Raw genomic sequence first — 55,539 nt, 5'->3', positions numbered from 1 at the left:
AGGGCAGCCGGATGTCGACGCCGCCCGTGGTCGCCGGATGGGGGCGGGAGTGGGTGCGGGCCGGCATGATCGCCTCCGTGGCTCTTCGAATGGTCCGTGGCCGCCTGGCGCGGTCACCATTCGAAGCTACGGAATCCGGGGCCGCCAACCCATCCGGGCATCCACCCACTTGACCCTGACCCTCACCCCCTAGGGGATGGTGGAGTTATCCCCACCATCCGCCGCCGGAGGTCCGGCCGACCGGGTCACGAAGTCACCGGGTCACGAAGTCACCGAGTCGCGGGACCGGGGAGGCACGGGGTCACGAGATCACGGGGCCGCGATCGTCGCGATGACGGCGATGATCACGAAGATGGCAAAGAACGCGCCGAAGACGAGCAGCATCTTCTTCTGGCTGTTCTGCGGGTTCGGGTCGAGCACGGGCATGCCGCCCAGTCTCGCACCCTTCGCCCGCGCCCACTCCCCCGGGGTCCGGCGGTCAGCGTGCCGCCGCCTCGTCCTCCACCGTGCGGTTCCGGCCGGCCAGGAAGCCCACCGCCATCTGCGGCAGCATCAGCCCCGCCATGAGGGCGATCGGCAGCCCCCAGCCGCCGCTGTGCTGATAGAGCACGCCCACCAGCAGCGGGCCCGGGATGGAGATCAGGTAGCCGGTGCTCTGCGCGAACGCGGACAGCTGGACCACGCCCGCCCCGCTGCTGGCCCGCATGCCGACCATCGTCAGGGCCAGCGGGAAGGCGCAGTTGGAGACGCCGAGCAGCAGGGCCCAGGCCCAGGCGCCGCCGACCGGCGCGAAGTACAGACCGGCGTATCCGGAGAGGCCGCAGAGACCCAGAGCCAGCGCGATCGGGCCCTGGTGGGGCAGCCGGGTGGCGAGGCGCGGGATGACGAAGGCCAGCGGCACGCCCATCACCATGGTGGCCGCGAGCAGCAGTCCGGCCGTACCCGCCGGGACGCCGGCGTCCCGGAAGATCTGCGCCATCCAGCCCATCGTGACGTAGGCGCCGGTGGCCTGGAGGCCGAAGAAGAGGGCGAGTGCCCAGGCGGTGCGGCTGCGGGTGAGGCGCAGCGGGGCGGGCCGGTCCTGCTCCGCGCGCACCGGCTCCTGGGCGGGGGCCGCGCCCCGGTCCCGTACGAGCGGCAGCCACGGCAGTACGGCGGCCAGCGCGAGCGCGGCCCACACGGCGAGTCCGGACTGCCAGCTGCCGCCCATCGCGTCCGTCATGGGCACGGTGGCCGCGGCGGCCAGGGAGGTGCCGGCGGCGAGGGCCATCGAGTACAGGCCGGTCATGGAGCCGACCCGGTCCGGGAACCAGCGCTTGACGATGACCGGCATCAGCACGTTGCTGACGGCGATGCCCATCAGCGCGAGCGCGGTGGCGCCGAGGAATCCGGCCGCGTTGCCGGCGTAGGGCCGGATCAGCAGGCCCGTGGCGATGGCGACCATGCCGGCGCACACCACGGTGGCCGGGCCGAAGCGGCGGGCCAGGCGGGGGGCGGTGGCGCCGAAGACGGCGAAGCAGAGCGGGGGCACGGAGGTGAGCAGTCCGGCCACGCTGCCGCTCATGCCGAGCCCGTCGCGGACCTCTTCGAGGAGCGCGCCGAGGCTGGTGATGGCAGGACGCAGGTTCAGCGCGGTGAGCACGATGCCGACGACGACCAGACGGGACGCCCACGCGCGCGTGGGGGCCGCCGCCCCGGGCTCCGCCGTCCGGGTTGCCACGGTCCGGATTTCCTTCGTCCTGGTTTCCTCACTAGCCATGGGACCCATCATAGAATCATAGGATGATTGGTTGTCCATCCCCGGGCTGTGCCCGCCCGGGACTGTCGTGCGAAGGCGTGCCATGCCCCTGAGCCACCCGCGTCGTTCGGCGCTGTCCGAACAGGTCATCGCGGAGCTGCGCAATCAGATCGCCTCCGGTGAGTGGCCGGTCGGCTCGCGGATCCCGACCGAGCCGGAGCTGGTCGAGCAGCTCGGCGTCGCCCGCAACACCGTCCGCGAGGCGGTCCGCGCGCTCGCGCACAACGGCCTGCTGGACATCCGGCAGGGCTCAGGCACCTACGTGGTCGCGACGAGCGAGCTGGCCGGCGTGATGCACCGCCGGTTCGCCGACGCCGACCCGCGGCACATCGCCGAGCTGCGTTCCACGCTGGAGTCGGCGGCGGCGAAGCTGGCCGCCGAGCGGCGTACCGAGAAGGACCTCAAACAGCTTGATGCGCTGCTGCGGCGGCGCGAGGAGGCCTGGGAGAGCGGTGACGCGGAGGCCTTCGTGGCGGCCGACGCGACCTTCCACCTGGGCGTGGTGGCCGCCTCCCACAACGACGTGATGACGGCTATGTACGCCGACCTGGGCGAGGTGCTGCGGGACTGGCTGCGCGCGGACGTCGGCGCGGAGCTGACGCCGGGCACGCACATGGACCACACCCGGCTGCTGGACGCGATCCGCGCGGGGGACGCGGAGGGCGCCGCCCTGGAGGCCGCGAGCTATCCGTTCCTGTGCCGTCCGGACCGGTTCAGCGCTTCTTCTGGTGACTGACCCACGCCGAGCGGACCTCCTGCCAGCACCGCCCGGTCAGCCGTACGGTCATGGCGGGCCCGGCGTCGACGGGCGCGCTGTCGGTGTCGATGTCCCACCAGCGGGCGCACTCTATGTGCAGGCGCACGCGATCGGTGTCGACATAGGGGTTATGACAGTAGGCCACCACGTGGGAGCCGCGGACGGAGGTACGGCAGGCGGCGCCGAAGAGGCCGGGCGCGGGCGGCTTGCCGCCGCTCACGCGCGCGTGGGGCAGCGCGTCGTACGGCAGGGTCAGCACGAGGGCCACGGCCACGGTCACCGAGGCCAGGCTGCGGGACAGGCGCACAAGGGGACCTCCTGGGCCGAGCTGCGGAGGGATGCGCGGATGGAACGCTTCATCCAGAGTGCGCCGTTGGACTGCGGCGCCGCCCGGCCGAGTACGCCGAACGGGTGACTCACCCTTCTGCCCGCTTCACGGGACGAGGCCCGCACCCTGAGGGGTGCGGGCCTCGTCCGTCGGTCGAGCCTCGGCGGCAGCGATCAGGCGCCGATGGCGTGCAGACCGCCGTCGACGTGGATGATCTCGCCGGTGGTCTTCGGGAACCAGTCGCTCAGCAGGGCGACGATGCCCCGGCCGGCCGGCTCCGGGTCCTTCAGGTCCCACTCCAGCGGGGAGCGGGAGTCCCACACGGAGGCCAGCTCGCTGAAGCCCGGGATGGACTTGGCGGCCATGGAGCCGAGGGGGCCCGCCGAGACCAGGTTGCAGCGGATGTTCTGCTTGCCCAGGTCGCGCGCCATGTAGCGGTTGGTCGCCTCCAGGGCGGCCTTGGCCGGGCCCATCCAGTCGTACTGCGGCCAGGCGAACTGCGCGTCGAAGGTCAGGCCGACGACCGAGCCGCCGTTCTGCATCAGCGGCAGACAGGCCATGGTGAGCGACTTCAGGGAGTACGCCGAGACGTGCATGGCGGTGGCGACCGACTCGAACGGCGTGTTCAGGAAGTTGCCGCCGAGCGCGTCCTGCGGGGCGAAGCCGATGGAGTGGACGACGCCGTCGAGGCCGCCCAGCTCCTCGCCGACGAGGTCGGCCAGGCGGGCGAGGTGCTCGTCGTTGGTGACGTCCAGCTCGATGACCTTGGTGGGCTTCGGCAGCTTCTTGGCGATGCGCTCGGTCAGCGTGGGCCGCGGGAACGCGGTCAGGATGATCTCGGCGCCCTGCTCCTGGGCCAGCTTGGCCGTGTGGAAGGCGATGGACGCCTCCGTCAGCACACCCGTGATCAGGATGCGCTTGCCCTCGAGGATTCCGCTCATGGTGATCAGTGACCCATTCCCAGTCCGCCGTCAACGGGGATGACGGCTCCAGTGATGTACGAGGCGTCGTCCGAGGCGAGGAACCGCACCGTCGCGGCGATCTCCTCCGGCTGCGCGTAACGGCCGAGCGGCACCTGCGACATGATGCCCTCGCGCTGCTCATCGGAGAGCGCGCGCGTCATGTCGGTGTCGACGAAGCCGGGCGCGACGACGTTGAAGGTGATGTTGCGCGAGCCCAGCTCACGGGCGAGAGAGCGCGCGAAGCCGACAAGGGCGGCCTTGGAGGCGGCGTAGTTCGCCTGCCCCGCCGAGCCGAGCAGGCCGACGACGGAGGAGATCAGTACGACACGGCCCTTCTTGGCCCGCAGCATGCCGCGGTTGGCACGCTTGACCACGCGGAAGGTGCCGGTGAGGTTCGTGTCGATGACCGAGGTGAAGTCTTCCTCGGACATGCGGATCAGGAGCTGGTCCTTGGTGACGCCGGCGTTGGCGATCAGGACCTCGACCGGACCGTGCTGGTCCTCGATCTCCTTGTAGGCCTGCTCCACCTGTTCCGGGTCGGTGATGTCGCACTTGACGGCGAGGAAGCCCTCCGGCGGCTCACCCGAGCGGTACGTGATCGCGACCTTGTCGCCGGCGTCGGCGAAAGCGCGGGCGATGGCGAGGCCGATGCCCCGGTTGCCTCCGGTGACGAGAACCGAGCGGCTCAACGGATCACCCTTTCGATAGCGGTCTGCAGATGTCCGACAACCCGTCCGAGCAGCATCTTCACCACTTCAGTACAGGCGGCTTCATCGAAAACCTATCGGTAGCGGCACGCTCTCGGGCAAGCGGGCACCGACAGTGGCTCGCAGCCGTCACTGTCGGATCCCTACAGAAAGCGCCGGTACCAGGGCGAAACCTGTGGTCCGCCGGGCCGCTCCCGCGACATGATCGGACCCGACAGGCCACGACAGCAGGGAGACCTCGGTGCCTCATTCCATCGACGAAGCCTTCACGGCGCTGCCGCTAAGGGCCCTGGCCGACGCCGCGCTCGCCCGCGCGCGGGCGCTGGGGGCCGAGCACGCGGACTTCCGGTTCGAGCGGGTGCGCAGCGCGTCCTGGCGGTTCAGGGACGCCAAACCCGCCGGATCGTCCGACACCACCGACCTCGGGTACGCGGTCCGGGTGGTGCACGGCGGTACGTGGGGCTTCGCGTCCGGGGTGGATCTGACCCTGGACGCCGCCGCCAAGGTCGCCTCGCAGGCCGTGGCGATGGCCAAGCTCTCCGCCCAGGTGATCAAGGCCGCCGGGTCGGAGGAGCGGGTGGAGCTGGCCGCCGAACCGGTGCACGCCGAGAAGACGTGGATCTCGTCGTACGAGATCGACCCCTTCACGGTGCCCGACGAGGAGAAGGCCGCGCTGCTGGCGGAGTGGAGCACGCGGCTGCTGGCCGCGCAGGGCGTGAGCCACGTGGACGCCTCGCTGCTCACCGTGCACGAGAACAAGTTCTACGCCGACACCGCCGGGACCGTGACGACCCAGCAGCGGGTGCGGCTGCACCCCGAGCTGACCGCCGTGTCCGTGGACGAGTCGAGCGGCGAGTTCGACTCCATGCGGACCATCGCGCCGCCGGCCGGCCGCGGCTGGGAGTACCTGACGGGCACCGGCTGGGACTGGGACGCCGAGCTGGAGCGGATCCCGGAGCTGCTCGCCGAGAAGATGCGCGCGCCGAGCGTGGAGCCCGGTCTGTACGACCTGGTGGTCGACCCGTCCAACCTGTGGCTGACCATCCACGAGTCCATCGGCCACGCCACCGAGCTGGACCGCGCCCTCGGCTACGAGGCCGCCTACGCCGGCACCTCCTTCGCCACCTTCGACCAGCTGGGCAAGCTGAAGTACGGCTCCGAGCTGATGAACGTCACCGGTGACCGCACCGCCGAGCACGGCCTCGCGACCATCGGGTACGACGACGAGGGTGTCGAGGCGCAGTCCTGGGACCTGGTGAAGGACGGCACGCTGGTCGGCTACCAGCTGGACCGCAGGATCGCGAAGCTGACCGGCTTCGACCGGTCCAACGGGTGCGCGTACGCCGACTCCCCCGCCCATGTGCCGGTGCAGCGCATGGCGAACGTCTCGCTCCAGCCGGACCCGGCCGGGCTGTCCACGGAGGACCTGATCGGGGGCGTCGACCGGGGCATCTACGTCGTCGGCGACCGGTCCTGGTCGATCGACATGCAGCGCTACAACTTCCAGTTCACGGGACAGCGCTTCTTCAAGATCGAGAACGGGCGGATCACCGGGCAGCTGAAGGACGTCGCCTACCAGGCGACGACGACCGACTTCTGGGGGTCGATGGCAGCCGTGGGCGGACCGCAGACCTATGTCCTCGGTGGTGCCTTCAACTGCGGCAAGGCCCAGCCCGGACAGATTGCCGCCGTGTCCCACGGGTGCCCCTCCGCCCTCTTCAAGAGCGTCAACATTCTGAACACCACGCAGGAGGCCGGTCGATGAGCGCGCCCACCAATAAGGCGAACAAGCCGCACGAGGTCGTCGAGCAGGCTCTCGCGCTGTCCCGGGCCGACGGCTGTGTCGTGATCGCCGACGAGCACTCGACCGCCAACCTGCGCTGGGCGGGCAACGCGCTGACGACGAACGGCGTCACGCGCGGGCGCACGCTCACCGTCATCGCCACCGTCGACGGCAAGGAGGGCACGGCGTCCGGGGTCGTGTCCCGGTCGGCCGTCACCGCCGACGAGCTGGAACCCCTGGTCCGCGCCGCCGAGGCCGCCGCGCGCGCGGCCGGCCCCGCCGAGGACGCGCAGCCGCTGGTCACCGGCGTGCCGCAGTCACCGGACTTCACCGAGGCACCGGCCGAGACCTCCTCCGCCGTGTTCGCCGACTTCGCCCCGGCGCTCGGCGAGGCCTTCGCACGCGCGCGTGCGGGCGGCCGGGAGCTGTACGGCTTCGCCAACCACGAGCTCGTGTCCACGTATATGGGTACGTCCACGGGGCTGCGCCTGCGGCACGACCAGCCGACGGGCACGCTGGAGCTGAACGCCAAGTCCCCGGACCGTATCCGCTCGGCCTGGGCCGGCCAGTCCACGCGGGACTTCAAGGACGTCGACCCGGGCGCGCTGGACGCGGAGCTGGCCGTACGCCTGGGCTGGGCCGAGCGGCGCGTGGAGCTGCCGGCGGGCCGGTACGAGACGCTGCTGCCGCCCACGGCCGTGGCGGACCTGCTGATCTACCAGCTGTGGTCGGCGTCGGGCCGGGACGCGGCCGAGGGCCGGACGGTGTTCTCCAAGCCGGGCGGCGGCACGCGCATGGGCGAGAAGCTCTCCGAGCTGCCGCTGACGCTGCGCAGCGACCCGAACGAGCCCGGTCTGGAGTCCGCGCCGTTCGTGGTCGCGCACTCCTCGGGCGGCGACCAGTCGGTGTTCGACAACGGGCTGCCGGTGCACCCCACCGAGTGGATCGGCCAGGGCGAGCTGAAGCACCTGACGACCACCCGGCACAGCGCGGGTCTGACCGGCCTGCCGGTGGCCCCGGCGGGAGGGAACCTGATCCTGGACGGAGGCGAGGACCGCTCCCTTTCGGAGATGGTCGCGGCCACCGAGCGCGGGCTGCTGCTGACCTGCCTGTGGTACATCCGCGAGGTCGACCCGGCGACCCTGCTGCTCACGGGCCTGACCCGGGACGGCGTCTACCTCGTGGAGAACGGCGAGGTGACCGGTCAGGTGAACAACTTCCGGTTCAACGAGTCGCCGGTCGACCTGCTGGGGCGGGCCGCGGAGGCCGGGCGTACGGAGAAGACGCTGCCGCGTGAGTGGTGCGACTGGTTCACCCGGGCCGCGATGCCCCCGCTGCGCATCCCCGATTTCAATATGAGCTCTGTCAGCCAGGGCGTATAACCTCGTAGTCGGCTGTCACCCGACTGCCCAGAAATCATCGAGGAGACACGAGAACCGTGACGGACATCGTCGACGAGCTGAAGTGGCGTGGGCTGTTCGCCCTGTCCACCGACGAGGACGCTTTGCGCAAGGCGCTCGCGGACGGTCCCGTCACGTTCTATTGCGGCTTCGACCCGACGGCGCCCTCGCTGCACGTGGGGCACCTGGTGCAGGTCCTGACCGTGCGCCGGCTCCAGCAGGCCGGGCACCGGCCGCTGGCGCTGGTCGGCGGCGCGACGGGCCTGATCGGTGACCCGCGCCCGACCGCGGAGCGCACGCTGAACGACCCGGAGACGGTGGCCGGCTGGGTGGGCAAGCTGCGCGCCCAGATCGAGCCGTTCCTGTCCTTCGAGGGCGAGAACGCGGCCGTGATGGTCAACAACCTCGACTGGACCGAGGGCCTGTCCGCGATCGAGTTCCTGCGGGACATCGGCAAGCACTTCCGCGTCAACAAGATGCTGACCAAGGACTCCGTGGCCCGGCGTCTGGAGTCCGACCAGGGCATCAGCTACACGGAGTTCAGCTACCAGATCCTGCAGGGCATGGACTTCCTCCAGCTCTACCGGCGGTACGGCTGCACGCTCCAGCAGGGCGGCAGCGACCAGTGGGGCAACCTCACGGCGGGTCTGGACCTGATCCACCGGCTGGAGCCGCACGCGAGCGTGCACGCGCTGGCGACGCCGCTGATGACCAAGGCGGACGGCACCAAGTTCGGCAAGACCGAGGGCGGCGCCGTCTGGCTCGACCCGGAGATGACGACGCCGTACGCGTTCTACCAGTTCTGGCTGAACGTGGACGACCGGGACATCTCGCGCTACCTGCGCATCCTGTCCTTCAAGTCCCGCGAGGAGCTGGAGGAGCTGGAGAAGCAGACCGAGGAGCGCCCCCAGGCCCGTGCCGCGCAGCGCGCGCTGGCCGAGGAGCTGACGACGCTGGTGCACGGCGCCGAGCAGACGGCCGCCGTGATCGCCGCGTCCAAGGCGCTGTTCGGCCAGGGCGAGCTGGCGGACCTCGACGACCGGACGCTGGCCGCGGCGCTGTCCGAGCTGCCGCACGTCAAGGTCACCGAGCTGGGCCAGGTGGTGGACCTGTTCGCCGAGGTCGGCCTGGTGGCCAGCAAGTCTGCGGCGCGGCGGACCGTGAAGGAGGGCGGGGCCTACGTGAACAACGTGAAGGTCACCGCCGAGGACGCGGTGCCCGCCGAGGCGGATCTGCTGCACGGGCGGTGGCTCGTGCTGCGGCGCGGGAAGAAGAACCTGGCGGCGGTCGAGGTCACGTCCGCCTGAGACCGAGAAACGCCTGAGACACGCTTGAGGGCGGCTCCCCACGAGGGGGGCCGCCCTCAGGCGTACGGCTGTCCGGCTAGGCCTGCTGTTTCTTCCTGCCCAGCGTCGCCACGTAGAGCATGTCGACCGCGAAGACGATGATGACCGCGGCGACGACCTGGAAGGCGTGCCGGCTCCAGTCGATGCCGGGGGTCGCCGCGACGCCGAAGGCGCGGGCGATCGCGTTGCCGGCCGCGGCGCCGAGCATGCCGCAGATGGTGGTCAGCCAAAGGGGGCTGTGCTGCTTGCCCGGGATGATCGCCTTCGCGATGAGGCCCAGCACGAATCCGACGATGATCGCCCACAACCAGCCCATGGCTGCCTCCTCGTCCGGCTCGACGTGAGCATTACCGTCAGTCTCGGCCGCTGCGCCGTTCGGCGCATGTCGGGATCCCTCGTACGCGTCACGGTGGAGGGCGTTCGCGCAGCCAGGAGGCCGGACCCGGTCTCGTGGGCCGGTCACGCGCGGCGTAATGTGAGACGTGTCCTGGCCCGGTTCCCGGCCGGGCGTGGACGGCGGTTCGGGCCGGGGGCGAGTCCGATGCGGGCGGATGGTGGAATGTGAAGCGGAAGCGGCGCGACAACGTTCAGGTTTTCCGGATCACCGGAGCCAGGACGGGGCTCGCCGAGGACGTACGGGGCCGCCAGCGGCGCTATGTCATCTCGATGATGATCCGCACCATCTCCGTGGTCCTCGCGGCAACGCTGTGGAACGTCGAACGGTACGTCGCGATCGTGGCCCTGGTGGCCGGTGCGCTGCTCCCCTACGTCGCCGTGGTGATCGCCAACGCGGGCCGGGAACGGCCGCCGAACCTGCCGTCGACGTTCGTCCCGGCGCCGGTGCGCCCGATGATCGCGCCGCCGCGGGCGCAGGAGACGTGGGCGGAGTCCGTGGCGCAGGAAGGTCCGGCGGAGCCCACCGCGGAAATGAGTGGGGACACCGATTCGTGACCCCTTGTCAAGCTCAAGAAAAGCTCAGATCAATCGTGTAGTTCCGGTGCCGGGCGATGGGTTACCCGTGACATACTGCGTACGCGCTCCGCATCCCCCGTCGGAGCGACGGACCGACGCCGGGCAGCTCCCCCCGTGGCTGCTCGGCGTCGCCTTGTTTGCGCCCGCTCCGGCGCCTGTTCTGTGAGACGAACCTGTGAGTGACGAGACCCCCCTCTGCTCCGCCAAGGGCTGCCATGCCGCGGCCGTGTGGGTGCTGGCCTGGAACAACCCGAAGATCCACACTCCGGAGCGCCGCAAGACGTGGCTCGCCTGCGAGGAGCACCGCGAGCATCTTTCGCAGTTCCTCGGGATTCGCGGGTTCCTGAAGGACGTTGTCCTGCTGAAGGAGTGGGAGGACGGGGAGTAGTTTCAGCCGCCGATCGCCGACATCGGGCGGTCCGGCTGGACGAACGACGGGTCGTCCAGGCCCGCGCCCGCCTTCTTGCCCCACATCGCCAGGCGCCAGATGCGGGCGATCTCCTCGTCGGGTGCGCCGGAGCGCAGGGCGGCGCGCAGGTCGGTCTCCTCGGTGGCGAACAGGCACGTGCGTATCTGACCGTCAGCGGTCAGGCGGGTGCGATCGCAGGCCGAGCAGAACGGGCGGGTGACGGAGGCGATCACGCCGACCCGGTGCGGTCCGCCGTCGACCAGCCAGCGTTCGGCGGGGGCCGAGCCGCGCTCCTCGGAGCCCTCGGGGGTGAGGTCGAAGCGGGTGCGCAGGGAGGCCAGGATGTCCCCGGCGGTGACCATGCCCTCGCGCTTCCAGCCGTGCTGGGCGTCCAGAGGCATCTGCTCGATGAACCGCAGTTCGTAGTCGTGCTCCACGGCCCAGGCCAGCAGGTCGGGGGCCTCGTCGTCGTTCAGTCCCGGCATCAGGACCGAGTTGACCTTGACGGGAGTGAGGCCCGCGTCGCGGGCGGCCTGGAGGCCTTCGAGGACGTCCTTGTGGCGGTCGCGGCGGGTGAGGGTCTTGAAGACGTCCGCGCGGAGGGTGTCGAGGGAGACGTTGACCCGGTCCAGGCCCGCCGTCTTCAGGGCGGTCGCGGTGCGCTTGAGGCCGATGCCGTTGGTGGTGAGGGACGTCTGGGGGCGCGGGGTGAGGGCCGCGACGCGCTCGACGATGCCGACCAGGCCGGGGCGGAGCAGGGGCTCGCCGCCGGTGAAGCGGACCTCCTCGACACCTAGCAGCCGCACCGCTATGTCGACGAGCCGGACGATCTCGTCGTCCGTGAGCAGGTCGGGCTTGGCCAGCCACTGCAGGCCCTCCTCGGGCATGCAGTAGGTGCAGCGCAGGTTGCAGCGGTCCGTGAGCGAGACCCTCAGGTCGGTGGCCACGCGGCCGTAGGTGTCGATGAGCACGTGGGCCCCCTCCCTCGTTCCGGACCATTCGTATTCCGTCACCAGTTCCGTCACCTGCGAGCCTACGTGAGACCACTGACAACGACAGCTGCCGATCCCACGAGGTGGGACGAGGCCGCGTCGTAGGACCGTACAGTCCTGGACGACGCGGCCGTCGTACGAAGCTCAGTGCGCTCCGGTGCCCGTCAGGGACCGCACCTCCAGCTCCGCGTACTTGCCGGCGTCCGGCACCTCCTTCGACAGCAGGGTGCCGACGGCGCCCAGCAGGAAGCCGACCGGGATGGAGATGATCCCGGGGTTCTCCAGCGGGAACCAGTGGAAGTCGACGCCGGGGAACATCGAGCTCTCCTTGCCGGACACCACCGGCGAGAACAGCACCAGGCCGACCGCGGTGACCAGGCCGCCGTAGATCGACCAGAGCGCGCCCGCGGTGGTGAACCGCTTCCAGAAGAGGCTGTAGAGGATGGTCGGCAGGTTGGCGGAGGCGGCGACCGCGAAGGCGAGGGCCACCAGACCGGCCACGTTGATGTCGCGGGCGAGGGCGCCGAGGACGATCGACACCGCGCCGATGCCGACGGTGGCCCAGCGGGCCGCGCCGACCTCCTGCTTCTCGGTGGCCTGGCCCTTCTTGATGACGTTCGCGTAGATGTCGTGCGCGAAGGAGGAGGACGAGGCCAGGGTCAGCCCGGCGACCACCGCGAGGATCGTCGCGAAGGCCACCGCGGAGATCGTCGCGAGCAGGATGGCGCCCCAGTCGGAGTCCACTCCGCCCAGGTGCAGGGCGAGCAGCGGGGCCGCGGTGTTGCCCGCCTTGTTGGAGGTGATGATCTCGTCCGGTTTGATCAGCGCGGCGGCGCCGAAGCCGAGGGCGAGGGTCATCAGGTAGAAGGCGCCGATCAGGCCGATCGCCCAGATGACCGACTTACGGGCGGCCTTGGCGGTGGGCACGGTGTAGAAGCGGATCAGGATGTGCGGCAGGCCGGCGGTGCCGAGGACCAGGGCGATGCCGAGGGAGATGAAGTCCAGCTTGGTGGTGCCGGTGGCGCCGTACTTCAGGCCGGGCTTGAGGAACGCGGAGCCCTTGCCGCTGTTGTCGGCTGCTTTACCGAGCAGGTCGGAGACGTTGAAGTGGAACTTCAGCAGCACCAGGAAGGTCAGCAGCACGGCACCCGCGATCAGCAGCACCGCCTTGACCATCTGCACCCAGGTGGTGCCCTTCATGCCTCCGATGGTGACGTACACGATCATCAGGAGGCCGACCAGGGCGACGATGCCGATCTTGCCGCCGTCGCTGGTGATGCCGAGGAGCAGGGAGACCAGGACGCCCGCGCCCGCCATCTGGGCGAGCAGGTAGAAGATCGAGACGACGATGGTGGAGGTGCCGGCGGCCGTGCGGACGGGCCGCTGGCGCATCCGGTAGGCGAGCACGTCGCCCATGGTGTAGCGGCCGGAGTTGCGCAGCGGCTCGGCGACCAGGAGCAGCGCGACCAGCCAGGCGACGAGGAAGCCGATGGAGTACAGGAAGCCGTCGTAGCCGAAGAGGGCGATGGCCCCCGCGATGCCGAGGAAGGACGCGGCGGACATGTAGTCGCCGGAGACGGCGAGACCGTTCTGGAAGCCGGTGAACTGCCGTCCGCCGGCGTAGAAGTCGGCGGCGTCCTTGGTCTGGCGGCCCGCCCAGACCGTGATCACGAGGGTGGCGGCGACGAACACCGAGAACAGGGTGATGATCAGCGGCCGGTGCTGGCTCGCCTCGCCGGCGGCCAGCAGGGTGTGCTGCGTCGGGCTCATGCTCCGCCCTCCATCCGGGACTTGATGGCCTCGGCCCTGGGGTCGAGCGTGACGGCGGCGCGGCGCGCGTACCACCAGGCGATGAGGAACGTGGTGAGGAACTGGGCGAGACCCAGGACGAGGGCCATGTTGACGTTGCCGGCCACCTTGGTGCCCATGAACCCGTCCGCGTAGTTGGAGAGCAGGACGAAGAGCAGGTACCAGGTGATGAACGCGACGGTCAGCGGGAAGGCGAACGAGCGGTGGGCGCGGCGCAGTTCACCGAACTCCGCGCTCTGCTGTACCTCGGCGAACTCCTCGGCGGAGGGTAGGGGTGCTTGCGCTCTGGAGGGGGGCGGTGTCTCGGTGGCCACGGAGTCTCCTCGTGTTGCGGACAGGCGCTTTCTGGCCTCGCACGGACAGGAATCACATGACTGGGAGTGATCAGTCGACTCCTGCTCGTGATTCCGACGGGGGCCACGATCCTGCTGGGCCCCTCGTCCACGGTCACGGCGCCACGCGCGGAGCGGTTCAAGTCCGTCGGGCTCTTCCGGAGATCGCGTGGACGGAGATAGCTTCGCCACTGCACCACTCGCCATGTACCTGCCCGTTCAGCACCTGTGTCCGGGCGGTTTCTCATTCCGGATGATGTGGAGATCCCATGGTTCATCTGCGCTCCAGACGCCGGCTCGCGCTCGCCGTGCCGGTCGTGCTGTCGCTGACCGTCTCGCTCGGCTTCCTGCCCTCGGAGCTCGCGGCGGCGGCACCCGTGGCCGCGACGGCGACGGCGGACGGCCCGAACCTCGCGTACGTCGTCAACACCAGCACGGACCAGCGCACGATCGAGTCGGTGCAGCAGGAGATCACCCGCAACGGCGGCACGGTCGTGGCGAGTTACGACCAGATCGGCGTGATCGTCGTCCACTCCGCGAACCCGGACTTCGGCAAGCAGATGCGCCAGGTGCGCGGGGTGCAGTCGGCGGGCGCCACCCGCACCGCGCCGCTGACCGCGGCGGGGACGACGGACGAGGGCAGCGTGCAGGTCCTGTCGCGGGCCGAGGCCGCGAAGGCCGCCGAGAGCGCCACGGCGGGCCAGGAGCCCCTCGAGGCCGACCAGTGGGACCTGCGGGCGATCGGCGCCGACAAGGCCGCGACGATCAACCCGGGCAGCCCGCACGTGACCGTGGGTGTCATCGACACGGGCGTCGACGACACCCACCCGGACATCGCCCCGAACTTCTCCGCCTCCCAGTCGGCGAACTGCGTGAGCGGCAAGGCGGACACGACGTACGGCGCGTGGCGGCCGGCGGACGCCGGCCACTATCACGGCACGCACGTGGCGGGCGAGATAGCCGCGGCCCGCAACGGCATCGGCGTCGCGGGCGTCGCGCCCGGCGTGAAGGTCGCGAGCATCACCGTCGCCCAGCCCGACTCGACGCAGTTGTTCTACCCGGAGAGCGTGGTCTGCGCCTTCGTCTTCGCCGCCGACCACGGCGTGGATATCACCAACAACAGCTACTACGTTGACCCGTGGATGTACAACTGCATGGACGACCCCGATCAGCGTGCCATCGTTGACGCGGTCAACAGGGCCCAGCTGTACGCACAGCGCAAGGGCACGCTCAACGTGGCCTCGGCGGGCAACTCCAACCACGACCTGGACGCGGACTCCATCTCCGACACCTCCAGCCCCGACGACTCGACCGCCGTGACCCGGACGGTCGACCCGCACGAGTGCTTCGACGTGCCGACCCAGCTGCCGGGCGTCGTCACGGTGAGCGCGGTGGGCGTCAAGGGCGTCAAGTCGTACTACTCCAGCTACGGCAACGGCGTCGTCGACGTCGCGGGTCCGGGCGGCGACAAGTACCAGATCCCGGACACGCCGTCGAAGAACGGCCGCATCCTGTCCACGCTGCCGAACAACCAGTACGGCTTCCTCCAGGGCACGTCGATGGCCGGCCCGCACGTGGCCGCGGTGGCCGCGCTGCTGAAGTCGGCCCACCCGTACGCCACTCCGGCCCAGCTGCAGGCCCTGCTCAAGGCCCAGGCGGACAACCCGGGCTGCCCGGACGGGCCGTACGACTACAACGGCGACGGGGTCGTGGACGCGACCTGCACCGGCGGCCCGCGGGTCAACGGCTTCTACGGCTTCGGCGTCGTCAACGCGCTGCGCGCCGTCAAGTAGCCGCTCGCCACAGGGATTTCCGCACCGACAGGCGGACCGGACCGGGTGACCGGACCGGTCCGCCTGCCCCATCCATGGGTTGATTGAATCAATAATGCATAGTGCAGTCATGACAGACATCACGACTGCATGGACCGCACTGGGCGGCGATCCCGCACTGGTTTCCCACGTGTCGGCTGTTGAGCGCCCCAAGGCCCTGGAAGCCCGCCTCCCCGTACGGCAGTTGGCGCAGGCCTGTGTCGGTGCGTGCGCGCTGGCCGCCGCCGAGCTGGGAGCGCGGCGGACCGGCCGTACCGAGGTGCCCGGGGTCCGGGTCGACGACGGCGCGGTGGCCGCCGCCTTCCTCAGCGAACGGCACCTGCTGGTCGACGGACGCGCCCCGGTCGCCTTCGCGCCGCTGTCACGGTTCTGGCGGACCGCCGACGGCTGGGTGCGCACCCACGCCAACTACCCGCACCACCGGGCCCGGCTGCTCGCCGCGCTCGGCCTGCCCGAGGACGCCTCGGCAGAGGAGCTGGCCGGGCGGCTCGCCGCCCGCTCCGCCCTGGAGGTGGAGGAGACCGTCTGCCGCGCGGGCGGCCTCGCCGTGGCCCTGCGCACCCCGGGCGAGTGGGCCGCGCACGAGCAGGCCGCCGAGCTGGCCGCACGGCCGCTGGTCGAGCGCGAGCGGCTGGACGCGGCACCCGCGCGCGTGCTGCCGTCCCTCGACCCCGCCACCGCTCCGCTGCTGCCCGCCGCCGGGCTGCGCGTCCTCGACCTGACCCGGGTCCTGGCCGGGCCGGTCGCCACCCGCACCCTGGCGCTGCTCGGTGCGCAGGTGCTGCGCCTGGACGCCCCGTGGCTGCCCGAACTCCCCGACCTGCACGCCGACACCGGCTTCGGCAAGCGGTCCGCGACCCTCGACCTCACCGCCGGCCGGGACACCTTCGAGGAGCTGCTGGCCGCGGCCGACGTGGTGGTCACCGGCTACCGGCCGGGGGCCCTGGACCGGTTCGGGCTCGCGCCAAAGGCACTTGCCGAGCGGCGCCCCGGTCTGGTCGTGGCGCAGGTGTCGGCGTGGGGCGCGTACGGGCCCTGGCGCGGGCGGCGCGGCTTCGACAGCCTGGTGCAGGTCGCCACGGGCATCGCGGCGACCGAGGGCACGGCCGGGCAGCCCGGCGCGCTGCCCGCGCAGGCCCTGGACCACGGAAGTGGCTATCTGCTGGCGGCGGGCGTGCTGCGGGCGCTGACCGAGCAGTCGTACGACGGAGGCGGCAGGCTCGTCCGGCTGGCGCTCGCGCGCACCGCCCGCTGGCTGACGGACGAGATCCACCCCGCCGAGGCCACGACCACGGCGGCGGGCGAGCCCTGCGCGGACCCGGACGCGTGGCTCGCCGAGACGGACGGCCCGCTCGGCCGGCTGCGGCACGCCCTGTCCCCGGTGTCCTTCACGGGCGGCCCCGCCGACTGGGCGCGGCCCCCGGTGCCGTGGGGGTCGCAGGCCGCCCGCTGGACTTGATCAACTGTTGATCCTGATGTTGACACCGGCGTTGATCTCACTCGTCGGCGTTGATCTCAGGCGTTGATCTCAGGCGTTGATCTCAGCCGTTGGTGACGAGCACCTTGAGCGCGGTGCGCTCGTCCATCGCCTTGTAGCCGTCGGGCACGCCCTCGATGCCGACGGTCATGTCGAACACCGGCGAGGGGTCGATGGTGCCGTCGAGGACGTCGGGCAGCAGGTCGGGGATGTACGCGCGGACCGGGGCGACGCCGCCGCGCAGGGCGATGTTCCGGTCGAACATGACACCGAGGTCCAGGCCGGTGCCGCTGCCGTGCGGCACACCGACGAAGCCGATGGCGCCGCCGTCGCGGGTGATGTTCACGGCGGTCCGCATGGACTGCTCGGTGCCGACCGCCTCGACCACGGCGTGCGCGCCCTGGCCGCGGGTCAGTTCGCGGACCGCCTCGACGGCCGCGTCCCCGCGCTCGGCGACGACGTCGGTGGCACCGAAGCGGCGCGCGATGTCGGTACGGACCTCGTGCCGGCCGAGCGCGATGATCCGCTCGGCGCCGAGCCGCTTGGCGGCCAGCACGGCGCACAGGCCGACCGCGCCGTCCCCGACGACGGCGACCGTGGCTCCGGGGCGGGCGCCCGCCCCGAGGGCCGCGTGGTGGCCGGTGCCGAGGACGTCGGAGAGGGTCAGCAGGGCGGACAGCAGGTGGTCGTCGGAGGCCGCTTCCTTGGGCAGCTGGACGAGGGTCCCGTCGGCGAACGGCACGCGCACGGCCTCGCCCTGGCCGCCGTCGTAGCCGACGGAGCCCCAGAAGCCGCCGTGTTCGCAGGACGTGGTCAGGCCCTCGCGGCAGTAGTCGCAGACGCCGTCGGACCACATGAAGGGCGCGACCACCAGGTCACCGCGGCGGACGGTGCTCACCTCGGAGCCGGTCTCCTCCACCACGCCGAGGAACTCGTGCCCGATCCGCTGGCCCGGCTGCCGGGCCGCCTCGCCGCGGTAGGCCCACAGGTCGCTGCCGCAGATGCAGGCGCGCAGCACCCGCACCACGGCGTCGGTGGGCAGCTGCACCACGGGCTCGGGTACGTCCTGCACGCGCATGTCGTACGGGGCGTGGATGGTGGTGGCGCGCATGGCGAGGGTCCTTCTCGTGCGAGGTCGTACGGGGTCGTACAGGGTTGTGCGGGGCGCTCAGGGGGTGGTCGAGCGCGCACTTCACCGTACGCCGTCGCCGTGGCGGGCTGCTCGCCGAGGGCGGGGAGCGGGCTGCGGGCCTGGGCGCCGCCTACACCCCCGCCGCCCCCAGCAGGCTGCCCGCCGCGTACGTCACCCCCATCGCCAGCGCCCCGCCCATCACGTTCCGCACGACCGCCCGGCGCGGGGTCGCCGCGCCCAGCCGGGCGCTGCTCCAGCCGGTGAGGACGAGCGCGGCCAGCACCGAGACCACGGTGACCGGGACCCGCCAGGCGGACGGGGGCAGGACGATGGCCAGCAGGGGCAGCAGCGCGCCGACGGTGAAGGCCAGGAAGCTCGCCCAGGCCGCGTGCCAGGGGTTGGTCAGGTCGTCGGGATCGATGCCCAGCTCCACGCGCGCGTGGGCCTTCAGCGCGTCCCGCTCGGTGAGCTGCTCGGCGGCCTCCCGGGCCACCTCCCCGGACAGACCGCGCCGCTCCAGCAGTTCGGTCAGCTCCGCCAGTTCGGCCTCCGGCTGCTCCCGCAGTTCCCGTTTCTCCAAGGCCAGCGCGGCCATCTCGGAGTCCCGCTGGGTGGACACGGAGACGTACTCCCCCGCCGCCATGGACATCGACCCGGCGAGCAGCCCGGCCAGTCCGGCGGTGAGCAGGGCGGCCCGCTCCGCGGTCGCGCCGGCCACACCCACGACGAGTCCCGCCGTGGAGACGATGCCGTCGTTCGCGCCCAGCACGGCCGCCCGGAGCCAGTTCAGCCGGGAGCCCAGCGCGCCCCCGTGGGCCTCGTCGTGGGTTGGTTCCGTCACAGCACGGAGGATCGCACCCCGAGCCGCACCGGTCCGGCACCGACGCTCCCCTACGCTGCTCGACGTAGCGTCACCGCGACCGCGGGACCTCGTCATCACCGCGACCGCGGAATCTCGTCCCGGTCCCGCGCGGAATTCCAGTGGCGGCGGGCTCGCGGGCTGGCTAGGTTCCTGATCGCGGGGGCGGCTTCGCAGGGCGGGCAGAGGCAGGCGGGGCGGGCGTGCTTCCTTCTCTCCGTTGCGAGAGCCTCAGCGACTCTCAACAATCCGGGCATTACGGCCCGGATGGTCCGTCACGTCACCGAAGCGTGTGGGCTTCGGCTTGAGTACGGTCTCTCGCTTCCTGCTGCCGCTGGTGCGGCAGGGTTGCGCCGTCTGCCCGCTCCGGCCCGGCCTTGTGGCCGGGCCGGGTGGTGCGGGTCTTACGGTCGGCTCCGCGAGGCTTCGACACCGGTGCGGTGTCCAGGTCTCCGGCCACTCCGGTACCTGACGTTGCTGTCGTCGTTGCGGCTGTCGCGAGGGCGGCGAGGTTGTGTGCCGCGTTCTCGTCCCGGTCCATCACGAGCGGGCATTGATCACAGTCGAAGACTCGTACGTGCAGCGGCAGCTTGGCTTTCACCGCGCCGCAGTTCGAGCAGATCCTGGAGGAGGGGTACCAGCGGCTTGCCACGACGGTGCGGGTGGCGTTGCGTTGGCCTTTGTAGGTGAGCTGGCGGCGGATCTCGCCGAACCCGGCGTCGGAGATCGGGCGGGCCAGGCGCCGGTTCTTGAGCATTCCAGCGACGTTGAGGTCCTCCACCACCACCGTGCCGTACTCGGCCCGGATCCGGGTGGTGAGTTTGTGCAGGGCATCGCCGCGCTGGTTCGCCACCCGTTGGTGCACCTTGTTGCGTTCACGGTTGGCTCTCTCCCACCGCTTCGAGGGCTTCTGCCCGGTCCTGCGGTCGGGGCCCCGGCGTCGGGAGACCCGGCGCGAGTGCAGGCGCAGCAGCTTCAGGGAGCTATCCAGGTGCTTCGGATTAGGCTCGTAGCGGATGTGACCGGTGCTGTCGGCCAGCACCGCCAGGTGCTTCACCCCCAGGTCGATGCCGACTGCCGCATCGGGGCGGGCTACGCGGACCAGATCCCGTTTCACCTCGGTCTGAAAGGACACGAACCAGCGGCCCCGCTCATACCGCACGGTCGCCGAAAGGATCCTCGCGGTCCCCGCCGCGAGGCGGTCACGGAGGGTGTCTGCGCACTCATGCACACGGATCGCGCCCAGCCGGGGCAACGTCACATGCCGGCCGTCTGCCCCCACACGCAGGATGCCGGTGGTGAACCGGCAGGAGAGGCGCGCCTTCCGCTTCGACTTGTACCGGGGCACGCCCACCTTACGGCCGCACCGTCTGCCGCTCCTGGACTTGCTGTAATTGTCGAACGCGGCAGCGGCATTGGCCAGGCCCGTACTGTAGGCCTCCTTGGAGTTCTCCTACCACCACCCGGCGAAACGGGGATCGGAGTGCTTGGCCTCGTTGAACGCCTTCCGCAGCGCGGGCAGCGACCACGGCCGCCACGCCGTCAGATCCTCCTCGCCGATCCCGTAGGAGGCCTCAGCCCTGCGCTGCCACCACGAAGCCGTCACCCAGGACACCGCCCAGTTGTAGGCGGCACGCACAGCACCACAATGCGACCCGAGCGCCCGTACCTGCCCGGCGTTCGGATCGAGCGCGAACCGGTATGCCTGCACCACGAATCCCGACCGCGGCCGAAACTTCCCACTCACCGGCAGCCTCCCCCCTGACCCGAAAACCCCGTCACCACCTCCAACGAGCACTGCAGCAGGAGGTCACGCATTCGATGCAGGAACTCCCGTTCCTGCGCAGGCAGGCGAAGATCCGGGCGCCCTACTGGGCAGGGTGCGCCATGACGCACCGTCCCGACCGGAGCACCTCACGCGGTAGACACCAGCGGACAAAGACCGAGACGCGCTGATGGAATGCTCAGCTGCTGTCGGCCCTTTCCTGGACATCACAGCGCGCCCACTCTCCGCCTCCGCCTCAATCGGCTTGTCTCTCCGGGGGATTCCGCTTGGCCGTACTGGCATCCGTGCTGCTCCGCCACCTTCGTACCGTCTACGTCGACCAGGCCGGACCGCGCCCGGGCGACCCGTCCACCGCGCAGGGGCTCGTCGTCCTCGAAGCCGAGCTGCTCGACGCGTTCGCCGGTTTCATGGCGCTCCCGTCGGCCGCCGAGGGGGCGCGCGGCGCCGGGTACCACCCGCGTACGGTGCATCAGCGCTACGACCTGGAGGGCGACTCGCGCATTCATGTGCCGATGCTGGTCGACCTGCGTCACCGTACGTTCCTGTGGACGGACCTGCACCTGACGTCGGCCGACGGCTTCCACAACGTGTACCGGCACAGCGCCGACCTGGGCCGGGTCGCCCGGGACCTGTTCCAGTACTTCGCGAGCGGCCGTACGACCCTGTGGGACCTCGCGGTGTGGCACGCGGCCGTGCGCAGCGAGGTGACCGTCGTCCGGCGCGCGGACGGTACGGGCGCCACCGACGAGCTGTGGCACTACCGGCGTCACGCGGGCGAGCCGGACACCGCGTTCGCCGCCCGGGTGCGCGCCCTGGCGGAGCCGGAGCGCCGGGAGGGCGCGCGGGACGCGGCGGACGCGGAGGCCCGGGCGGCCGAAGCGGCGGCGAAGAAGCACGTGTTGCTCGCCCTGGTGCACGGCGGGGTGGCGCCGCAGGGCGCGACCGGCGCGCTGTACCGCCTGCTGCCGGGCCCGGCCGACGGCTGCGGCCTGGACCCGCTGACGGCCGGGGATCTGGTGGCCGCACGGGGGTGACGCGCGGCACGCACGCGTGTGCGGTGTCCGAGCGGCAGGGCGGGTGCGCGGGCGGCCGGCGGCACCTGCGGGACGGCACTGTCAGTCGTGGCCCGTATCCTCAGTGACCATGCTCGAAGACCGTGCGACCGCAGTGTCCTCCCCCACCCAGTGGCCGGCCGCGTATCCGAAGGGATACGCGGTCGTTGACGTGGAGACCACCGGCCTGGCCCGGGACGACCGGATCATCTCGGCGGCCGTCTACCGGCTGGACGCGCGCGGCGAGGTCGAGGACCACTGGTACACGCTCGTCAACCCGGAGCGCGATCCGGGACCCGTGTGGATACACGGTCTGACGAGCGAGGTGCTGGAAGGGGCGCCGCTGTTCGCGGACATCGCCGAGGAGTTCGCCGGCCGCCTCGACGGCCGGGTGCTCGTCGCGCACAACGCCGCCTTCGACTGGCAGATGATCGCGCGGGAGTACGCGCGCGCACAGCGCGAGGCGCCGGTGCGGCAGCGGCTGTGCACCATCGCGCTCTCCAAGGAGCTGGCGCTGCCGCTGCCCAACCACAAGCTGGAGTCGCTGGCCGCGCACTTCGGGGTCGTCCAGCAGCGGGCGCACCACGCGCTGGACGACGCGCGTGTGCTCGCGGAGGCGTTCCGGCCCAGCCTGCGGGCCGCGGCGGCGGGCGGCGTACGGCTGCCGCTGCTGGAGTGCCGGCCGCTGACGGAGTGGTCGGACCGGCCCGTGCCACGGCAGGCGTCGGGCGGCTACGGCGGCTACCGGCAGACCAGTTGGCGCCCGTCCCGCAAGCGGCCCGCGTGCCCCTACCCCAACCCCGGCCGCTACGAGGACGGCAAGCCCCTGAAGCAGGGCATGCGGGTGGCGTTCTCCGGGGACACCTCCGTCGAGCGCGAGCTGCTGGAGGACCGGGCCACGGAGGCGGGGCTGCACGTGGCCTCCAGCATCTCCCGGCTGACCAGCCTGCTGGTCACCAACGACCCCGACTCGGGCACCTCCAAGGTGGTCAAGGCGAAGCAGTTCGGCACGCCGGTCGTGGACGAGGCGGCCTTCGGACAGCTGCTGCGGGACGTGGAGCCGGCCACGGAAGGATGACCGTACGGATGGGTGATTGCCGCACGACTCGCCCGGCGCCCGCTCGCCCGGGGGCCGGCGACGGCTCACCCTGTGGCGCATGGCGAATTGTGAAGTTTGCGGCAATGACTACGGGATGACCTTCGAGGTCCACGCACAGGGTGCCGTCCACGTGTTCGACTGCTTCTCCTGTGCGATCCACCGCATGGCCCCGATCTGCGAGCACTGCAAGGTCCCGATCATCGGCCAGGGCGCGGAGGCCGACGGCAAGTTCTACTGTGGCGCCCACTGCGCCCGCGCGGCCGGGAAGGTGGGAATCGTCGACCGGGTGTGACCCGGTACCCGCCTGAATGCACCCCACGGCCCGGAGGTACCGTCGTGGGGTGCACCGCTACCGCTTCCTGCTGACCCGCCAGTGGGTGATCCTCACCCTCGTCGCGATCGCCCTGATCCCGACGATGATCAGGCTCGGCTTCTGGCAGGAGCACCGGTACAACGAGCGCACCGCCCGCAACGACCTGGTCTCCGCGGCGCTGCACGCCAAGCCGGTGCCCGTCGAACAGCTGACCTCCCCCGGTCATGCCGTGACCCGCACCGAGAAGTACCACACGGTCAGCGCGACCGGCCGCTTCGACACCGCGCGGGAGGTCGTGGTCCGGCGCCGGACCAACTCCGACGACGAGGTCGGCTTCCACGTCCTGACCCCGCTCGTGCTCACGGACGGCAAGGTGGTGCTGGTCAACCGGGGCTGGATCCCCGCCGACGGCTCGCAGACCGCCTTCCCGAAGATCCCCGCCCCGCCGGCCGGCCAGGTCACGATCACCGGGCGGCTGAAGGCCGACGAGACGACCGCGGCGAGCGGCATCAAGAACGTCCGGGGGCTGCCGGACCGGCAGATCATGCTGATCAGCAGCGAACAGCAGGCGCAGCGGCTGGGAGCTCAGGTGCTGGGCGGCTACATCGAGCAGACGGCGCCCGAACCGAAGGGCGGCCTGCCGCAGCCGATCTCCGACCCGGGCCGTGAGGACGCCCCGCTGAACTACGCGTACATGATCCAGTGGTGGCTGTTCGCCGCGGCCGTCCCGTTCGGCTGGTGGGTCCTGGTCCGGCGCGAGGTCCGCGACCGGGCGGAGGCCGCGGCCAAGGAGCAGTCGGAGGAGACCGAGCCGGCCGCCGTGTGACCACCGCGCCGGGTCACTCCCCCGGCGCACCTCCTGATTGGCCCCCACAACCCGTGGGAAACCGGAACCCGTGAACCCGCGCATCGAGGACTACGCCGTGATCGGCGACGAGCAGACCGCCGCGCTGGTCGGCAGGAACGGCTCGATCGACTGGCTGTGCCTGCCCCGCTTCGACTCCGGTGCCTGTTTCGCCCGGCTCCTCGGCGACGAGGACAACGGCTACTGGCGGATCGCGCCCAAGGGAGCGGACACCTGCACGCGCCGCGGCTACCGGCCGGACACCCTCGTCCTCGACACCGAGTGGGAGACCGCCGAGGGCGCGGTGCGCGTCACCGACCTGATGCCGCAGCGCGACCGCGCCCCCGACGTCGTACGCATCGTCGAAGGCGTCAGCGGGCGCGTCACCGTCCGCAGCACACTCCGCCTGCGCTTCGGCTACGGATCCATCGTCCCGTGGATGCGCCGCTCCGACGGCCACCGGGTCGCCGTCGCCGGACCGGACTCGGTGTGGCTGCGCGCCGAACCGCCCGTGAGTACCTGGGGCGAGGACTTCGGCACGCACTCGGAGTTCACCCTCACCGAGGGCGAGCGGGTCGCGTTCGTGCTCACCTGGCACCCCTCGCACGAGCCGCGCCCCCGGCTCGTCGACCCCTATCGGGCGCTGAGCAACAGCGTCCACGACTGGCGGCGCTGGGCGACCCGGTGCCGCTACGACGGGCCGCACCGGGACGCCGTCGTACGGTCCCTGATCACGCTCAAGGCCCTCACCTACGCCCCGACGGGCGGGATCGTCGCCGCGGCCACCACCTCGCTGCCCGAGGAGCCGGGCGGTGTGCGCAACTGGGACTACCGCTACTGCTGGCTGCGCGACTCCACGCTCACCCTCGGCGCCCTCCTCTCCGCCGGCTACCTGGAGGAGGCCGAGGCCTGGCGCAACTGGCTGCTGCGCGCGGTCGCGGGCGACCCGGCGGACCTCCAGATCATGTACGGACTCGCGGGCGAGCGACGGCTGCCGGAGTGGGAACTGCCCTGGCTGTCCGGCTTCGCCGACTCCAGGCCCGTACGCGTCGGCAACGGCGCCGTCGACCAGCTCCAGCTGGACGTGTACGGCGAGGTCATGGACTCGCTGTCGCTGGCCCGCAGCGCCGGCCTGCCCACCAAGCCGCACATGTGGTCGATCCAGCGCACGCTGATGACGTTCCTTCAGTCGGCGTGGCGGCAGCCCGACGAGGGACTGTGGGAGGTGCGCGGCGGCCGGCGCCAGTTCGTGCACTCCAAGGTGATGGTGTGGGTGGCCGCCGACCGCGCCGTACGGACGCTGGAGCAGCACTCGCAGCTGCACGGCGACCTCGCGGGCTGGCGGGCGATGCGCGACGAGGTGCACCGGGAGGTGTGCGAGCAGGGCTACGACGCCCGGCGCAGGACCTTCACCCAGTACTACGGCTCCCGCGAACTGGACGCCGCGCTGCTGCTGATCCCCCGCGTCGGCTTCCTGCCGCCCGACGATCCGCGCGTGATCGGCACGGTCGACGCCATCCGCGCGGACCTGGGCCACGGCGGCTTCGTGCGCCGCTACGACACCGACGCCGTCGGCGTCGACGGGATGCCGGGCGGCGAGGGCGCCTTCCTCGCCTGTTCGTTCTGGCTCGCGGACGCCCTGCACATGACGGGCCGCACGGACGAGGCCCAGGCGCTGTTCGAGCGGCTGCTGAGCCTCACCAACGACGTGGGGCTGCTCGCCGAGGAGTACGACCCGGGGCTCGGCTGCCAGGTGGGCAACTTCCCGCAGGCGTTCAGTCACATCGCCCTGGTGAACACCGCCCTCACCCTGTACGGGGGCGAGGAGGCAGGATAGGGGCCATGGATCTTGGACTGAAGGACCGGGTGTACGTCGTCACCGGAGCCACGCGCGGGCTGGGCAACGCCGCCGCGCGGGAACTCGTCGCCGACGGGGCGAAGGTGGTCGTCACCGGCCGGGACGGCAAGCGGGTCGCCGAGGCCGCCGCCGAGCTGGGCGCGAACGCGGTGGGGGTGGCCGTCGACAACGCCGACCCCGAGGCCGCAGAGCGGCTGATCGCCGCCGCCCGTGAGCACTTCGGCGGCTTCGACGGCGTGCTGGTGAGCGTGGGCGGACCGCCGCCCGGGTTCGTCGCGGACAACACCGACGAGCAGTGGCGCAGCGCGTTCGATTCGGTGTTCCTCGGCGCGGTGCGGCTCGCGCGGGCGGCAGCGGCGGAGCTGGAGGCCGACGGGGTCATCGGCTTCGTGCTGTCCGCCTCGGTGTACGAGCCGATTCCGGGGCTGACCATCTCCAACGGCCTGCGACCGGGGCTCGCAGGCTTCGCGAAGTCCCTCGCGGACGAGCTGGGACCGCGCGGGATCCGGGTGCTGGGGCTGCTGCCGTCCCGCATCGACACCGACCGCGTGCGCGAGCTGGACGCGCTGTCGGCGGATCCGGAGGCCACGCGGGCCGCCAACGAGTCGCGGATTCCGTTGCGGAGGTACGGGACGCCTGAGGAGTTCGGGAAGGCCGCGGCGTTCCTGCTGTCCCCGGCCGCGTCCTATCTGACGGGGATCATGCTGCCCGTGGACGGCGGGATGCGGCACGGGTTCTGACGGCTTCCAAGGGTCGTCAAGTGACCCTCTCCGCGGGGTGTTTGACCGGTCGCAGGCGTACTTCCGCCGGCAGCGAGGGCAGCCCCGCGGACTCGCGGGCGTACCCCAGCGCCTGGGCCGTGAAGTCGTCCAGGGCCGTCGCCGGGTCCACGTCCGGTTCCAGTTGGAGCCAGACGCGGGCCGACGGCGCCGTACGACGCCCGCACAGCAGGGCCTCGGCGTGGGCCACGCCGGGCTGTCGGGCCGCGTCCTGGACGAGGGCGCTCTCCAGGGCGAGGCCCCGCAGCAGGGCGGCCGCGCCGTCGCCGGTGTCGACGACGACCTCGGTCAGCCGGCGCCGGCGCAGGACCGCCGTCAGCCACCACAGGGCGAGCAGGAGCACGACGGCCAGGGCGGCGATGACCGTCGGCCACCACCAGCCCTCATTCCGCCGGCGGGTGCGCTCGGCCCGGCTGAGCAGCACGTCGTGCGGTCCTGTGTGGATCCACCAGGAGGGCGGCGGCGCGCCCAGCCCCACGGCCAGCACCGAGCCGCCCAGCACGAGCAGCAGCACGCCGGCCAGCCCCAGCAGTACGCGGTTCACGCCACCCGTGCGCACCGGGCTCACCCCTTCCGTCCGGGCCGGGCCACACGCACCGACAGCGCGGGCGGGTCGGCCAGCCCGAGACCGCGGATCGCGTCGCGGAGCACGACGTCCAGATCGGCGCGTACGTCGTCCAGGTCGCGAAAGTGCGAGACCGCGCGGACGTCGGCTCTCCTGCGGCGCATCCGCACCTGTACCGCTCGTACGCCGGACACCTCCATCGCCCGGTCGCGCAGCAGCAGTCCGGCCGCGTCGCGGCGGAGTCCGGCGCGCACGTCGGGGTGCGGGCGCCGCATCGGCAGCAGGCCGCGCAGCCCGGGGGTGAGGGCGAGCACGATCAGCCACAGTCCGAGGGCGGCGGCGACGCCCGCGCCGGTCAGCACCCAGGTGTCGTCCAGGGGCCGCTCCGCCAGTTGCCGGGCCAGCTCGCGCCGCCAGCGCATGGCGGGCCGGTGGGCGCGCACGGCGGCGATGTCGTACAGGAGGACGCCCGTACCGGCCAGGAGCAGTGCGGCGGTGGCGGCCGCGGGGATCCGGCGCGCCGACCAGAAGCGGCCGGTGCCGTCGGCGGATGTCCCCTGGCCGCTGCCGGGGTTCTTGTCGAGGGTGGTGGCGGACTCGGTGCCGCGGGGCTCGCTCATGACGTCCTCCCCCTGTGCCGCTCCGGGGGCCGGTGCCAGGTGCAGCCGCTCGACGTGTACGGCGACCTCGGGCACCGTCATGCTCACCAACGCGCCCACCCGCTCCACGACTTGGCGACGCACCGCGGCACAGCGGGCGCCGATGTCCGAGGGGTGGTCGAGTTCCAGGTGGACGCGGACGCGGGCGGAGTCGTGGTGCACGACGACGGTGGCGTGCGGGGGCGCGGCGCCTGCCGGCAGCGGGGCGAGCGCCTCGCGGGCGGCCTGCCCGGCGATCTTGGCGACGACCCGGTCGGCGATCCGGGTGGCGCCGCGCTCCCCCGGCGGCACCTGTGTCAGGGGCGAGCGCTCCATGCCGGTGCCGGCGCTCACCGGGTCACCGCCGCCGGTCGTGCCGGTCGTCGCGGGTGCGGAAGAAGTCGCCCAGTTCCAGGTCGCCCTCCAGGAACCGGCCGACGACGAACCCGATCGCACCCAGCGCCGCCACCAGCAGGAACGCCCCGAAGCCGCCGAAGTACCCGGCGAAGGCCAGCGCCATTCCGGCGATCATGCCGACCACGGCCATGCTCATTGCGGCGCTCCTCAACTCGTCAGTCCGGTTGTGCGGTGCCGGGGTTCACTGGATGCGGGGCTCCGGCTCCTCGTCCTCGTCGTCTTCCTCGGGCAGCTTGACGTCGGTCACCGCGATGTTGACCTCGACGACCTCGAGGCCGGTCATGCGTTCCACGGCGGCGATCACGCTCTCGCGCACCTCGCGGGCGACATCGGCGATGGAGACGCCGTAGTCCACGACGATCTCCAGGTCGAGCGCGGTCTGCACCTCGCCGACCTCGGCCTTCACGCCTCGGCTCACCGACTTGTAACTGCCCGGCACACGGTCGCGCACAGCTCCGAAGGTGCGGGAGAATCCGCTGCCCAGCGCGTGGACGCCGACCACGTCCCGGGCGGCCAGTCCGGCGATGTTCTCCACGACACCGTCGGCGATGGTGGTCCGTCCCCGGCTCGCCGGATCGCCGCCGCCACGCCGGGTGGCCTTGCGCGTCTGCCCCTCCGGCTCTTCGACGTTCGTGGTCCGGTTCGGGTCCGTCATGTCCGTCATGGCCGTGCGTCCCTCTCGGTCGTCGTCCTCCGACCACCGTAAGCAAGGATGCCCCGTTGCGCGCCGGGGATGCGGCAGGCTGGTGCAATGACGGCGGATCGGTGGACACAGGCCAGAGACTGTTGCCGCTCGGCGGCCCGCGTGACGGCGCGTGGATCACGGAGGGGGCGGCCGGGGCGGTCCTGCGACAGGCGGCGAACGAGGTGCCGGGTGCGCGGCTGGGCACACTGCGGATCACGCTCACCGACCCGGAGGACGTCCACGAGCCGGTCGTGCCCCCACCACCGGGCGCCCTGCCACCGGGCTCACTGCGTGTGACGGCGGACTTCGCGGCCACGACCACCGAGCCCCTGCCGGAGACGGCGTCCAGACTGCGGTCGTCCCTCGCGACGGCGGCGACGGAACGCCTGGGGCTCGCGGTGACGGTGGTGGACCTGCGGGTTACGGACTTGCTGGATGAGGGCCACAGGGAGGGACAGGACGAGGAGGTGCGACCGCCCCGCCCGCCGGCCGCCCGGCAGACCACGGACCCGGAGGAATCCCGCGCGGTCGCTGCGGCGCTCGCGGTCGCCGGGGTGACCCGACCGACAGGGGTGCTGGGCCGGGCCGTGCGCATCGAGGAGCGCACGGACGGCGTCTCGCTGCCCCACCGGCATGTCCGGGTCGAGCTGGCCGTGAGCGCGGACCACCGGGCCATGGACGTGGCCCGGCAGGTCCGCGCGGCAGTGCGCGACGCGCTGAAGGATCAGCCGACGGTGGCCGTGCTCGTCACGGCAGTCGAATAACTGCTGCCCCGCTGTGGGCAGTGTTCCTCAGGGCGATGGGGAGTGCCTGCCCACCACAGGGTTCACTCGCCGACGCCGGCCAAGTCCCGCAGCCGCCGAGCCTGAGCGGCACGCTCAGCCGCACGCTGCTCGTCGTACGTACGGTCGACAGCCCCACGCAGCAACGCCTTCGTCTCCACCACCGCATCCCGCGGGGCAGCCAACAGCGCCGCGGCCAAGTCCCGTACCGCCGCGTCGAGTTCGGCGGAGGGCACGGCAAGGTTGGCCAGGCCGGAGGCCACCGCCTCCTCGGCCTGTACGAAGCGCCCGGTCACGCAGATCTCGAGCGCGCGGGCGTACCCGACGAGGCCGACCAGCGGATGCGTGCCGGTCAGGTCGGGAACGATGCCGAGGGCGGTCTCGCGCATGGCGAACTGCACGTCGTCCGCGACGACACGCAGGTCGCAGGCGAGCGCGAGCTGGAAGCCGGCCCCGATGGCGTGACCCTGAACGGCGGCGATGGACACGATGTCGTTCCGCCGCCACCAGGTGAAAGCCTCCTGGAATTCGGCGATGGACGCGTCGAGTCCGGCGTCGTCACGGCGCGCCAGATCCGTGAAGGTCGGCTCGCCCGGGATCCCCTCCGGGGTGAACATCTGTCGGTCCAGCCCGGCGGAGAAGGACTTGCCCTCACCACGCAGCACCACGACGCGGACGGAGCCCGGCAGCTGCCGCCCGGCCTCGGCGAGCGCCCGCCACAGGGCGGGGCTCTGCGCATTGCGCTTGGCCGGGTTGGTCAGCGTCACCGTGGCGAGCGTGTCGTCGACGGTGAGCCGTACGCCGTCCTTGTCGAGTACAGGTGCGAGGTCCTGGTCGGGCGAAGCCATGGGACGCCTCCGATGGGGGTGCTGTCATCGCGCATGCCGTCGGCACGCTTAAGTGACTGCACAGTAACCACCCGGTCGGTCGGTCTGTCGACCGGGTGGCACCATCGAAGCCGGTGGGCCGCCCGGAGTCAGGACGTCGCGGCCTTCTTGCCCCGGGTCGCCCCGCCACGCCCACGCAGCGTGACGCCCGACTCGCTGAGCATCCGGTGTACGAAGCCATACGAGCGGCCGGTCTCCTCGGCCAGCGCTCGGATGCTCGCACCGGAGTCGTACTTCTTCTTCAGGTCTGCCGCGAGCTTGTCGCGCGCGGCGCCGGTCACCCGGCTGCCCTTCTTCAGAGTCTCGGCCACCCGTGCCTCCTCATGGGAAGTGCGCTCTGGTCTCCTCATGATCACCCCTCCAGGGCGCGATGGCCACCCATTCGGCAAGGTCGGTGAGACATCGTTGTGACGACAGGAGCGCATCCCCACATACGGAATCTGCCGTTCCGCCGGGTGGTGTCCATGAGGCTGAACGAGTGGATTCGCGAAGTACCAGGTCAGGGACGCGAAGCGGCCGATCCCTTGGCATTGCTGGGATCGGCCGCGAAATCGGTGTACGACACATGCCGATACGAGGAGATCTCACACAGATGATGGATCACGGATCGGCCGAATGATCCATACGCAGTGGATCAGGCTTTCGATCAAGCCAGGGCGACGAGATCCGCGTAGTCCGCACCCCACAGGTCCTCGACGCCGTCGGGCAGCAGGATGATCCGCTCCGGCTGGAGCGCCTCCACGGCGCCCTCGTCGTGGGTGACGAGGACGACCGCGCCCTTGTAGGTGCGCAGGGCTCCGAGGATCTCCTCGCGGCTGGCCGGGTCGAGGTTGTTGGTCGGCTCGTCCAGCAGCAGGACGTTCGCGGAGGAGACGACCAGCGTGGCGAGGGCGAGACGGGTCTTCTCGCCGCCGGAGAGGACCCCGGCCGGCTTGTCGACGTCGTCGCCGGAGAACAGGAACGAGCCGAGCACCTTGCGGACCTCGACCAGGTCCATGTCGGGGGCGGCCGAGCGCATGTTCTCCAGGACCGTGCGGTCCGGGTCGAGGGTCTCGTGCTCCTGGGCGTAGTAGCCGAGCTTGAGGCCGTGGCCGGGGACGACCTCGCCGGTGTCGGGCTGCTCGACTCCGCCGAGGAGGCGCAGCAGGGTGGTCTTGCCGGCGCCGTTCAGGCCCAGGATGACGACGCGCGAACCCTTGTCGATGGCCAGGTCGACGTCGGTGAAGATCTCCAGCGAGCCGTAGGACTTCGACAGGCCCTCGGCCATGAGCGGGGTCTTGCCACAGGGCGCGGGCTCGGGGAAGCGGAGCTTGGCGACCTTGTCGGACTGCCGGACGGCCTCGAGACCGGAGAGGAGCTTGTCCGCGCGGCGGGCCATGTTCTGCGCGGCGACCGTCTTGGTGGCCTTGGCGCGCATCTTGTCGGCCTGCGCGTTCAGCGCGGCGGCCTTCTTCTCGGCGTTGGCGCGCTCGCGCTTGCGGCGCTTCTCGTCGGCCTCGCGCTGCTGCTGGTAGAGCTTCCAGCCCATGTTGTAGACGTCGATCTGGGCGCGGTTGGCGTCCAGGTAGAAGACCTTGTTGACGACCGTCTCGACCAGGTCGACGTCGTGGGAGATCACGATGAAGCCGCCGCGGTACGTCTTCAGGTAGTCGCGCAGCCAGACGATCGAGTCGGCGTCGAGGTGGTTGGTCGGCTCGTCGAGCAGCAGGGTGTCGGCGTCCGAGAACAGGATGCGGGCCAGCTCGACACGGCGGCGCTGACCGCCGGAGAGCGTGTGCAGCGGCTGGCCGAGCACGCGGTCGGGCAGGTTGAGAGCGGCGGCGATGGTGGCGGCCTCGGCCTCGGCGGCGTACCCGCCCTTGGTGAGGAACTCCGTCTCCTGGCGCTCGTACTGCTTGAGGGCCTTCTCGCGGGTGGCGCCCAGGCCGTTGGCGATGCGCTGCTCGTTCTCGCGCATCTTGCGGATCAGTACGTCGAGCCCGCGCGCGGAGAGGATGCGGTCGCGGGCGAGGACGTCGAGGTCACCGGTGCGGGGGTCCTGCGGGAGGTAGCCGACCTCGCCGGAGCGGGCGATCTGACCGGCGGCCGGGATGCCCTCGCCGGCCAGGCACTTGGTGAGGGTGGTCTTGCCGGCGCCGTTACGGCCGACGAGACCGATGCGGTCGCCCTTGGCGACGCGGAAGGTGGCGCTCTCGATCAGGATGCGGGCACCGGCGCGCAGCTCGATACCGGAGGCGGAGATCACGGACAGACTCCAGGGCGTACAGGAGGGGCGGGTGGGCGGCTGAGGACGTTCCCGCCGTCTAATGCGCGAGGAGAATGGCCATGGAGTAATTCTAACGGGGCTGTGCAAGCGGTTTTTCTGCGTGCGCGCGTACCGGCTTCTGCCTGGGGAGATCGTTGCCGAGGGGGGTGCGGTCCGGGGTGATCCGGCCCAGGTCGTCCACGGCGACGAGCTGACCGGTCCAGGCGCCGGACGCGCACGGCTGGGCGATCAGCAGCGCCGGGCCGCGGCGCAGGGCGCGCTCGGGCCGGAACACGCAGTCCCGGCGGGCCGGCAGCACCCAGCGCAGGTCGCCGTCGGCGGTGCGGTACGCCGTGACGCGGTGCGGGGTGACGACCGCGAGGATGCCGCGGCCGAGGGGGCGCAGGACGCCGGTGCCGCCCTGGGCCGGCAGCCACTCGCCGGCGTCGGGCAGGGCGCGGTGCCAGCGCACGGAGCGGCCGTCGGTGGCGGTGACGAGCCCGTCGTCCCAGAGCGCGATCGTGTCCCCGCGCGCGGGCAGCACGTCGAGCGGCCGGCGCCCCTCGCGCGCGTACTGCCAGCCCGGCACCCCGCCCTGGCCCGTCCGGCCTTCGACGGCGTCCCCGCGGACCCGCGTCGCCCACCCGCCGATCCGCACCGCGGGCTGCGCGCCCGCGCGGGTGGTGAGGCGGTCTCCGTACGGGGCGGGACGGAGGTGGTGGGCGGCGCCGAGGAGACAGCCGGCGAGGAGGAGTCCGGCGACGAGGCCGGGGCGGGAGAGGCCGCGGGAGGGACCGGAACCGGTGTCGGCGCCGTGCGGAGCGCCGGGCTCCTGGGCGCTGTCCCTGACGTCCGTGCCGTGCGGCAGAGCGGTCACCGCTCCCCCCTTCGCTGGGTCCTGTCGTCGAATTCCCGTCGTCCGCCCCGAAGGGCGGGCCACGCGGCGTCTGGCGCGTGCGATCGCAAGGCGCCGGAACGCCCTCGCGGCGGAGTCACGTGGGCGCTTCGGTGACACGCGAGCGTGCGTGCCGGGCGTCGCGGGGCCGGCGGGAATTCGGCGACAGGACCTAGGCACATCCGGGGCCACGGAACGGCGCAGAGCGTAGTCCCGGGGCGGGGGTCCGGGGCCGTGCGACACGATTCGCGATTCGCGGACGCGTTGTCGGTGCCGGGTGCAACACTGCGGGCGAGGCATGAACCGACGCACGAAGGAGTGATCGGCATGGCAGGCACGGGCGGCGGACGGCCGAGCGTCTACCCCACGATTCTGTACGCGGACGCGAAGGCGGCGATCAAGCAGCTCACCGAGGCGCTGGGCTTCACCGAGCTGTCGGTGTACGAGGCCCAGGACGGCAAGGTGATGCACGCCGAGCTGGTCCAGGGCAACGGCGCGGTGATGATCGGCTCCAAGGGCCGCGGCGGCCTCTTCGACGCGACGATGAAGGACGCGGGACCCGCCGGGGTGTACGTCGTGGTGGACGACGTCGACACACACCACCAGCGGGCGGTGGAGCACGGGGTGGAGATCCTCATGCCCCCGACGGACCAGGACTACGGCTCGCGGGACTACATGGCCCGGGACACCGAGGGCAACGTCTGGAGCTTCGGGACGTACGCCCCCGAGATCGGCGCCTGAGGCTTCGGCCGACTGATCCCCGGCCGGCCCGTGCCCGGACCGTCCCCGGGGCTATCCCCCGGTGTGCACCTGGAACGCGGCCCGGCGCACGGCCTTGGCCAGGGCCGGGTCGGGGTGGGCGGCAGCCAGGGCGACCAGGACCTGCACGGTGCGCGGATGGCCGACGGCACGGACCTCGTCCAGCAGCGCGGGGACGTTCGCCTGCACCGCGGACTCCAGGTGCCGTACCAGCATCGGCGCCTCGCCGTGGTCGGCGACCGCGGCGGCGGTGTCCACCCACAGCCAGGTGGCCTCCTCCCGGGTGAGGACCTCGTGGGCGTCCTCGGGGTCGACCCCGTCGTGCTCGGCGAGCCAGAGCAGGGCGTACGGCCGCAGGGCGGGCTCGTTCACGACCGCGCGCACATCGGGCTCGGCGGGAGCGCCGACGACCCGCAGCGCCTCGAAGGCGAGACCGCGCAGCAGGGCGTCGTCGCCCCGGGCGGCGTGGACGAGTTCGCCGACGGCGCCGCCCACGGGGCGGGCGGCGAGCCAGGCGCGGTACTCGGCGCGGGCCGCGTTGGGGCGGAGCTGGGCGCAGCCGCGCAGCATGTCCTCGGCGGACTGCTCGATGTTGCCGGCCGGGCTCTGCGCGGCCACGCAGATCTGCTCCAGCTTGACCCATACCGCCCAGCTGCCCAGCGGTGTGAGCGTGGCCTGGCCGGTGCCGTAGGTCAGGGCGCCGACGGAGGCGAGGGCCTTGAGGGCCCAGTCGAGCAGGGGGTCGAGCGGGGTGTCGTCGGCGGGCGCGGGCTCTTCCTCGGTGCCGGGCTCGTAGGGGACCTCGCAGCGTTCGGTGCGCAGCTCGGTGACCCGCTGCTGGAGCAGGTCCAGCAGCTGCTCGACCGGGACGGGACCGGCGGACAGCTGGAGGAAGGAGAGCACCTGGGGCATGGCCGAGACGACCTCGGCGACCGCGGCGGGCTCGTGGTCGTCCGGTTCCGGGTAGGCGAGCGACCAGGCGTCGAAGAGGGCGACCCAGCCGCGCAGCACGGCGCTGTCGTCCCGGTCCCAGGCGCGCAGCCGCCAGCCGGGGCGCGCGCTGTCGCCATGCACCTCGACGAGTCCGGCGAGGCGGGCGATGTCCCAGTCGGCGCGGACCTGAGCGGTGGTCAGGCCCAGGTCTGCCGCTGCGTGCTCGGCGGTCGCGCCGGAGAGGGTGGCCTTGCCGTCGGCCCGTGCGCCGGTGCGGCCGGGGCCGAGGGCGGTGTCGGCCCAGCGGGCGACGCGGACCGCGCCGGCCAGGCCGGTGCGCGCCATGCGGGCCAGTTCGGCGGGGGCCGGGGTGCCCTCGGGCGGCCGGGGCGCGGGGCGCCGCGAGCGCCTCTGGTTCACAGCTCTGGGCGCGGCGGCCAGGGGGCGCGGGCGGACAAGTCGGAGCCTGGAGTCGCGCGGGATACGGGACGTCACGGGTGCAGTCTTCCGGTTGACGGTCCGAAAACCCAAACGGAATGTCACGGGGGGCTACGGGGCTGGCCAACGCACGGAGTGCGGGGGCGGGAGAGGAGACGTGCTCCGGCCAGTCGTGCGGCCTCGCAGGCCCGGTGGTACGGCCTTGACGGGCAGGTCGTACAGCCTTAAACGGAACGGCCGGGACCCGTCTACATCAGCGGGGTCAGGAACCGGCGCAGGCGTTCCTCGTACGCCGCGGGGTCGGCGTTCCACATCGCCGCGTGCGGGGCGTCCGGCACGGTGTGGAGGGTGACCCGTTCGGGGCTGCGGGCGGCGAGGCGGCGGGAGTACTGCCAGGGGGCCACGGTGTCGTCCGGGCCGTGGATGATCAGCGTGGGCACGGTGATCCAGGCAGGGTCGGCGAGCTCGGTGACCTGGTCGGCGGGCAGTCCGGCCCGGCCCTGCGCGGCCCGCACCGCGAGCGGCAGCAGCGGTTCCGGGGTGTGGCGGGCCTGCGCGAGGGCGCGCAGCGTGGCCTCCCAGCTGAGCACCGGCGAGTCGAGGACCAGCCCGGCGACGCGCTCGCGCACCACGGAGTGCTCGGCGGCGCGCAGGGCCATGGTGGCGCCGGTGGACCAGCCGAGCAGGACGACCCGGCGGGCGCCGTAGCGGACGGCGTAGCGGATCGCCGCGTCCACGTCGCGCCACTCGGTCTCGCCGAGATGGCCCAGCCCGTCCGGCGGGCGCGGGGCGCCGAGGTCGCCGCGGTAGGCGAGCGCGAGGACCGGCATGCGGCGCTCGTGCAGGAAGCCCATGAGGTTCATGGTGTGCTCGCGGGTGGTGCCCAGGCCGTGCACCGCGATCACCCAGGTGTCCCGGTAGTTCGGCACGAACCAGGCCGGCAGGGCGCCGAGTTCGCCGGGTATGTCGACTTCGGCGTGGTCGAGGCCGAGGGCGGTGTCCGGGTTGCCGACGTACACGTTCGGGGTGAGCCACACCGCGTCGCCGGGGGCGAAGGTGCCGTGCGTGACGCGTTCGAGGCGGCGTACGACGGTGTCGGCGGTGTGCTGGGCCGTCGCCAGGACGGGGCCGACGACCGCGTGCGAGCCGTCGCCGGAGAGGCCGTAGCGGCCGGGGCGCAGGGAGGCCAGGTCGCGGGTGAGCGCGATCTGGCCGGCGGCCGTGGCGTGCACGGTCAGCCGGGGCTCGGTCGGCAGGGGGCGGCCCGCGGGCGCTTTCAGGGCGGCGTCGCTGGCCATCCGGCCGGCGGCGACGGATGCCGCGACGGCGGCCAGGACCGCGGTGACCGCGGCGGCTGTCGCTTTGACGGTGCGCACCAGTCCAGTGTCGTGGGGGTTCCCGGCACCGGCCAGCCGAACGAGCGGGGCGGGGCGCCGGAGGTCAGCCGCCCTGGCCGTATCCCTTCAGGCGTTCCGCCACCTCCGTCAGCTGGGTCTCGGTCAGCAGGGACGGGGTCAGGCCCGGGACCGAGGACGCCGTCAGCCACAGGCGGCACATCCACTCCAGCTGGGCGGTGCGGTCGTAGGCCTGGTCGAGGCTGGCGCCGTAGGTGATCGTGCCGTGGTTCTGCAGGAGGCAGCCGGAGCGGCCGGCCAGGGCGCGGAGCATGTTGCCGGCCAGCTCGTCCGTGCCGTAGGTGGCGTAGGGGGCGACGCGGATCCGGCCGCCGAGGGCGCTGGTCATGTAGTGGATCGGCGGCAGCTCGGACACGAGGGTGGAGACGGCCGTGGCGTGCACGGCGTGGGTGTGGACGACGGCACGCGCGTCGGTGGTTCGGTAGACCGCGAGGTGCATGGGCAGCTCGCTGGTCGGCACGAGGGTGCCGAGCACCTGCCGGCCGGAGAGGTCGACGCCGGTGACGTCGTCCTCGGTGAGCCGGTCGTAGGGCACGCCCGACGGCGTGACCAGCACGAGGTCCCCGACGCGCGCGGAGACGTTCCCGGAGGTGCCGACCACCAGCCCGTCGGTGACGGTCCGGCGGGCGGTCGCCGTCAGCTCCGCCCAGACGCTCGCCACGTCCGCCGTATCCGGGTGCCGCTCTTCCGCCTGCCCCTGCTCTTCAGCCATGCGGCGATCCTGCCAGCCGTACCCCCGAACGGGCGGACAGGGGCGCGAAACGCCCGCGGACGACGCCGATCCGCCGCCAGGCATTCAATGATCTTTCCTGCCCACCGGGCGCAAGGACCCCGCCCGCTCGACCTCGACCCCGGGGAGACGTATGGCTCGCAACCGCACACCCTTCCGCCGTGGCGCCGGAGTCCTCGTGGCAGCCATGGCCGCACTCGCCCTCGCGGGCACCGCGACGGCGTACACCGGGCCGCCGCAGGCGATGGCGGGCCTGCCCCGGGGACACGACGTCTCGTCCTATCAGGAGCATGTCGACTGGCCGGAGGCCGAGTCCAAGGGCGCGCGGTTCGTCTACGTGAAGGCGACCGAGTCCACGGACTACCAGAACCCCTACTTCGACCGGCAGTACGACGGCGCGCGCCAGTCGGGTCTGATCCGGGGGGCGTACCACTTCGCGCTGCCGGACACGTCCTCGGGCGCCCAGCAGGCCTCGTACTTCGTGCGGCACGGCGGCGACTGGCGGGCGGACGGCTGGACGCTGCCGCCGGCGCTCGACATCGAGTACAACCCGTACGACAAGAAGGACGAGTGCTACGGGCTGGGCAGCACGGAGATGGTCCGCTGGATCCGGTCCTTCAGCGACGAGGTCCGGCGGGAGACGGGCCGCCGGCCGGTGATCTACACGACGGCCCACTGGTGGGAGACCTGCACCGGGGGCAGCCGCGCCTTCGCCGCGGACCATGCCCTGTGGATCGCCCGCCACGGCACCTCGGGCCCCGGGGAGCTGCCGGGCGGCTGGCAGGAGTGGACGTTCTGGCAGTACGGCACCGGGGGCGGGCTGCCGGGTGACCAGAATCTCTTCCACGGCTCGGCGACCCGGCTGCGGGACTTCGCACGCGGCCGGCAGCCAAGGGACACCTGGGGCGAGAAGGACGACCGGAACCCCGACACACTGTTGCGGCAACCCTGAGGCCTACACCAGTTCACCTTCCGTTCACCCAGGTTGCCTACGGTCCAACAGCCAATGACCTCGAAAGATTGCCTGGGTAAATGGAAAGCTTCTCGCTGATCCTCGCGATTGTGGTGGTAACCGCACTCGCGTTCGATTTCACGAACGGTTTCCACGACACCGCCAACGCGATGGCCACGACCATCTCGACCGGTGCGCTCAAGCCCAAGGTTGCGGTGGCCATGTCCGCCGCACTCAACCTTGTAGGCGCTTTTCTCTCCGTGGAGGTCGCCAACACGATCTCCAAGGGTCTCGTCGACGAGAACGGCATCCGCCCCGAGGTCATCTTCGCCGCCCTGGTCGGCGCGATCCTCTGGAACCTGCTGACCTGGCTGGTGGGGCTGCCGTCCAGTTCGTCGCACGCCCTGATGGGCGGCCTGATCGGCGCCACCGTCGCCTCCGCCGGCTTCGGCGCCGTCCACGGTGACGTCCTGGTCACCAAGGTCCTGCTCCCGGCGGTCGCCGCCCCGATCGTGGCCGGCGTCGCCGCGATGCTCGCCACCCGCTTCTCCTACGGTATCGGCCGCAACGCCGACGCCGAGGCCACCCGCAAGGGCTACCGCGCCGGCCAGATCGCCTCCGCCGGACTGGTCTCTCTCGCGCACGGCACCAACGACGCGCAGAAGACGATGGGCATCATCACGCTCGCGCTGATCGCGGGCGGCTCCATCGCCCCCGGCTCGAACCCTCCCACCTGGGTGATCCTCTCCGCGGGCCTGGCCATCGCGCTCGGCACCTACATCGGCGGCTGGCGCATCATCCGCACCATGGGCAAGGGCCTGACCGACCTGGAGCCGAAGCAGGGCTTCGCCGCGCAGACCAGCGCCGCCACCGCCATCCTGGCCTCCTCCCACCTCGGCTTCTCCCTCTCCACCACCCACGTCGTCTCCGGCTCGGTGATGGGCGCGGGCCTGGGCCGCAAGGGCGGTGTGGTCCGCTGGTCCACCGCGACCCGGATGGCCATCGCCTGGGTGCTCACCCTCCCGGCCGCCGCGCTGGTCGGCGCGGGCGCCGAGTCCGTCACCGACCTCGGTGACTGGGGCACCGCCGTCGTCGGGGTCTTCCTGGTCGCCGCGAGCGCCGCGATCTGGAAGTTCTCCCGCCGCGAGGTCGTGGACCACAGCAACGTCAACGACACCGACAGCGCAGAGCCGGCCGGCGTGGTGACCACCGCCATCGCCGCCGTGACCCCGCCCCCGGCGGGCACGGTCGCCGAGGACCTGTCGGCCACCGTCTGACCCCGAGCAATCCCGGTTACTAAGGAAGCATCATGAAGATCGACTGGGCGGCTCTCGGCTCCGTCTTCGGCGTCAGCCTCGCGTTCACCGTCGGCCTGGTGGCCCTGTTCACCCTCGGCGTCAACGGCCTGTCCCGCAGGGAGAAGGCCGCGGCGCAGGGCAACTCCGCCGCCCTCGCCGTGACCGGCGCCTACGTCTGCTTCGCGGCCTGCGCGGCGGCGGTGACGTACGGCATCTACCTGATCATGCACAAGGCCTGACCGGTCGTCCGCAAGGACCCATAAGGCCCCATAAGGCTCCTCACCGGCTCGCTCCGGAGAGGAGCCTTACGCATGCCCGCACGCCGTCCATGTGGGCCTCAGCACACTCTCCCCGCGCAGGTCAACGGCAAGTTGACGGCCGTTCCGGGCGCGTGGTGGACTGCCCAGGCCATGTACGGCGGCAAGAGAGGAAGCCGGTGCGAATCCGGCGCGGTCCCGCCACTGTCACCGGGGAAGAACACCCCGGGAGCCAGGAACTCTCACCGCCGGATCTCGTCGAACCAGGGCGTGGACACCCTGAGTGAGGACACATATCGCCATGCTCGGCCGCAGATCGAGGACCACCGCCGCAACCGCCGTCGCTTCCGTGACCGGCTGAACCGATGGGTGCCGATCGCTCTCGCGCGTACGGCCGCTCCTACGCCTACGGCGCCGCCGCCGGGCTCCTCGGTGACCTGCTCCTCGGTGATCCGCGCCGCGGGCATCCGGTCGCCGCGTTCGGACGGGCGGCCATGGCCGTGGAACGCGCGCTGTGGCACGACCACCGCGGCTGGGGCGCGCTGCACACCGCCGTCTGCGCGGGCGGCGCCGTCGCGCTCGGCGCCGCGGCCGAGCGCGCCGTACGCCGCTCCCCCGCCGCCACCGTCGCACTGACCGCCGCCGCCACCTGGGCCGTGGTCGGAGGCACTTCGCTGGCCCGCGAGGCCGGCGCCATCGGGCGCGCCCTGGAGGCCGGGGACGTCGAGGCGGCGCGGGCGCGGCTGCCGCATCTGTGCGGCCGGGATCCGCAGGCCCTCGACGCCGACGGGATCGCGCGGGCGGTGGTCGAGTCGGTCGCCGAGAACACCTCCGACGCGGTCGTGGGCGCCCTGGTGTGGGGCGCGGTCGGCGGGGTGCCGGGGCTGCTCGGGTTCCGGGCCGTCAACACCCTCGACGCGATGGTCGGTCACAAGTCCCCCCGCTTCCGCCGCTACGGCTGGGCCTCCGCCCGCCTCGACGACCTCGCCGGCTGGCCGGGCGCCCGCCTGACCGCCGTACTCACCGCGGTAGCCGGACCCGACCCGCGCGGCGCCGTCCGGGCGTGGCGGGCGGACGCGGGCCGTCACCCGAGCCCCAACGCCGGGCCCGTGGAGGCCTCGTTCGCGGGCGCCCTCGGCGTACGGCTCGGCGGGACCCTCTCCTACGGCGGGCGCGTCGAGCACCGGCCCGTGCTGGGCGGGGACACCGGACGAGCCGTCCAGGTCCCCGACATCGGCCGTGCCGTACGGCTCTCCCGCCGCGTCGGCCTGCTCGCGCTCGGCACCACGGTCGCCGGGCGCCTCCTCGTCAACAGCCTGAAGGGACGTGGGAAGTGAACGGGGGTCTCCTCGTCGCCGGCACCACCTCCGACGCCGGCAAGAGCGTCGTGACGGCCGGGATCTGCCGGTGGCTGGTGCGCCAGGGCGTCAAGGTCGCGCCCTTCAAGGCGCAGAACATGTCCCTGAACTCCTTCGTGACCCGCGAGGGCGCGGAGATCGGGCGGGCCCAGGCGATGCAGGCCCAGGCCTGCCGGGTCGAGCCGACCGCGCTGATGAACCCCGTGCTGCTCAAGCCGGGCGGCGAACAGAGCAGCCAGGTGGTGCTGCTGGGCAAGCCGGTGGGCGAGCTGAGCGCACGCGGGTACCACGGGGGGCGCCAGCAGAAGCTCCTCGGCACGGTCCTGGACTGCCTGGCCGAGTTGCGGGGCACGTATGACGCGGTGATCTGTGAGGGGGCCGGTTCGCCCGCGGAGATCAATCTGCGGCGCACCGACATCGTGAACATGGGGATCGCGCGGAACGCGCGGCTGCCCGTGCTCGTCGTCGGCGACATCGACCGCGGCGGCGTGTTCGCCTCCTTCTTCGGCACCGTCGCCCTGCTCTCACCCGAGGACCAGGAGCTGGTCGCCGGGTTCCTGGTCAACAAGTTCCGCGGGGACGTCTCGCTGCTGGAGCCCGGCCTGGACATGCTGCACGGGCTCACCGGGCGCCACACCTACGGCGTCCTTCCCTTCCGGCACGGGCTCGGCATCGACGAGGAGGACGGGCTGCGGGTGTCCCTGCGCGGGACCGTGCGGGAGTCGAACGTCGCTCCGCCCGTCGGCGAGGACGTCCTGCGTGTCGCCGTCTGCGCGATCCCGCTGATGTCCAACTTCACGGACGTGGACGCGCTCGCCGCCGAACCGGGCGTCGTGGTGCGGTTCGTGGACCGCCCGGAGGAACTGGCGGACGCCGACCTGGTGGTCGTCCCGGGCACGCGCGGGACCGTACGGGCGCTGGAGTGGCTGCGGGAGCGGGGCCTAGCGGACGCGCTGGTGCGCAGGGCCGCCGAGCAGCGCCCGATCCTGGGCATCTGCGGCGGCTTCCAGGTGCTTGGCGACCACATCGAGGACGAGGTCGAGTCGCGCGCCGGTGCCGTCCCCGGGCTCGGCCTGCTCCCCGTGCGGGTGCGGTTCGCCCGCGAGAAGACCCTCACCCGGCCGGTGGGAGAAGCCCTCGGCGAACGGGTCGCGGGGTACGAGATCCACCACGGGGTCGCCTCCGTAGAGGGAGGAAAACCCTTCCTGGACGGCTGCCGGGTCGGCCAGACCTGGGGCACCCACTGGCACGGCTCCCTGGAGTCGGACGGTTTCCGGCGGGCCTTCCTGCGCGAGGTGGCCGCCGCCGCGGGCCGCCGCTTCGTGCCGGCCCCCGACACCTCGTTCGCCGCGCTGCGCGAGGAGCAGCTCGACCGGCTCGGCGACCTGATCGAACAGCACGCGGACACGGACGCGCTCTGGCGGCTCATCGAGTCGGGCGCGCCACAAGGACTGCCCTTCATTCCACCGGGAGCGCCCGCATGAGCACAGTGTTGTTGTTGTCGACCGCCGACACCGATCTGCTGGCGGCCCGGGCCTCCGGCGCCGCGTACCGGATCGCCAACCCGAGCCGCGTCGACGTGGCCGCCGAGCTGCCGGGGCTGATCGAGGGCGCGGACCTGGCCGTCGTACGGCTGCTGGGCGGCAAGCGCGCCTGGGAGGACGGGCTGGCCGCGCTGAGGGCCTCCGGCATCCCCACCGTGCTGCTGGGCGGCGAGGCCGTGCCGGACGCCGAGCTGATGGCCGAGTCGTCCGTCCCGGCGGGCGTCGTGGCGGAGGCGCTGAAGTACCTGGTCGAGGGCGGGCCCGCGAACCTGACCGAGCTGGCCCGGTTCCTCTCCGACACCGTGCTGCTGACCGGCGAGGGCTTCGAGGAGCCGCGCAAGATGCCGGAGTACGGCGTGCACGGCGCATACGAGCTCCGGGAGGGCCGCCCGACCGTCGGCGTGCTCTTCTACCGGGCCCACGAGCTGAGCGGCAACACCGCCTTCGTGGACACGCTGTGCGAGGCGATCGAGGCGCAGGGCGCCAACGCCCTTCCCGTGTACTGCGGTTCGCTGCGCGGCGCGGACGCCGGACTGTACGAGATCCTGGGCCGGACCGACGCCCTGGTCGCCACCGTCCTCGCGGCCGGCGGCACGCACGCCTCCCAGGCCTCGGCGGGCGGCGACGAGGAGGCCTGGGACATCGGGGCTCTCGCCGACCTCGACGTGCCGGTGCTGCAGGGCCTCTGCCTGACCTCCTCGAAGAGCGCCTGGGACGAGTCCGACGCCGCCCTGTCCCCCATGGACGCGGCGATGCAGGTCGCGATCCCGGAGTTCGACGGACGGATCGTCACCGTGCCGTTCTCCTTCAAGGAGCAGGGCCCGGACGACGTACCGGTCTACGTCGCCGACCCCGAGCGGGCCGGGCGCGTCGCCGGCATCGCCGTACGGCACGCGCGGCTGGGGCACAAGGCGAACGCCGACAAGAAGCTCGCGCTCGTCTTCACCGCCTACCCGACCAAGCACTCGCGGGTCGGCAACGCGGTGGGCCTGGACACTCCCGCGTCGGCGGTCCGCGTCCTGGACGCCCTCAAGGACGCCGGCTACGGCCTCACCGAATACCCCGACAACGGCGACGAGTTGATCCACCGGCTGATCGAGGCCGGCGGCCACGACGTCGAGTGGCTCACCGAGGACCAGCTGGCGGCGGCGCCCGCGCGTGTACCGCTGGCCGACTACCGGGCGTGGTTCGACAGGCTCGACCCCGAGCTGCGCGACGCCATGCTGGAGGCGTGGGGCGAGCCGCCGGGCAGCCTGTACGTGGACGGCGACGACATCGTCCTCGCCTCCCTCCAGTTCGGGAACGTCGTCGTGATGATCCAGCCGCCGCGCGGCTTCGGCGAGAACCCGATCGCGATCTACCACGACCCCGACATGCCGCCGTCGCACCACTACATGGCCGCCTACCGCTGGCTGGAGGCCGCGACATCGGAGGGGGGCTTCGGCGCGGACGCCATCGTGCACATGGGCAAGCACGGCACGATGGAGTGGCTGCCGGGCAAGGGGCTGGGGCTGTCGCGCGGGTGCGCGCCGGACGCCGTCCTCGGCGACCTCCCGCTCATCTACCCGTTCATCGTCAACGACCCCGGCGAGGGCACCCAGGCCAAGCGCCGCGGCCACGCCACCGTCGTCGACCACCTCGTACCGCCCATGGCGCGTGCGGACACCTACGGCGACCTGGCCAAGCTGGAACAGTTGCTGGACGAGTACGCGCTCGTCTCCGACCTGGACCCGGCGAAGGCCCCGGCCGTCCGCGCCCAGATCTGGACCCTGGTCAAGGCGGCCGAGCTCCACCACGACCTGCACGTCGACGAGCAGCCGGACGAAGACGAGTTCGACGAGTTCGTCATGCACATCGACGGCTATCTGTGCGAGATCAAGGACGTGCAGATCCGCGACGGCCTGCACATCCTCGGCGGCGGTCCGGTCGCCGAGCCGCGCGTGAACCTGGTCCTCGCCGTGCTGCGCGCCTCCCAGGTGTGGGGCGGCCAGGCGAACGCGCTGCCGGGCCTGCGGGCCTCGCTGGCGGCCCACTTCGGGCTCGTCGAGAAGGAGCTGCTGGCGGAGCCGGGCGCGCCGGTGAAGGTGCCGGTGGAGCTGACGGACCTGGTGGAGGGCCCGTCCCGCACCGGCGCCGACGCGATCGACCTGCTGGAGCAGCTGTGCCGGCGGATCGCGGAGAGCATGGAGGCCCGCGACTGGGCGGTCGCCGAGAGCGCGCCGCTCGTCCGCGAGGTGCTGGGCACCGAACTCCCGGACGCGGTCGCCGTGCTGGAGTTCGCCTGCACCGAGGTCGTGCCGCGGCTGGCCCGCACGACGGACGAGATCGGCCACATCCTCAAGGCCCTGGACGGCGGTTACGTCCCGGCGGGCCCGTCGGGCTCCCCGACCCGCGGCCTGGTCAACGTCCTGCCGACCGGCCGGAACTTCTACTCGGTCGACCCCAAGGCCATTCCCTCCCGGCTGAGCTGGGAGGTCGGCCAGTCGCTCGCCGACTCGCTGGTGCAGCGGTACCTCCAGGACACCGGCGAGTACCCGAAGTCCGTCGGCCTCACCGTCTGGGGTACGTCGGCCATGCGCACCCAGGGCGACGACATCGCCGAGATCCTGGCGCTGCTGGGCTGCCGCCCGGTCTGGGACGACGCCTCGCGCCGGGTGACGGGCTTCGAGGTGATCCCGCTCGCGGAGCTGGGCCGGCCGCGCATCGACGTCACGGTCCGCATCTCCGGCTTCTTCCGGGACGCGTTCCCGCACGTGGTCGGGCTGATCGACGACGCGGTGCGGACGGTGGCGGAGCTGGACGAGCCGGCCGATCAGAACTTCGTCAGGGCGCACGCCGACGAGGACACCGCCGAGCACGGCGACCGGCGGCGCGCCACCGCCCGCATCTTCGGCTCCAAGCCGGGCGCGTACGGCGCGGGCCTGCTGCCGCTGATCGACGCCCGCAACTGGCGCAGCGACGCGGACCTCGCCGAGGTGTACGCGGTGTGGGGCGGTTACGCCTACGGGCGCGGGCTCGACGGGCGGGCGGCGCGCGGGGACATGGAGACCGCGTTCAAGCGCATCGCCGTTGCGGCGAAGAACGTCGACACCCGCGAGCACGACCTGGTCGACGCGGACGACTACTTCCAGTACCACGGCGGCATGGTCGCGATGGTCCGGCACCTGACCGGCGCCAACCCCGAGGCGTACGTAGGTGATTCGGCGGTGCCGGACCAGGTGAAGACCCGCACGCTGGGCGAGGAGACGCACCGCGTCTTCCGTGCCCGTGTGGTCAACCCGCGCTGGATGGCGGCCATGCGCCGGCACGGCTACAAGGGCGCCTTCGAGATGGCGGCGACCGTGGACTACCTGTTCGGCTACGACGCCACGGCGGGCGTGGTCGACGACTGGATGTACGAGAAGCTCAGCGCGGAGTACGTCTTCGACCCGGAGAACCGGGACTTCATGAAGAAGTCCAATCCGTGGGCGCTGCGCGGCATCACCGAGCGGCTGCTGGAGGCGGCGGACCGGGGGCTGTGGGCGGAGCCGGACGCGGACACGCTCGAGCGGCTGCGCGCCACCTACCTGGAGCTGGAAGGCGACTTGGAGGGCGACCAGTGACAACTCCTTTCCCTTTCACGGCCGTTGTCGGCCAGGACGACCTGCGGCTCGCGCTGCTGCTGAACGCCGTGTCCCCGGCGGTCGGCGGTGTGCTGGTGCGCGGCGAGAAGGGCACCGCCAAGTCGACGGCCGTACGGGCCCTTTCGGCGCTGCTGCCGGAGGTGGCCGTCGTCGCCGGGTGCCGGTTCTCCTGTGACCCGGCGGCGCCGGACCCGTCCTGCCCGGACGGTCCGCACGAGCCGGGGGCGGGCGCTCAGAGGCCTTCGCGCATGGTCGAACTCCCCGTCGGCGCCTCCGAGGACCGCCTCGTCGGCGCGCTCGACATCGAGCGGGCGCTCGCCGAGGGTGTGAAGGCCTTCGAGCCGGGCCTGCTGGCCGACGCGCACCGCGGGATCCTGTACGTGGACGAGGTCAATCTTCTTCATGACCATCTCGTCGACCTGCTGCTCGACGCGGCGGCGATGGGTGCGTCCTACGTCGAGCGGGAGGGTGTCTCCGTACGGCATGCCTCGAAGTTCCTGCTCGTCGGCACGATGAACCCCGAAGAGGGCGAGCTGCGGCCCCAGTTGCTCGACCGGTTCGGGCTGACAGTCGAAGTCGCCGCCTCGCGGGAGCCCGAGCAGCGGGTGGAGGTCGTACGGCGACGGCTCGCTTACGACGACGACCCGGCCGGCTTCGCCGCACGCTGGGCCGACGAGGAGGCCGCCGTACGGCAACGGATCGTGGCCGCACGGGAGTTGCTGTCGCAGGTGCGGCTGGGCGACGGGGCGCTGCGGCAGATCGCGGCGACCTGTGCCGCCTTCGAGGTGGACGGCATGCGGGCCGACATCGTGATGGCGCGTACGGCGACCGCGCTCGCCGCGTGGGCCGGGCGGACGGACGTGCTCGCCGAGGACGTCCGGCAGGCCGCGCTGCTCGCGCTGCCGCACCGGCGCCGGCGGAACCCGTTCGACGCGCCGGGTCTCGACGAGGACAAGCTGGACGAGACGCTGGAGCAGTTCGGGGGTTCGGACGACAACGATCCGGACGACGATCCCGGTCCCGACGGGCCCGGTGGCGGCGGTGGGCAGCCGGCGCCCGAGAGCGGTCCCCAGGGCGACGGCGGCACCGCCGCGCAGCCCGAGGCCGGTGAGGGCGGGCAGCCGCAGGCCTCCGGCGGGCAGGAGCAGTCGCCGGCACGGGCCGCCGAGCCGTTCCGCACCAAGGTGCTGAGCGTGCCCGGCATCGGTGAGGGGGCGGCGGGCCGGCGTTCCCGCGCCCGCACCGAGCACGGGCGCACCACCGGAGCCCGGCGGCCCCAAGGAACGCTGTCCAAGCTGCACTTGGCCGCGACCGTGCAGGCCGCCGCCCCGCATCAGCGGGCGCGCGGGCGGTCGGGGCCGGGGCTGGTGATCCGGCGGGACGATCTGCGCCAGGCGACGCGGGAAGGCCGCGAGGGGAACCTCGTTCTCTTCGTCGTGGACGCCTCCGGGTCGATGGCGGCCCGGCAGCGGATGAGCGCCGTGAAGGGCGCCGTGCTGTCCCTGCTGCTGGACGCCTATCAGCGGCGGGACAAGGTGGGCCTGGTGACCTTCCGCGGCGCGTCGGCGGACGTCGCCCTGCCGCCCACGTCCTCCGTGGACGCGGCGGCAGCCCGGCTGGAGCGGCTCCCCACCGGTGGCCGTACGCCGCTGGCCGCCGGGCTGCTCAAGGCGCACGAGGTGCTGCGCGTGGAGCGGCTGCGGGATCCGGCGCGCCGCGCGCTGGTCGTCGTCGTGACCGACGGGCGGGCCACCGGCGGCCCGGAGCCCGTGGCCCTCGCCGGGCGTGCGGCCCGGCTGTTCGCGGCCGAGGGGGTCGCCTCCGTGGTCGTGGACTGCGAGTCGGGGCCGGTGCGGCTGGGGCTCGCCGGGCAGCTCGCGGGTGAGCTGGGCGGTACCGCGGTGACGCTGGACGAGCTGCGGGCGGACTCGATCGCCGGGCTGGTCAGGGATGTGCAGGGGACTTCGAGGAGGGCCGCGTAATGCCGCAGGGACAGCCGAGTGTGATTCCGGACGACGGTCTGACGACCCGGCAGCGGCGCAACCGCCCGCTGGTCGTCGTCCACACGGGGGTCGGCAAGGGCAAGTCGACCGCCGCGTTCGGGCTCGCGCTGCGTGCCTGGAACCAGGGCTGGCCCATCGGGGTGTTCCAGTTCGTCAAGTCGGCGAAGTGGAAGGTCGGCGAGGAGAACGCGCTCCGGGTGCTCGGCGCCTCCGGGGAGGGCGGCACCGTCGACTGGCACAAGATGGGCGAGGGCTGGTCGTGGGTCCAGCGGGACGCTCAGATGGACAACGAGGAGAAGGCCCGGGAGGGCTGGGAGCAGGTCAAGCGGGACCTGGCGGCCGAGACGTACCGGCTGTACGTGCTGGACGAGTTCGCCTACCCGATGCACTGGGGCTGGGTGGACACGGACGAGGTCGTGGAGGTGCTGCGGAACCGGCCCGGTACTCAGCATGTCGTGATCACGGGTCGTAACGCGCCACAGAAGCTGGTGGACTTCGCCGACCTCGTCACCGACATGTCCAAGGTCAAGCACCCCATGGACGTGGGGCAGAAGGGCCAGAAGGGCATCGAGTGGTGATGTCGTCGGTGCCTCGGCTGGTCATTGCCGCGCCCTCCTCGGGCAGCGGCAAGACCACCGTTGCCACGGGTCTGATGGCCGCGTTCGCCGCGCGGGGGCTCAGCGTGTCCCCGCACAAGGTCGGGCCGGACTACATCGACCCGGGGTACCACGCGCTCGCGACCGGGCGGGCGGGGCGCAACCTCGACGCGTACCTGTGCGGGCCGGAGCTGGTCGCTCCGCTGTTCCTGCACGGGGCGCGGGGGTGCGACCTCGCCGTCGTCGAGGGTGTGATGGGGCTGTACGACGGGGCGGCGGGCGAGGGGGAGCTGGCCTCCACCGCGCATGTCGCCAAGCTGTTGCGGGCGCCGGTGGTGCTGGTCGTGGACGCGTCGTCGCAGTCGCGGTCGGTGGCGGCGCTGGTGCACGGGTTCGCTTCCTGGGATCCTCAGGTGCGGGTCGGGGGCGTGATCCTGAACAAGGTCGGGTCCGACCGGCATGAGGAGCTGCTTCGGGAGGCCTTGGACTCGGCGGGTGTGCCCGTGCTCGGTGTGCTGCGGCGGGCGGCTCAGGTGGATACGCCTTCTCGGCATCTGGGGTTGGTGCCGGTCGCCGAACGCCGAACCGACGCGGTGGATGCTGTGGCAGCCATGGCCGCGCAGGTCGAGCAAGGGTGTGATCTCGAAGCTCTGCTGGGACTGGCGCGGAGTGCGGGAGCGTTGTCGTGTGCTCCTTGGGAACCGCCCGGCATCGGTACAGAGAAGCGTGCGGTGGTTGCGGTGGCCGGCGGCCCCGCGTTCACCTTCTCCTACGCCGAGCACACCGAGCTGCTCACCGCCGCCGGCGCGGAAGTGGTCACGTTCGACCCCCTCCGGGACGAGCAACTGCCCGAAGGCACCGCAGGTCTGGTCATCGGTGGCGGTTTCCCCGAGGTGTACGCCGCCGAGCTGTCCGCCAACGAACCGCTGCGCAAGGCCGTTGCCGAACTGGCCTTGAGCGGCGCGCCCGTGGCCGCCGAGTGTGCCGGACTGCTCTACCTCTGCCGGGAGTTGGACGGCCGCCCCATGTGCGGGGTTCTGGACGCCACCGCGCGGATGAGTGAACGGCTGACCCTCGGCTACCGGGATGCCGTCGCCGTCGGGGACAGTGTGCTGGCCGTCACCGGGACGCGGATGCGCGGGCACGAGTTCCATCGCACCGTCGTCGAGCCCGGCGCCGGTGCCGCTCCCGCCTGGGGCCTGCGGACCCCGGTGCGGCGCGTCGAAGGTTTTGTACAGCAGGGCGTGCACGCGAGTTATCTGCACACGCACTGGGCGGCCGAGCCCGGTGTGGCCCGTCGGTTCGTGGAGAGGTGCCGGACGTCATGAGCAGCAGGCTGGTCGGGGTCGGGGTCGGTCCCGGGGATCCGGAGCTGGTGACCGTCAAGGGGGTCAACGCGCTGCGCGCGGCCGACGTCGTCGTCGTACCCGTGATGGCTGCATCCGATGGAAAAGACGGCGGCGAGCCCGGTCGGGCCGAGGCGACCGTGTTGCACTACGTGCCTGCGCAGAACGTCGTCCGGGTGGTGTTCGCGCTGAACGAGCGCGCCGACCGGGCGCGGCGGGAGGCCGCCTGGGACGCGGCGGGCGCCAGGGTCGCCGAGCTGCTGGGGCAGCACCGGACCGTGGCCTTCGCGACCATCGGCGACCCCAACGTGTACTCGACGTTCACGTATCTCGCGCAGACCATCGTGGAGCTGGTTCCCGGTGTCGTCGTGGAGACCGTGCCGGGCATCACCGCCATGCAGGATCTCGCGGCGCGCTCCGGTGCCGTGCTCACCGAGGGCACCGAGCCGCTGACGCTGGTGCCGGTGACGGCGGGGTCGGCCGTGCTGAAGGAGGCGCTGGCCGGGCCGGGGACGGTCGTGGCGTACAAGTTCGGGCGGCAGGCTGCCGAGGTCGCCGAGGCGCTGCGGGAGACCGGGCGGACCGGGGACGCGGTGTGGGGGTCGGCGCTGGGGCTGGAGGAGGAGTCCATCCGGCCCGCCTCCGACCTCGACGGGGACCCGCTGCCGTACCTCTCCACGCTGATCGCGCCGCCGCGGCGCGACGGCGGGCGGGGCGGGAAGCTGTGAGGCCGCTGCGGTCAGCCGCCGGAGATGCCGACCACCAGCCAGATGAAGGCCGCGCCGGCCACCGTGCACAGCAGGGTGGAGCGGGCGGGGTGCTCGTGGTGGGCCTCGGGGAGGATCTCGGCGGCGGCGAGGTAGAGCAGTACGCCGCCGAAGAGGCCGAGGTAGCCGCCGAGCACCGGTTCGGGCAGATGGAAGAACGCGGTCGAGAGCGCGCCCACCAGGGGTGCGCAGGCGTCGGCCACGAGCATGCCGATCGCCCTGCGGCGCGCGTTGCCGTACAGGCTCGTGATGGTGAAGGTGTTGAAGCCGTCGGCGAAGTCGTGCGCGATCACGGCGAGCGCCACGGAGGTGCCCATGCCGCCGCCCACCTGGAAGGCCGCGCCGATCGCCACCCCGTCCATCGCGCTGTGGCCGACCATGGCGGCTGCCGCCGTCAGGCCCACCTCGGGCGCCCGGTGGCCGTGCTCGTCGCCGCCGTGGGACGCCTGGCGCGCGGCCAGCGTCCGCTCCACGAGATGGGCCAGCAGGAAGCCGGTCACGAACAGCAGCAGGGCCGCGGGTACGCCAAAGATCTCGCGGTCCGCGGCGTGCAGCGCCTCGGGCAGCAGGTCCAGACCGACCACGCCCAGCATCAGACCGCCGGCCAGCCCGAGGACGAGATGGCGACGGTCGGTCACGCGCTGTGCCGTCCAGCCGCCGGCCAGCGTCATCAGGAACGCGCCGAGCGCGACGAAGACCGCCATAGGCCCTTGCTATCCGATGGAGGCGGCTGCGCGCACATCGGGCACGTTCACAGACCGCCCACACCCTGACATTCCGCCCGTTCACAGTCCAGTGACAGCCGATTCGCCTTCGATGTTCCGCACGAGAGGACCTCTTCCCATGGCCGACTCCCCCACCGGCAAGGTGACGTTCGTCGGTGCCGGCCCCGGCGCCGCCGATCTGCTGACGTTCCGCGCCGCGCGCGCGATCGCGGAGGCGGACGTGGTGATCTGGGCGGCCAGCCTGGTCCAGGCGGAAGTCCTCGAACACGCGCGCGAGGGCGCGGAGATCCTGGACTCGGCGGCCATGTCCCTGGAGGACGTCGTCGCCGTCTACGGCCGTGCGCGTGCCGAGGGCCTGAAGGTCGCCCGCATCCACTCCGGCGACCCGGCGCTGTGGGGCGGGACGCAGGAGCAGCTGGACCGGTGCGCGCAGCTCGGGATCGCCACGGAGGTCGTCCCCGGCGTCTCCGCCTTCTCCGCCGTAGCCGCGCTCGCCCAGCGCGAGCTGACGATCCCCGAGGTCGCGCAGTCCGTCGTACTGACCCGGCTCGGTGGCGGCAAGACGCCCATGCCGCCCGGCGAGGAGGTGCGCGAGTTCGCCCGGCACGGCACCACCATGGCGATCTTCCTGTCGGCGGCGCGCAGCGGCCAGCTGGTGCGGGAGCTGCTGGAGGGCGGCTATCCCGCGGAGACCCCCGTCGTGGTCGCCTACCAGGCGACCTGGCCGGAGGAGCTGGTCGTGAAGTGCACGATCGGCACGCTGGAGGAGACGGTCAAGGAGCACAAGCTCTGGAAGCACACGCTGTTCCTGGTCGGCCCGGCCCTGGACGCCCACGGGACACGTTCGCACCTGTACCACCCGGGGCACTTCCACGGCTTCCGCAAGGCGGACCCCGAGGCGCGCAGGGCGCTGCGCGAGCGGGGTGCGAGCACATGATCACCGTGGTGGGTACGGGCACGGGGGCGCCCGTGCCGCGGGACGTGCTCGCCGGTGCCGCGCTGGTCGTCGGCGGGCGGCGGCACCTGGAGGCCGCGGGGCTGCCGGAGGGCGTGGAGCACGTCGTCCTCGGGCCGCTGGCCCCGGCGCTGGACGTGATCGCGGAGTACGTCGGCAAGGAACTGCCGGTGGTGGTGCTGGCTTCGGGCGACCCCGGCTTCTTCGGGATCGTGCGGGTGCTGGCCGAGCGGTTCGGGGCCGGGCGGCTGGACGTGCGGCCCGGGGTGTCCTCCGTGGCGACCGCGTTCGCCCGGCTCGGGCTGCCCTGGGACGACGCGGTCGTGGTCAGCGCGCACGGCCGGGACCTGCGCACGGCCGTCAACGTCTGCCGGGCGCGGCCCAAGGTCGCCGTGCTGACCGGACCCGGGTCCGGGCCGGCCGAGCTGGGTGCCGGGCTCGCCGGGCATGACCGGGTCCTCGTCGTGGCGAGCGCGCTCGGCGACCCCGAACGCGAGCGCGTGGAGCGCGTGACGCCCGCCGAAGCGGCGGCCCGGGACTGGGGTACGGCGGTGAGTGTCGTGCTGTGCCTGGACGAGGACCGGGCGCTCGGTGCCGTGCGCACGGTCGCCGGGGCTCCTCAGCCGCCCGCCCAATGGGCCCTGGAGGAGGGCGAGTTCGCGCACCGGGACTCGATGATCACCAAGTTCGAGGTGCGGGCCCTCGCCCTGGCCCGGCTCGCACCGCGCCTGGGCGACCTGGTGTGGGACGTCGGCGCGGGCTCGGGCTCGGTGGCCGTGGAGTGTGCACGGCTCGGCGCGGCCGTGGTCGCCGTCGAGAAGGCCCCGGACGGCGTCGAGCGGATCCGGGCCAACGCGCGCGCCCACGACGTGGACGTGCGCGTGCTGAACGGCGAGGCCCCGGACGCGCTGTCCGGCCTGGCCGACGATCCCGACGCCGTGTTCGTCGGCGGCGGGGGGCGCGACCTGCCCGCCATCGTCACCGCGTGCGCGCGGCGGGCGCGAAGGAGCGTGGTCGTCGCGATGGCCGCGCTCGACCGCGTCCCGGCCGCCCGCGAGGCACTGACGAGCGCCGGGTTCACCTGCGACGGAGTGCTGTTGCAGGCGTCCCGGCTGGCGCCACTGCCGGGTGACGTGACCCGGCTGGCGGCGACCAACCCTGTGTTCCTGCTGTGGGGCGTCAGATCCCCGGCGTCCAGTACGTCTATCGAAGGAGTTTCCCAGTGATCGGCCTCATTTCCGCCACCGCGGCGGGGGCGGCGGCGCGCGACCGGCTGGCCGCGGCGTGGCCGGAGCGCACGCGGGTGTACGACGGGCCCGTGGGCGAGGCCGTACGGGCCGCGTTCGCGGAGTGCGAGCAGCTGGTGTGCTTCCTCGCCACGGGCGCGGTGGTACGGCTGCTCGCCCCGCTGCTCGGCGACAAGGCCGCCGACCCCGGTGTGGTGTGCGTGGACGAGGGCGGCCGGTTCGCGGTGTCGCTGGTCGGCGGGCACGGCGGCGGCGCCAACGAACTCGCCCGCGAGGTGGGTGCGTTGCTGGGGGCCGAGCCGGTCGTGACGACCGCCACGGACTCCGTCGGGCTGCCCGGTCTGGACACGCTCGGGTTCCCCTTCGAGGGTTCGGTGGCGGCGGTATCGCGGGCCCTGCTGGACGGCGAACCGGTCGCCCTGGCGGCCGAGTTGGCGTGGCCGCTGCCTCCGCTGCCGACGGCCGCGCAGGGGGCGTACACGATCCGGCTGACCGACCGGGACGTCGAACCGGGCGAGCGTGAGGTGCTGTTGCGCCCGCCGTCCCTGGTGGTCGGCGTGGGCGCCTCCAAGGGCGCGCCGGCCGAAGAGGTGCTGGGGCTGGTCGAGGGCGCGCTGCGCGAGGCGGGGCTTTCGCCGAAGTCCGTCGCCGAACTCGCCACTGTGGACGCCAAGGCCGAGGAGCCGGGCATCGTGGCCGCCGCCGAGCGGTTGGGGGTGCCCCTGGTGACGTACTCCGCCGACGAGCTGGCGGCCGTCGAGGTGCCCAACCCCTCGGACGCGCCGCTCGCGGCGGTCGGGACGCCCTCGGTCGCCGAGGCCGCCGCTCTGGTGGGCGGTGGTGAACTCCTCGT

The 55,539-nt window shown here is 72.3% G+C and carries 54 protein-coding genes, 1 pseudogene and 1 riboswitch (2 of these 56 only partly in view); of the genes and pseudogenes, 29 read left to right on the top strand and 26 right to left on the bottom strand.

Going from position 1 to position 55,539, the window contains the following annotated elements:
- From ACWD3E_RS06880 to ACWD3E_RS06870, 3 genes are all read right to left on the bottom strand, one after another.
- Window positions 1-67: the 5' portion of a hypothetical protein gene (locus ACWD3E_RS06880; RefSeq protein WP_451386445.1), read on the bottom strand. Its footprint begins 140 nt before the window's first position; 67 of the gene's 207 nt are visible here — the first part of the coding sequence; it begins with the start codon at window positions 65-67; its stop codon lies off the left edge, out of view.
- 242 nt (window positions 68-309) lie between these two features.
- Window positions 310-426, bottom strand: coding sequence for an SGM_5486 family transporter-associated protein (locus tag ACWD3E_RS06875; RefSeq protein WP_451355555.1), 117 nt, complete (start codon window positions 424-426; stop codon window positions 310-312).
- Window positions 427-478: 52 nt separating this feature from the next.
- Window positions 479-1,759, bottom strand: a complete 1,281-nt coding sequence (locus tag ACWD3E_RS06870; protein WP_451386444.1) for a CynX/NimT family MFS transporter — start codon at window positions 1,757-1,759, stop codon at window positions 479-481.
- A gap of 82 nt (window positions 1,760-1,841) precedes the next feature.
- On the opposite strand from ACWD3E_RS06870, the gene ACWD3E_RS06865 reads away from it, so the two are divergent.
- Window positions 1,842-2,534, top strand: coding sequence for a FadR/GntR family transcriptional regulator (locus tag ACWD3E_RS06865; RefSeq protein ID WP_451386443.1), 693 nt, complete (start codon window positions 1,842-1,844; stop codon window positions 2,532-2,534).
- Here the strand turns inward: ACWD3E_RS06865 and ACWD3E_RS06860 are convergent.
- From ACWD3E_RS06860 to fabG, 3 genes are all read right to left on the bottom strand, one after another.
- Window positions 2,512-2,862, bottom strand: a complete 351-nt coding sequence (locus ACWD3E_RS06860) for a hypothetical protein (RefSeq protein ID WP_451386442.1) — start codon at window positions 2,860-2,862, stop codon at window positions 2,512-2,514. The genes ACWD3E_RS06865 and ACWD3E_RS06860 overlap by 23 nt on opposite strands.
- A gap of 194 nt (window positions 2,863-3,056) precedes the next feature.
- On the bottom strand, window positions 3,057-3,824 hold the full coding sequence (fabI, locus tag ACWD3E_RS06855; RefSeq protein WP_451386441.1) for an enoyl-ACP reductase FabI: 768 nt from the start codon (window positions 3,822-3,824) through the stop codon (window positions 3,057-3,059).
- A gap of 5 nt (window positions 3,825-3,829) precedes the next feature.
- Window positions 3,830-4,534 (bottom strand): 3-oxoacyl-[acyl-carrier-protein] reductase, encoded by a 705-nt coding sequence (fabG, locus tag ACWD3E_RS06850; protein ID WP_451386440.1) that lies wholly within the window; start codon window positions 4,532-4,534, stop codon window positions 3,830-3,832.
- Window positions 4,535-4,793: 259 nt separating this feature from the next.
- Here fabG and ACWD3E_RS06845 point away from each other — a divergent pair, with 259 nt between their 5' ends.
- The 3 genes from ACWD3E_RS06845 to tyrS are packed head-to-tail and all read left to right on the top strand — an operon-like array spanning window position 4,794 to window position 9,042.
- Window positions 4,794-6,317 (top strand): TldD/PmbA family protein, encoded by a 1,524-nt coding sequence (locus ACWD3E_RS06845; RefSeq protein ID WP_451386439.1) that lies wholly within the window; start codon window positions 4,794-4,796, stop codon window positions 6,315-6,317.
- The gene (locus ACWD3E_RS06840) at window positions 6,314-7,717 is read left to right on the top strand and encodes a metallopeptidase TldD-related protein (RefSeq protein WP_451386438.1); all 1,404 of its coding nucleotides are present in this window, start codon (window positions 6,314-6,316) and stop codon (window positions 7,715-7,717) included. The genes ACWD3E_RS06845 and ACWD3E_RS06840 overlap by 4 nt, the downstream gene beginning before the upstream one ends.
- Window positions 7,718-7,773: 56 nt before the next feature.
- A complete protein-coding gene (gene tyrS / locus ACWD3E_RS06835) occupies window positions 7,774-9,042 on the top strand; it encodes a tyrosine--tRNA ligase (RefSeq protein WP_451386437.1) in 1,269 nt (422 codons plus the stop codon).
- Between the two features lie 76 nt (window positions 9,043-9,118).
- On the opposite strand, the gene ACWD3E_RS06830 is transcribed toward tyrS, so the two are convergent.
- Window positions 9,119-9,397, bottom strand: coding sequence for a GlsB/YeaQ/YmgE family stress response membrane protein (locus ACWD3E_RS06830; RefSeq protein WP_451386436.1), 279 nt, complete (start codon window positions 9,395-9,397; stop codon window positions 9,119-9,121).
- A gap of 245 nt (window positions 9,398-9,642) precedes the next feature.
- On the opposite strand from ACWD3E_RS06830, the gene ACWD3E_RS06825 reads away from it, so the two are divergent.
- Window positions 9,643-10,032 (top strand): DUF3099 domain-containing protein, encoded by a 390-nt coding sequence (locus ACWD3E_RS06825; protein ID WP_451386435.1) that lies wholly within the window; start codon window positions 9,643-9,645, stop codon window positions 10,030-10,032.
- A 196-nt stretch (window positions 10,033-10,228) separates the two neighbouring features.
- Window positions 10,229-10,441, top strand: coding sequence for a hypothetical protein (locus ACWD3E_RS06820; RefSeq protein WP_451386434.1), 213 nt, complete (start codon window positions 10,229-10,231; stop codon window positions 10,439-10,441).
- Window positions 10,442-10,443: 2 nt separating this feature from the next.
- On the opposite strand, the gene moaA is transcribed toward ACWD3E_RS06820, so the two are convergent.
- The 3 genes from moaA to ACWD3E_RS06805 all read right to left on the bottom strand — a co-directional run bounded on the left by moaA (window position 10,444) and on the right by ACWD3E_RS06805 (window position 13,577).
- On the bottom strand, window positions 10,444-11,433 hold the full coding sequence (moaA, locus tag ACWD3E_RS06815) for a GTP 3',8-cyclase MoaA (protein ID WP_451386433.1): 990 nt from the start codon (window positions 11,431-11,433) through the stop codon (window positions 10,444-10,446).
- A gap of 165 nt (window positions 11,434-11,598) precedes the next feature.
- Window positions 11,599-13,224: a solute symporter family protein gene (locus tag ACWD3E_RS06810; RefSeq protein ID WP_451386432.1), complete on the bottom strand. Its 1,626-nt coding sequence runs from the start codon at window positions 13,222-13,224 to the stop codon at window positions 11,599-11,601.
- Window positions 13,221-13,577, bottom strand: a complete 357-nt coding sequence (locus ACWD3E_RS06805; RefSeq protein ID WP_451386431.1) for a DUF485 domain-containing protein — start codon at window positions 13,575-13,577, stop codon at window positions 13,221-13,223. Before ACWD3E_RS06805 ends, ACWD3E_RS06810 begins: the two co-directional genes overlap by 4 nt.
- A gap of 287 nt (window positions 13,578-13,864) precedes the next feature.
- On the opposite strand from ACWD3E_RS06805, the gene ACWD3E_RS06800 reads away from it, so the two are divergent.
- Both ACWD3E_RS06800 and ACWD3E_RS06795 read left to right on the top strand, forming a co-directional pair.
- Window positions 13,865-15,388, top strand: a complete 1,524-nt coding sequence (locus tag ACWD3E_RS06800; RefSeq protein WP_451386430.1) for a S8 family peptidase — start codon at window positions 13,865-13,867, stop codon at window positions 15,386-15,388.
- A gap of 109 nt (window positions 15,389-15,497) precedes the next feature.
- Window positions 15,498-16,886 carry a CoA transferase gene (locus ACWD3E_RS06795; RefSeq protein ID WP_451386429.1) on the top strand — a complete coding sequence of 463 codons (1,389 nt, stop codon included), beginning with the start codon at window positions 15,498-15,500 and terminating at the stop codon, window positions 16,884-16,886.
- Between the two features lie 82 nt (window positions 16,887-16,968).
- On the opposite strand, the gene ACWD3E_RS06790 is transcribed toward ACWD3E_RS06795, so the two are convergent.
- From ACWD3E_RS06790 to ACWD3E_RS06775, 4 genes and pseudogenes are all read right to left on the bottom strand, one after another.
- Window positions 16,969-18,015 carry a zinc-dependent alcohol dehydrogenase family protein gene (locus tag ACWD3E_RS06790; protein ID WP_451386428.1) on the bottom strand — a complete coding sequence of 349 codons (1,047 nt, stop codon included), beginning with the start codon at window positions 18,013-18,015 and terminating at the stop codon, window positions 16,969-16,971.
- Window positions 18,016-18,166: 151 nt separating this feature from the next.
- A complete protein-coding gene (locus ACWD3E_RS06785; RefSeq protein ID WP_451386427.1) occupies window positions 18,167-18,877 on the bottom strand; it encodes a VIT1/CCC1 transporter family protein in 711 nt (236 codons plus the stop codon).
- 298 nt (window positions 18,878-19,175) lie between these two features.
- A pseudogene (gene tnpB / locus ACWD3E_RS06780) lies at window positions 19,176-20,336 on the bottom strand (IS607 family element RNA-guided endonuclease TnpB); the annotation flags it as partial.
- Window positions 20,337-20,348: 12 nt separating this feature from the next.
- A complete protein-coding gene (locus tag ACWD3E_RS06775; protein ID WP_451386426.1) occupies window positions 20,349-20,642 on the bottom strand; it encodes a helix-turn-helix domain-containing protein in 294 nt (97 codons plus the stop codon).
- A gap of 305 nt (window positions 20,643-20,947) precedes the next feature.
- Between ACWD3E_RS06775 and ACWD3E_RS06770 the strand changes: the two genes are divergently transcribed.
- The 6 genes from ACWD3E_RS06770 (at window position 20,948) to ACWD3E_RS06745 (ending at window position 26,587) form a co-directional block, all read left to right on the top strand.
- The gene (locus ACWD3E_RS06770) at window positions 20,948-21,715 is read left to right on the top strand and encodes a hypothetical protein (protein ID WP_451386425.1); all 768 of its coding nucleotides are present in this window, start codon (window positions 20,948-20,950) and stop codon (window positions 21,713-21,715) included.
- 109 nt (window positions 21,716-21,824) lie between these two features.
- A complete protein-coding gene (locus ACWD3E_RS06765) occupies window positions 21,825-22,811 on the top strand; it encodes a DEDDh family exonuclease (RefSeq protein ID WP_451386424.1) in 987 nt (328 codons plus the stop codon).
- 79 nt (window positions 22,812-22,890) lie between these two features.
- The gene (locus tag ACWD3E_RS06760; RefSeq protein WP_451386423.1) at window positions 22,891-23,124 is read left to right on the top strand and encodes a hypothetical protein; all 234 of its coding nucleotides are present in this window, start codon (window positions 22,891-22,893) and stop codon (window positions 23,122-23,124) included.
- Window positions 23,125-23,173: 49 nt separating this feature from the next.
- The gene (locus ACWD3E_RS06755) at window positions 23,174-23,971 is read left to right on the top strand and encodes an SURF1 family cytochrome oxidase biogenesis protein (protein ID WP_451386422.1); all 798 of its coding nucleotides are present in this window, start codon (window positions 23,174-23,176) and stop codon (window positions 23,969-23,971) included.
- 70 nt (window positions 23,972-24,041) lie between these two features.
- Window positions 24,042-25,826: a glycoside hydrolase family 15 protein gene (locus tag ACWD3E_RS06750; RefSeq protein WP_451386421.1), complete on the top strand. Its 1,785-nt coding sequence runs from the start codon at window positions 24,042-24,044 to the stop codon at window positions 25,824-25,826.
- A 5-nt stretch (window positions 25,827-25,831) separates the two neighbouring features.
- Window positions 25,832-26,587, top strand: a complete 756-nt coding sequence (locus ACWD3E_RS06745; protein ID WP_451386420.1) for an SDR family oxidoreductase — start codon at window positions 25,832-25,834, stop codon at window positions 26,585-26,587.
- A gap of 16 nt (window positions 26,588-26,603) precedes the next feature.
- Here ACWD3E_RS06745 and amaP read toward each other — a convergent pair whose 3' ends face one another.
- From amaP to ACWD3E_RS06725, 4 genes are all read right to left on the bottom strand, one after another.
- Window positions 26,604-27,185 carry an alkaline shock response membrane anchor protein AmaP gene (amaP, locus tag ACWD3E_RS06740; RefSeq protein ID WP_451386419.1) on the bottom strand — a complete coding sequence of 194 codons (582 nt, stop codon included), beginning with the start codon at window positions 27,183-27,185 and terminating at the stop codon, window positions 26,604-26,606.
- Between the two features lie 5 nt (window positions 27,186-27,190).
- On the bottom strand, window positions 27,191-27,811 hold the full coding sequence (locus tag ACWD3E_RS06735) for a DUF6286 domain-containing protein (RefSeq protein ID WP_451386513.1): 621 nt from the start codon (window positions 27,809-27,811) through the stop codon (window positions 27,191-27,193).
- A gap of 376 nt (window positions 27,812-28,187) precedes the next feature.
- The gene (locus tag ACWD3E_RS06730) at window positions 28,188-28,382 is read right to left on the bottom strand and encodes a hypothetical protein (RefSeq protein WP_451355528.1); all 195 of its coding nucleotides are present in this window, start codon (window positions 28,380-28,382) and stop codon (window positions 28,188-28,190) included.
- A 45-nt stretch (window positions 28,383-28,427) separates the two neighbouring features.
- Window positions 28,428-28,901, bottom strand: coding sequence for an Asp23/Gls24 family envelope stress response protein (locus tag ACWD3E_RS06725; RefSeq protein ID WP_451386512.1), 474 nt, complete (start codon window positions 28,899-28,901; stop codon window positions 28,428-28,430).
- A 110-nt stretch (window positions 28,902-29,011) separates the two neighbouring features.
- Between ACWD3E_RS06725 and ACWD3E_RS06720 the strand changes: the two genes are divergently transcribed.
- Window positions 29,012-29,695, top strand: coding sequence for a nucleopolyhedrovirus P10 family protein (locus tag ACWD3E_RS06720; protein WP_451386418.1), 684 nt, complete (start codon window positions 29,012-29,014; stop codon window positions 29,693-29,695).
- 62 nt (window positions 29,696-29,757) lie between these two features.
- On the opposite strand, the gene ACWD3E_RS06715 is transcribed toward ACWD3E_RS06720, so the two are convergent.
- The 4 genes from ACWD3E_RS06715 to ACWD3E_RS06700 form a co-directional block, all read right to left on the bottom strand.
- Window positions 29,758-30,561, bottom strand: a complete 804-nt coding sequence (locus ACWD3E_RS06715; RefSeq protein WP_451386417.1) for an enoyl-CoA hydratase/isomerase family protein — start codon at window positions 30,559-30,561, stop codon at window positions 29,758-29,760.
- Between the two features lie 128 nt (window positions 30,562-30,689).
- A complete protein-coding gene (locus ACWD3E_RS06710; protein WP_010355597.1) occupies window positions 30,690-30,911 on the bottom strand; it encodes a helix-turn-helix domain-containing protein in 222 nt (73 codons plus the stop codon).
- A gap of 335 nt (window positions 30,912-31,246) precedes the next feature.
- Window positions 31,247-32,845: an ABC-F family ATP-binding cassette domain-containing protein gene (locus ACWD3E_RS06705; protein WP_451386416.1), complete on the bottom strand. Its 1,599-nt coding sequence runs from the start codon at window positions 32,843-32,845 to the stop codon at window positions 31,247-31,249.
- Window positions 32,846-32,936: 91 nt separating this feature from the next.
- Window positions 32,937-33,722, bottom strand: coding sequence for a hypothetical protein (locus ACWD3E_RS06700; protein ID WP_451386415.1), 786 nt, complete (start codon window positions 33,720-33,722; stop codon window positions 32,937-32,939).
- A 345-nt stretch (window positions 33,723-34,067) separates the two neighbouring features.
- Here ACWD3E_RS06700 and ACWD3E_RS06695 point away from each other — a divergent pair, with 345 nt between their 5' ends.
- Window positions 34,068-34,481: a VOC family protein gene (locus ACWD3E_RS06695; protein WP_451386414.1), complete on the top strand. Its 414-nt coding sequence runs from the start codon at window positions 34,068-34,070 to the stop codon at window positions 34,479-34,481.
- A gap of 51 nt (window positions 34,482-34,532) precedes the next feature.
- Here the strand turns inward: ACWD3E_RS06695 and ACWD3E_RS06690 are convergent, their stop codons facing one another.
- The 3 genes from ACWD3E_RS06690 to ACWD3E_RS06680 all read right to left on the bottom strand — a co-directional run bounded on the left by ACWD3E_RS06690 (window position 34,533) and on the right by ACWD3E_RS06680 (window position 37,997).
- Window positions 34,533-35,927 carry a hypothetical protein gene (locus ACWD3E_RS06690; RefSeq protein ID WP_451386413.1) on the bottom strand — a complete coding sequence of 465 codons (1,395 nt, stop codon included), beginning with the start codon at window positions 35,925-35,927 and terminating at the stop codon, window positions 34,533-34,535.
- Between the two features lie 191 nt (window positions 35,928-36,118).
- Window positions 36,119-37,246, bottom strand: a complete 1,128-nt coding sequence (locus ACWD3E_RS06685) for an alpha/beta hydrolase (RefSeq protein WP_451386412.1) — start codon at window positions 37,244-37,246, stop codon at window positions 36,119-36,121.
- Between the two features lie 64 nt (window positions 37,247-37,310).
- Window positions 37,311-37,997: a class II aldolase/adducin family protein gene (locus ACWD3E_RS06680; RefSeq protein WP_451386411.1), complete on the bottom strand. Its 687-nt coding sequence runs from the start codon at window positions 37,995-37,997 to the stop codon at window positions 37,311-37,313.
- A 151-nt stretch (window positions 37,998-38,148) separates the two neighbouring features.
- On the opposite strand from ACWD3E_RS06680, the gene ACWD3E_RS06675 reads away from it, so the two are divergent.
- The 10 genes from ACWD3E_RS06675 to cobI all read left to right on the top strand — a co-directional run bounded on the left by ACWD3E_RS06675 (window position 38,149) and on the right by cobI (window position 51,720).
- Complete coding sequence (locus ACWD3E_RS06675; RefSeq protein WP_451386410.1) at window positions 38,149-38,967, top strand: lysozyme; 819 nt, start codon at window positions 38,149-38,151, stop codon at window positions 38,965-38,967.
- A gap of 80 nt (window positions 38,968-39,047) precedes the next feature.
- Window positions 39,048-40,244, top strand: a complete 1,197-nt coding sequence (locus ACWD3E_RS06670; protein WP_451386409.1) for an anion permease — start codon at window positions 39,048-39,050, stop codon at window positions 40,242-40,244.
- A gap of 32 nt (window positions 40,245-40,276) precedes the next feature.
- On the top strand, window positions 40,277-40,504 hold the full coding sequence (locus ACWD3E_RS06665; protein WP_451386408.1) for a hypothetical protein: 228 nt from the start codon (window positions 40,277-40,279) through the stop codon (window positions 40,502-40,504).
- 138 nt (window positions 40,505-40,642) lie between these two features.
- Window positions 40,643-40,784, top strand: a riboswitch (cobalamin riboswitch).
- 103 nt (window positions 40,785-40,887) lie between these two features.
- Entirely contained in the window at window positions 40,888-41,859 is a 972-nt protein-coding gene (locus tag ACWD3E_RS06660; RefSeq protein ID WP_451386407.1) for a cobalamin biosynthesis protein, read from the top strand.
- Window positions 41,856-43,364, top strand: coding sequence for a cobyric acid synthase (locus ACWD3E_RS06655; protein WP_451386406.1), 1,509 nt, complete (start codon window positions 41,856-41,858; stop codon window positions 43,362-43,364). The genes ACWD3E_RS06660 and ACWD3E_RS06655 overlap by 4 nt, the downstream gene beginning before the upstream one ends.
- A complete protein-coding gene (cobN, locus tag ACWD3E_RS06650; protein WP_451386405.1) occupies window positions 43,361-47,026 on the top strand; it encodes a cobaltochelatase subunit CobN in 3,666 nt (1,221 codons plus the stop codon). Before ACWD3E_RS06655 ends, cobN begins: the two co-directional genes overlap by 4 nt.
- A complete protein-coding gene (locus tag ACWD3E_RS06645; protein WP_451386404.1) occupies window positions 47,023-49,029 on the top strand; it encodes a putative cobaltochelatase in 2,007 nt (668 codons plus the stop codon). Before cobN ends, ACWD3E_RS06645 begins: the two co-directional genes overlap by 4 nt.
- Window positions 49,029-49,628: a cob(I)yrinic acid a,c-diamide adenosyltransferase gene (gene cobO / locus ACWD3E_RS06640; protein WP_451386403.1), complete on the top strand. Its 600-nt coding sequence runs from the start codon at window positions 49,029-49,031 to the stop codon at window positions 49,626-49,628. The genes ACWD3E_RS06645 and cobO overlap by 1 nt, the downstream gene beginning before the upstream one ends.
- A complete protein-coding gene (locus tag ACWD3E_RS06635; protein ID WP_451386402.1) occupies window positions 49,628-50,974 on the top strand; it encodes a cobyrinate a,c-diamide synthase in 1,347 nt (448 codons plus the stop codon). The genes cobO and ACWD3E_RS06635 overlap by 1 nt, the downstream gene beginning before the upstream one ends.
- Window positions 50,959-51,720, top strand: a complete 762-nt coding sequence (gene cobI / locus ACWD3E_RS06630) for a precorrin-2 C(20)-methyltransferase (protein WP_451386401.1) — start codon at window positions 50,959-50,961, stop codon at window positions 51,718-51,720. The genes ACWD3E_RS06635 and cobI overlap by 16 nt, the downstream gene beginning before the upstream one ends.
- A gap of 11 nt (window positions 51,721-51,731) precedes the next feature.
- Here the strand turns inward: cobI and ACWD3E_RS06625 are convergent, their stop codons facing one another.
- Window positions 51,732-52,463: a ZIP family metal transporter gene (locus tag ACWD3E_RS06625; protein WP_451386400.1), complete on the bottom strand. Its 732-nt coding sequence runs from the start codon at window positions 52,461-52,463 to the stop codon at window positions 51,732-51,734.
- A gap of 139 nt (window positions 52,464-52,602) precedes the next feature.
- Here ACWD3E_RS06625 and cobM point away from each other — a divergent pair, with 139 nt between their 5' ends.
- The 3 genes in view from cobM to cobJ are tightly spaced (each overlapping or abutting the next) and all read left to right on the top strand, a layout consistent with a single transcriptional unit that may run on beyond the window.
- A complete protein-coding gene (gene cobM / locus ACWD3E_RS06620) occupies window positions 52,603-53,421 on the top strand; it encodes a precorrin-4 C(11)-methyltransferase (protein ID WP_451386399.1) in 819 nt (272 codons plus the stop codon).
- Window positions 53,418-54,665: a precorrin-6y C5,15-methyltransferase (decarboxylating) subunit CbiE gene (gene cbiE, locus ACWD3E_RS06615; RefSeq protein ID WP_451386398.1), complete on the top strand. Its 1,248-nt coding sequence runs from the start codon at window positions 53,418-53,420 to the stop codon at window positions 54,663-54,665. The genes cobM and cbiE overlap by 4 nt, the downstream gene beginning before the upstream one ends.
- A protein-coding gene (cobJ, locus tag ACWD3E_RS06610) for a precorrin-3B C(17)-methyltransferase (RefSeq protein ID WP_451386397.1) crosses the window boundary here: on the top strand, window positions 54,662-55,539 show its 5' portion. 814 nt of this gene lie beyond the right edge of the window; only the first 878 of its 1,692 coding nucleotides appear in the window; the start codon lies at window positions 54,662-54,664; its stop codon lies off the right edge, out of view. The genes cbiE and cobJ overlap by 4 nt, the downstream gene beginning before the upstream one ends.

This window comes from Streptomyces sp. NPDC002676 (genome assembly GCF_053592455.1).
The sequence above is the reverse complement of the archived record's forward strand: the minus strand, read 5'-3'. Positions and strand labels throughout refer to the sequence as shown.

Excerpts from the sequence above, each read along its gene's own strand:
- ACWD3E_RS06670 (WP_451386409.1), top strand. The coding sequence starts at position 39,048 with ATGGAAAGCTTCTCGCTGATCCTCGCGATTGTGGTGGTAACCGCACTC.
- ACWD3E_RS06840 (WP_451386438.1), top strand. The coding sequence starts at position 6,314 with ATGAGCGCGCCCACCAATAAGGCGAACAAGCCGCACGAGGTCGTCGAG.
- ACWD3E_RS06660 (WP_451386407.1), top strand. The coding sequence starts at position 40,888 with ATGGGTGCCGATCGCTCTCGCGCGTACGGCCGCTCCTACGCCTACGGC.
- ACWD3E_RS06695 (WP_451386414.1), top strand. The coding sequence starts at position 34,068 with ATGGCAGGCACGGGCGGCGGACGGCCGAGCGTCTACCCCACGATTCTG.
- ACWD3E_RS06725 (WP_451386512.1), bottom strand. The coding sequence starts at position 28,901 with ATGACGGACCCGAACCGGACCACGAACGTCGAAGAGCCGGAGGGGCAG.
- ACWD3E_RS06665 (WP_451386408.1), top strand. The coding sequence starts at position 40,277 with ATGAAGATCGACTGGGCGGCTCTCGGCTCCGTCTTCGGCGTCAGCCTC.
- ACWD3E_RS06875 (WP_451355555.1), bottom strand. The coding sequence starts at position 426 with ATGCCCGTGCTCGACCCGAACCCGCAGAACAGCCAGAAGAAGATGCTG.
- ACWD3E_RS06795 (WP_451386429.1), top strand. The coding sequence starts at position 15,498 with ATGACAGACATCACGACTGCATGGACCGCACTGGGCGGCGATCCCGCA.
- ACWD3E_RS06830 (WP_451386436.1), bottom strand. The coding sequence starts at position 9,397 with ATGGGCTGGTTGTGGGCGATCATCGTCGGATTCGTGCTGGGCCTCATC.
- ACWD3E_RS06765 (WP_451386424.1), top strand. The coding sequence starts at position 21,825 with ATGCTCGAAGACCGTGCGACCGCAGTGTCCTCCCCCACCCAGTGGCCG.
- ACWD3E_RS06810 (WP_451386432.1), bottom strand. The coding sequence starts at position 13,224 with ATGAGCCCGACGCAGCACACCCTGCTGGCCGCCGGCGAGGCGAGCCAG.
- ACWD3E_RS06745 (WP_451386420.1), top strand. The coding sequence starts at position 25,832 with ATGGATCTTGGACTGAAGGACCGGGTGTACGTCGTCACCGGAGCCACG.
- ACWD3E_RS06760 (WP_451386423.1), top strand. The coding sequence starts at position 22,891 with ATGGCGAATTGTGAAGTTTGCGGCAATGACTACGGGATGACCTTCGAG.
- ACWD3E_RS06730 (WP_451355528.1), bottom strand. The coding sequence starts at position 28,382 with ATGAGCATGGCCGTGGTCGGCATGATCGCCGGAATGGCGCTGGCCTTC.
- cbiE (WP_451386398.1), top strand. The coding sequence starts at position 53,418 with ATGATCACCGTGGTGGGTACGGGCACGGGGGCGCCCGTGCCGCGGGAC.
- ACWD3E_RS06635 (WP_451386402.1), top strand. The coding sequence starts at position 49,628 with ATGTCGTCGGTGCCTCGGCTGGTCATTGCCGCGCCCTCCTCGGGCAGC.
- ACWD3E_RS06870 (WP_451386444.1), bottom strand. The coding sequence starts at position 1,759 with ATGGCTAGTGAGGAAACCAGGACGAAGGAAATCCGGACCGTGGCAACC.
- ACWD3E_RS06625 (WP_451386400.1), bottom strand. The coding sequence starts at position 52,463 with ATGGCGGTCTTCGTCGCGCTCGGCGCGTTCCTGATGACGCTGGCCGGC.
- cobO (WP_451386403.1), top strand. The coding sequence starts at position 49,029 with ATGCCGCAGGGACAGCCGAGTGTGATTCCGGACGACGGTCTGACGACC.
- ACWD3E_RS06865 (WP_451386443.1), top strand. The coding sequence starts at position 1,842 with ATGCCCCTGAGCCACCCGCGTCGTTCGGCGCTGTCCGAACAGGTCATC.
- ACWD3E_RS06680 (WP_451386411.1), bottom strand. The coding sequence starts at position 37,997 with ATGGCTGAAGAGCAGGGGCAGGCGGAAGAGCGGCACCCGGATACGGCG.
- ACWD3E_RS06715 (WP_451386417.1), bottom strand. The coding sequence starts at position 30,561 with ATGGCTTCGCCCGACCAGGACCTCGCACCTGTACTCGACAAGGACGGC.
- ACWD3E_RS06800 (WP_451386430.1), top strand. The coding sequence starts at position 13,865 with ATGGTTCATCTGCGCTCCAGACGCCGGCTCGCGCTCGCCGTGCCGGTC.
- ACWD3E_RS06675 (WP_451386410.1), top strand. The coding sequence starts at position 38,149 with ATGGCTCGCAACCGCACACCCTTCCGCCGTGGCGCCGGAGTCCTCGTG.
- ACWD3E_RS06735 (WP_451386513.1), bottom strand. The coding sequence starts at position 27,811 with ATGAGCGAGCCCCGCGGCACCGAGTCCGCCACCACCCTCGACAAGAAC.
- cobM (WP_451386399.1), top strand. The coding sequence starts at position 52,603 with ATGGCCGACTCCCCCACCGGCAAGGTGACGTTCGTCGGTGCCGGCCCC.
- cobN (WP_451386405.1), top strand. The coding sequence starts at position 43,361 with ATGAGCACAGTGTTGTTGTTGTCGACCGCCGACACCGATCTGCTGGCG.
- fabI (WP_451386441.1), bottom strand. The coding sequence starts at position 3,824 with ATGAGCGGAATCCTCGAGGGCAAGCGCATCCTGATCACGGGTGTGCTG.
- ACWD3E_RS06790 (WP_451386428.1), bottom strand. The coding sequence starts at position 18,015 with ATGCGCGCCACCACCATCCACGCCCCGTACGACATGCGCGTGCAGGAC.